46 protein-coding genes (1 of these 46 cut by a window edge) are annotated in these 57,671 nt (G+C 65.4%); 16 read left to right on the forward strand and 30 right to left on the reverse strand.

All coding sequences use genetic code 11. From position 1 onward, the window contains the following. The 4 genes in view from ACPRTJ_RS04590 to ACPRTJ_RS04605 are tightly spaced (at most 5 nt apart) and all read right to left on the reverse strand, a layout consistent with a single transcriptional unit that may run on beyond the window. A protein-coding gene (locus tag ACPRTJ_RS04590) for a GspE/PulE family protein (protein ID WP_078480108.1) crosses the window boundary here: on the reverse strand, positions 1–523 show its 5' portion. 926 nt of this gene lie to the left of the window's left edge; only the first 523 of its 1,449 coding nucleotides appear in the window; it begins with the start codon at positions 521–523; the stop codon falls past the left edge of the window. Between the two features lie 5 nt (positions 524–528). Further along, positions 529–2,484, reverse strand: coding sequence for a type II secretion system secretin GspD (gene gspD, locus ACPRTJ_RS04595; protein ID WP_116053021.1), 1,956 nt, complete (start codon positions 2,482–2,484; stop codon positions 529–531). Positions 2,485–2,488: 4 nt separating this feature from the next. After that, complete coding sequence (locus ACPRTJ_RS04600) at positions 2,489–2,911, reverse strand: pilus assembly protein PilZ (RefSeq protein WP_116055303.1); 423 nt, start codon at positions 2,909–2,911, stop codon at positions 2,489–2,491. Further along, positions 2,911–4,551: a lipoprotein UxpA gene (locus ACPRTJ_RS04605; protein ID WP_116053018.1), complete on the reverse strand. Its 1,641-nt coding sequence runs from the start codon at positions 4,549–4,551 to the stop codon at positions 2,911–2,913. The genes ACPRTJ_RS04600 and ACPRTJ_RS04605 overlap by 1 nt, the downstream gene beginning before the upstream one ends. A 228-nt stretch (positions 4,552–4,779) precedes the next feature. On the opposite strand from ACPRTJ_RS04605, the gene ACPRTJ_RS04610 reads away from it, so the two are divergent. Then, complete coding sequence (locus ACPRTJ_RS04610; protein WP_116053015.1) at positions 4,780–6,831, forward strand: PhoX family protein; 2,052 nt, start codon at positions 4,780–4,782, stop codon at positions 6,829–6,831. Positions 6,832–6,852: 21 nt separating this feature from the next. Here ACPRTJ_RS04610 and gspK read toward each other — a convergent pair whose 3' ends face one another. After that, positions 6,853–7,818, reverse strand: coding sequence for a type II secretion system minor pseudopilin GspK (gspK, locus tag ACPRTJ_RS04615; protein WP_116053012.1), 966 nt, complete (start codon positions 7,816–7,818; stop codon positions 6,853–6,855). Between the two features lie 141 nt (positions 7,819–7,959). Between gspK and tatA the strand changes: the two genes are divergently transcribed. Genes tatA through tatC form a run of 3 tightly spaced genes read left to right on the forward strand, consistent with a single transcriptional unit; the run spans position 7,960 to position 9,202 of the window. Beyond that, entirely contained in the window at positions 7,960–8,172 is a 213-nt protein-coding gene (tatA, locus tag ACPRTJ_RS04620) for a twin-arginine translocase TatA/TatE family subunit (RefSeq protein ID WP_043860635.1), read from the forward strand. After that, on the forward strand, positions 8,172–8,459 hold the full coding sequence (gene tatB / locus ACPRTJ_RS04625; RefSeq protein WP_078480098.1) for a Sec-independent protein translocase protein TatB: 288 nt from the start codon (positions 8,172–8,174) through the stop codon (positions 8,457–8,459). The genes tatA and tatB overlap by 1 nt, the downstream gene beginning before the upstream one ends. After that, a complete protein-coding gene (tatC, locus tag ACPRTJ_RS04630) occupies positions 8,456–9,202 on the forward strand; it encodes a twin-arginine translocase subunit TatC (RefSeq protein ID WP_116053009.1) in 747 nt (248 codons plus the stop codon). The genes tatB and tatC overlap by 4 nt, the downstream gene beginning before the upstream one ends. Positions 9,203–9,248: 46 nt before the next feature. Here tatC and ACPRTJ_RS04635 read toward each other — a convergent pair whose 3' ends face one another. After that, complete coding sequence (locus tag ACPRTJ_RS04635) at positions 9,249–9,560, reverse strand: YqfO family protein (protein ID WP_054915053.1); 312 nt, start codon at positions 9,558–9,560, stop codon at positions 9,249–9,251. A gap of 2 nt (positions 9,561–9,562) precedes the next feature. Beyond that, positions 9,563–13,462: a phosphoribosylformylglycinamidine synthase gene (gene purL / locus ACPRTJ_RS04640; RefSeq protein WP_043860639.1), complete on the reverse strand. Its 3,900-nt coding sequence runs from the start codon at positions 13,460–13,462 to the stop codon at positions 9,563–9,565. A 236-nt stretch (positions 13,463–13,698) separates the two neighbouring features. Between purL and mltF the strand changes: the two genes are divergently transcribed. Continuing rightward, a complete protein-coding gene (gene mltF, locus ACPRTJ_RS04645) occupies positions 13,699–15,159 on the forward strand; it encodes a membrane-bound lytic murein transglycosylase MltF (protein WP_043860640.1) in 1,461 nt (486 codons plus the stop codon). A gap of 84 nt (positions 15,160–15,243) precedes the next feature. Here the strand turns inward: mltF and tadA are convergent, their stop codons facing one another. Further along, the gene (gene tadA / locus ACPRTJ_RS04650; RefSeq protein WP_426428229.1) at positions 15,244–15,726 is read right to left on the reverse strand and encodes a tRNA adenosine(34) deaminase TadA; all 483 of its coding nucleotides are present in this window, start codon (positions 15,724–15,726) and stop codon (positions 15,244–15,246) included. Continuing rightward, positions 15,726–17,108 (reverse strand): multicopper oxidase family protein, encoded by a 1,383-nt coding sequence (locus ACPRTJ_RS04655; protein ID WP_054915055.1) that lies wholly within the window; start codon positions 17,106–17,108, stop codon positions 15,726–15,728. The genes tadA and ACPRTJ_RS04655 overlap by 1 nt, the downstream gene beginning before the upstream one ends. Positions 17,109–17,323: 215 nt before the next feature. On the opposite strand from ACPRTJ_RS04655, the gene ACPRTJ_RS04660 reads away from it, so the two are divergent. Together ACPRTJ_RS04660 and ACPRTJ_RS04665 are read left to right on the forward strand one after the other, a co-directional pair. Further along, entirely contained in the window at positions 17,324–20,224 is a 2,901-nt protein-coding gene (locus tag ACPRTJ_RS04660) for a membrane-targeted effector domain-containing toxin (protein WP_426428232.1), read from the forward strand. 131 nt (positions 20,225–20,355) lie between these two features. Then, positions 20,356–23,286 (forward strand): dermonecrotic toxin domain-containing protein, encoded by a 2,931-nt coding sequence (locus tag ACPRTJ_RS04665; protein WP_426428234.1) that lies wholly within the window; start codon positions 20,356–20,358, stop codon positions 23,284–23,286. A gap of 95 nt (positions 23,287–23,381) precedes the next feature. Here ACPRTJ_RS04665 and ACPRTJ_RS04670 read toward each other — a convergent pair whose 3' ends face one another. The 5 genes from ACPRTJ_RS04670 to ACPRTJ_RS04690 all read right to left on the reverse strand — a co-directional run bounded on the left by ACPRTJ_RS04670 (position 23,382) and on the right by ACPRTJ_RS04690 (position 30,104). Continuing rightward, complete coding sequence (locus tag ACPRTJ_RS04670) at positions 23,382–24,806, reverse strand: gamma-aminobutyraldehyde dehydrogenase (RefSeq protein WP_054915058.1); 1,425 nt, start codon at positions 24,804–24,806, stop codon at positions 23,382–23,384. Between the two features lie 122 nt (positions 24,807–24,928). Next, a complete protein-coding gene (locus ACPRTJ_RS04675; RefSeq protein ID WP_327780905.1) occupies positions 24,929–26,260 on the reverse strand; it encodes an APC family permease in 1,332 nt (443 codons plus the stop codon). Between the two features lie 10 nt (positions 26,261–26,270). Next, positions 26,271–27,428: an iron-containing alcohol dehydrogenase gene (locus tag ACPRTJ_RS04680; RefSeq protein WP_043860647.1), complete on the reverse strand. Its 1,158-nt coding sequence runs from the start codon at positions 27,426–27,428 to the stop codon at positions 26,271–26,273. A 269-nt stretch (positions 27,429–27,697) separates the two neighbouring features. Beyond that, complete coding sequence (locus ACPRTJ_RS04685; RefSeq protein ID WP_104571850.1) at positions 27,698–29,155, reverse strand: gamma-aminobutyraldehyde dehydrogenase; 1,458 nt, start codon at positions 29,153–29,155, stop codon at positions 27,698–27,700. Positions 29,156–29,189: 34 nt separating this feature from the next. Further along, on the reverse strand, positions 29,190–30,104 hold the full coding sequence (locus ACPRTJ_RS04690) for a LysR family transcriptional regulator (RefSeq protein WP_058541552.1): 915 nt from the start codon (positions 30,102–30,104) through the stop codon (positions 29,190–29,192). A 198-nt stretch (positions 30,105–30,302) separates the two neighbouring features. Here ACPRTJ_RS04690 and ACPRTJ_RS04695 point away from each other — a divergent pair, with 198 nt between their 5' ends. Beyond that, a complete protein-coding gene (locus ACPRTJ_RS04695; protein ID WP_100633051.1) occupies positions 30,303–30,851 on the forward strand; it encodes an NAD(P)H-dependent oxidoreductase in 549 nt (182 codons plus the stop codon). Between the two features lie 2 nt (positions 30,852–30,853). Here ACPRTJ_RS04695 and ACPRTJ_RS04700 read toward each other — a convergent pair whose 3' ends face one another. The 5 genes from ACPRTJ_RS04700 to ACPRTJ_RS04720 all read right to left on the reverse strand — a co-directional run bounded on the left by ACPRTJ_RS04700 (position 30,854) and on the right by ACPRTJ_RS04720 (position 35,875). Further along, positions 30,854–31,207 carry a winged helix-turn-helix transcriptional regulator gene (locus tag ACPRTJ_RS04700; RefSeq protein ID WP_426428237.1) on the reverse strand — a complete coding sequence of 118 codons (354 nt, stop codon included), beginning with the start codon at positions 31,205–31,207 and terminating at the stop codon, positions 30,854–30,856. A 99-nt stretch (positions 31,208–31,306) separates the two neighbouring features. Beyond that, positions 31,307–32,884, reverse strand: coding sequence for a glutamine-hydrolyzing GMP synthase (gene guaA / locus ACPRTJ_RS04705; protein WP_043860651.1), 1,578 nt, complete (start codon positions 32,882–32,884; stop codon positions 31,307–31,309). A 79-nt stretch (positions 32,885–32,963) separates the two neighbouring features. Then, positions 32,964–34,433, reverse strand: a complete 1,470-nt coding sequence (gene guaB / locus ACPRTJ_RS04710; RefSeq protein ID WP_043860652.1) for an IMP dehydrogenase — start codon at positions 34,431–34,433, stop codon at positions 32,964–32,966. Between the two features lie 84 nt (positions 34,434–34,517). Continuing rightward, positions 34,518–35,075 (reverse strand): hypothetical protein, encoded by a 558-nt coding sequence (locus ACPRTJ_RS04715; protein ID WP_054915068.1) that lies wholly within the window; start codon positions 35,073–35,075, stop codon positions 34,518–34,520. 17 nt (positions 35,076–35,092) lie between these two features. Further along, the gene (locus ACPRTJ_RS04720; protein ID WP_370408961.1) at positions 35,093–35,875 is read right to left on the reverse strand and encodes a sulfite exporter TauE/SafE family protein; all 783 of its coding nucleotides are present in this window, start codon (positions 35,873–35,875) and stop codon (positions 35,093–35,095) included. A gap of 112 nt (positions 35,876–35,987) precedes the next feature. Between ACPRTJ_RS04720 and ACPRTJ_RS04725 the strand changes: the two genes are divergently transcribed. The 7 genes from ACPRTJ_RS04725 (at position 35,988) to ACPRTJ_RS04755 (ending at position 45,271) form a co-directional block, all read left to right on the forward strand. Further along, positions 35,988–36,869: a LysR family transcriptional regulator gene (locus ACPRTJ_RS04725; RefSeq protein ID WP_210014707.1), complete on the forward strand. Its 882-nt coding sequence runs from the start codon at positions 35,988–35,990 to the stop codon at positions 36,867–36,869. A 113-nt stretch (positions 36,870–36,982) separates the two neighbouring features. Then, on the forward strand, positions 36,983–38,362 hold the full coding sequence (gene xseA, locus ACPRTJ_RS04730) for an exodeoxyribonuclease VII large subunit (RefSeq protein ID WP_054915069.1): 1,380 nt from the start codon (positions 36,983–36,985) through the stop codon (positions 38,360–38,362). 3 nt (positions 38,363–38,365) lie between these two features. Continuing rightward, positions 38,366–39,190 carry a M23 family metallopeptidase gene (locus ACPRTJ_RS04735; RefSeq protein ID WP_116052986.1) on the forward strand — a complete coding sequence of 275 codons (825 nt, stop codon included), beginning with the start codon at positions 38,366–38,368 and terminating at the stop codon, positions 39,188–39,190. 310 nt (positions 39,191–39,500) lie between these two features. Next, a complete protein-coding gene (gene leuA / locus ACPRTJ_RS04740) occupies positions 39,501–41,174 on the forward strand; it encodes a 2-isopropylmalate synthase (RefSeq protein ID WP_043860402.1) in 1,674 nt (557 codons plus the stop codon). A 146-nt stretch (positions 41,175–41,320) separates the two neighbouring features. Further along, the gene (locus tag ACPRTJ_RS04745) at positions 41,321–42,460 is read left to right on the forward strand and encodes a hypothetical protein (RefSeq protein WP_043860401.1); all 1,140 of its coding nucleotides are present in this window, start codon (positions 41,321–41,323) and stop codon (positions 42,458–42,460) included. Next, positions 42,460–43,896 carry a DUF6384 family protein gene (locus ACPRTJ_RS04750; protein WP_426428241.1) on the forward strand — a complete coding sequence of 479 codons (1,437 nt, stop codon included), beginning with the start codon at positions 42,460–42,462 and terminating at the stop codon, positions 43,894–43,896. The genes ACPRTJ_RS04745 and ACPRTJ_RS04750 overlap by 1 nt, the downstream gene beginning before the upstream one ends. 4 nt (positions 43,897–43,900) lie before the next feature. Then, positions 43,901–45,271 carry a hypothetical protein gene (locus ACPRTJ_RS04755; protein WP_054915073.1) on the forward strand — a complete coding sequence of 457 codons (1,371 nt, stop codon included), beginning with the start codon at positions 43,901–43,903 and terminating at the stop codon, positions 45,269–45,271. Between the two features lie 42 nt (positions 45,272–45,313). Here ACPRTJ_RS04755 and ACPRTJ_RS04760 read toward each other — a convergent pair whose 3' ends face one another. From ACPRTJ_RS04760 to zwf, 5 genes are all read right to left on the reverse strand, one after another. Then, entirely contained in the window at positions 45,314–46,048 is a 735-nt protein-coding gene (locus ACPRTJ_RS04760; protein ID WP_253086872.1) for a monalysin family beta-barrel pore-forming toxin, read from the reverse strand. 10 nt (positions 46,049–46,058) lie between these two features. After that, positions 46,059–46,793 (reverse strand): monalysin family beta-barrel pore-forming toxin, encoded by a 735-nt coding sequence (locus tag ACPRTJ_RS04765; RefSeq protein ID WP_426428244.1) that lies wholly within the window; start codon positions 46,791–46,793, stop codon positions 46,059–46,061. 176 nt (positions 46,794–46,969) lie between these two features. Further along, positions 46,970–47,644 carry a bifunctional 4-hydroxy-2-oxoglutarate aldolase/2-dehydro-3-deoxy-phosphogluconate aldolase gene (locus ACPRTJ_RS04770; RefSeq protein WP_043860397.1) on the reverse strand — a complete coding sequence of 225 codons (675 nt, stop codon included), beginning with the start codon at positions 47,642–47,644 and terminating at the stop codon, positions 46,970–46,972. A gap of 17 nt (positions 47,645–47,661) precedes the next feature. Next, the gene (gene pgl, locus ACPRTJ_RS04775; protein ID WP_426428246.1) at positions 47,662–48,375 is read right to left on the reverse strand and encodes a 6-phosphogluconolactonase; all 714 of its coding nucleotides are present in this window, start codon (positions 48,373–48,375) and stop codon (positions 47,662–47,664) included. Further along, entirely contained in the window at positions 48,362–49,828 is a 1,467-nt protein-coding gene (zwf, locus tag ACPRTJ_RS04780; protein WP_426428248.1) for a glucose-6-phosphate dehydrogenase, read from the reverse strand. The genes pgl and zwf overlap by 14 nt, the downstream gene beginning before the upstream one ends. 214 nt (positions 49,829–50,042) lie before the next feature. Between zwf and hexR the strand changes: the two genes are divergently transcribed. Continuing rightward, positions 50,043–50,903, forward strand: coding sequence for a DNA-binding transcriptional regulator HexR (gene hexR, locus ACPRTJ_RS04785; protein WP_173925072.1), 861 nt, complete (start codon positions 50,043–50,045; stop codon positions 50,901–50,903). Here hexR and ACPRTJ_RS04790 read toward each other — a convergent pair. The 6 genes from ACPRTJ_RS04790 to ACPRTJ_RS04815 form a co-directional block, all read right to left on the reverse strand. After that, entirely contained in the window at positions 50,896–51,750 is an 855-nt protein-coding gene (locus ACPRTJ_RS04790) for a D-hexose-6-phosphate mutarotase (protein ID WP_426428250.1), read from the reverse strand. The two genes, hexR and ACPRTJ_RS04790, sit on opposite strands and share 8 nt — an antisense overlap. A 111-nt stretch (positions 51,751–51,861) precedes the next feature. After that, positions 51,862–53,172, reverse strand: a complete 1,311-nt coding sequence (locus ACPRTJ_RS04795) for a carbohydrate porin (protein ID WP_370409066.1) — start codon at positions 53,170–53,172, stop codon at positions 51,862–51,864. An 89-nt stretch (positions 53,173–53,261) separates the two neighbouring features. Then, the gene (locus ACPRTJ_RS04800; RefSeq protein WP_210015350.1) at positions 53,262–54,422 is read right to left on the reverse strand and encodes an ABC transporter ATP-binding protein; all 1,161 of its coding nucleotides are present in this window, start codon (positions 54,420–54,422) and stop codon (positions 53,262–53,264) included. Between the two features lie 3 nt (positions 54,423–54,425). Next, positions 54,426–55,271 carry a carbohydrate ABC transporter permease gene (locus ACPRTJ_RS04805; protein ID WP_043860390.1) on the reverse strand — a complete coding sequence of 282 codons (846 nt, stop codon included), beginning with the start codon at positions 55,269–55,271 and terminating at the stop codon, positions 54,426–54,428. Further along, positions 55,264–56,172 (reverse strand): carbohydrate ABC transporter permease, encoded by a 909-nt coding sequence (locus tag ACPRTJ_RS04810; protein WP_043860389.1) that lies wholly within the window; start codon positions 56,170–56,172, stop codon positions 55,264–55,266. Before ACPRTJ_RS04810 ends, ACPRTJ_RS04805 begins: the two co-directional genes overlap by 8 nt. 127 nt (positions 56,173–56,299) lie before the next feature. Further along, a complete protein-coding gene (locus ACPRTJ_RS04815; protein WP_426428253.1) occupies positions 56,300–57,562 on the reverse strand; it encodes an ABC transporter substrate-binding protein in 1,263 nt (420 codons plus the stop codon). Positions 57,563–57,671 lie beyond the last annotated feature (109 nt).

The raw sequence follows: 57,671 nt of genomic DNA on the forward strand, positions 1-57,671 counted from the left end.
GCTGGCGCTTCTCGGCGATGTCCAGGCGCGCCATGACCTTGATCCGCGACACCAGCATGGCCGACAGCGCACGTGGCGGGCGCAGCACCTCGCGCAGGTGGCCGTCGACCCGCAGGCGCACCACCAGGCTCTGCTCGAAGGTTTCCACATGGATGTCCGAGGCCTGCTGACGCAGCGCCTCGCCGAACAGCCCGTTGATCAGGCGGATCACCGGGGCTTCGTCATCGCTTTCGAGCAGGTCCTCGACCCGCGGCATCTCGCTGATCAGGCCGTCCAGGTCGACCTGTTCGCCAATGCCCTCGATCAGCGCCGCCGTGGCGTTCTCGCCGGCCTGGTACAACTGGCCCAGGCGCGTGTCGAACTCCCCCGCGTCGAAATGGCACACGGTCTGGGGCGCGCCATACACCCGCAGCAGCTCGTGCAACTGGTCGCTGTCGACATCCGGGCGCAGCCACAGGCTCCAGCCGTCGGCGCCAGGCGCCATGGCCAGCCCGCCCTGGCGCGCCAGGCGATAGGGCAGCAACGGCTTCACCAGGTGCCCTCGTCCAGGCGCTGGCGGCTGGCCGGGAACACCCGCAGCAACTCGCTGCCATCGGCCAGGCTGGGCAGGGCAAGCGGCGTGGTCTGTTGCAGGCTGCGGTATTTTTCGCTGCTGAGGCTGGTCAGGCTGGCCCCGTCACGCAGGATCCGCGGGCGGATGAACACCATCAGGTTCTGCTTCACGCCACGGCTGGCATCGGAGCGGAACAACCGGCCCAGACCGGGGATATCCCCCAGAAACGGCACCTTCTGATGGCTGGAGGTGACCTCGTCGCTGATCAGCCCGCCGAGAATGATCAGGCCGTTGTCCTCGACCATGACCTTGGTCTTGATCTCGCGCTTGTTGGTGATCACGTCGCTGGCCGCAGCGGTGTCGGCAATCGACGAGACCTCCTGCACGATGTCCAGGCGCACGGTGTTGTCACTGTTGATCTGCGGCTTGATGCGCAGTTTTACACCGACCTCCTTGCGCTCGATGGTCTGGTAGGGGTTGGTGTTGTCCTGGGTTACCGAGCCGGTCACGAAGGGCACTTCCTGGCCGACCAGGATCGACGCCTCGGCGTTGTCCAGGGTCAGCAGGGTCGGGGTCGACAGCAGGTTGAAGCCACTGTTGCTCTTGAGTGCATTGACCAGCATGGCGAAGTTGAAGCCGCCGCCGAAGTTGCCGATGCCGGCCGTCACGCCGTTCACGCCCGACAACAGTTTGCCCAGCGCCGCGTTGTCGCCGCTGGCCACGGCCCCGGCAATGCCGGTGATGCTGGCACCGCCGGTACCGAAGTTGACCGCGCCGGCACCGAATTTCTCGTCGGCGAACAGCCACTGCACGCCCAGCTCCTGGGCCCGCGAGTCGGACACTTCGGCGATGATCGCCTCGACCACCACCTGCGCACGGCGGATGTCCAGTTGCTCGACGATGGTGCGGTAGGCCGCCAGCTCGCTGTCGGGCCCGACCATGACCACGGCGTTGGTACCCTCCTCGTATTCCAGGCGAATGCCCGAAAGGTTGACCGGCACGGGCGCCTTGGCGTCCTTGTCAGCTTCGCCCGGCGCAGCGCCGGCATCCTGGCTGAGGCTGCGCAGCACCTTGACCACCTCGCCGGCATTGGCGTGACGCAGGTAGATCACCTGGGTGTTGGAGCTACGCAATGCGTCGCCGGGGCGGTCCAACTGCGCCAGCAAGGCACGCACGCGCTCGCGGCTGTCGGCACTGCCGCGCACCAGCAGGGCATTGCTGCGCGGGTCGGCGACCACCTGGGCACTGTCGGCGCCCTGCTCGCGGGCCAGCAGGCGGGTGATCAACTGACCGGTATCGCTGGCGCTGGCATGGTGCAGCGGCATCACCTGCAGCGGCTCCTCGCTGACCTGATCGAGCTGGCGCAGCAGGCTGTCGATGCGCTCCAGATTGCTGCGCCAGTCGGTCACCACCAGCAGGTTGGCGGCCGGGTACGGCGTGATCACCCCCACACGGGGGTCGATCAGCGGCTTGAGGATCGCCAGCATCTGTTCGCTGGCGGCGTTGCGCACGTTGAACACCCGGGTGGCGATGCCATCGCTGCCGGCCTGGGCCTTGCGCCCGCTCTCGACGGGCACCGGCTCCAGCCGCGCCGCCTGATCGGGCACGATCTTCACGCTGCCGTTGGGCAGGTCCACTGCAGCAAAGCCCTGGGCCCGCAGCTGGGCCAGGAAGATATCGTAGATCGCCTCGCTGTCGTGACGGTCCACCGTACGTACCGTGACCTTGCCTTTTACCCGCGGGTCGACGATGAACGTGGTCCCGGTGATGCGCGACACGCTGTCGATGAACTCGCCCAGGTCGGTGTCGACGAAATTCACCTCGTACAGCGGTGTACCGTCTTCGTCCGCTACCGCTTCGGGCTCGTCGAACGCCCAGGCCAGGTTGAGCCCCAGGGCCAGTACGCCAGCCACGCAGAATCTTGCGATCATCCCTTCATCCTTGGCGCTTGAAGCCGGTCACGGCGGGCCGTGGCGGCCAGGGCAAGCGCTCGCGCCGCCCCTGGTTGTCGAAAATCAGGCCATCGTCATCGATGTCCTGCAGCACGATGCCCGGTGCCAGGCGCTGGCCGCGAACGTAGGTACGCACCGCCTGCTCGTAGCGCAGCACCACCACTGTGGCGCTGGCGGGCACGGCCTTGAGGCCGCCCAGGTAATGCACGGGCAAGCGCGTGAGCGGCAGCGCGTCACTGGCCGGCGGCGCCTGCCAATGCCCGACCAGCAGGCCGGGCAGCTCAGCCGGTTCGGCCTCTGCGGCCGGCGCCGGCAGCGGCTCGCGGGCGGCCAGCAGCACGCACTGCGCAGCCAGCCAGCCGGCCAGGCTCAACAGCACGCCGTCGAGCACGCGGCCCGGGCTGATCAACTGGCCAGCCCGCGCGGGTGCCAGCCAGGGTGGCCCTGGACGTAACGCACCTGCGGCAGGGCCAGCGGCGGCAACTGCCAGCCCGGGGGCTGCTGCGCCAGCCATGCTTCCACCCGCTGCCACAGTGGCTCGCCGGCGTCGCTGTCGAATTGCAGGCCGAAGGTGCGGCACTGGCCATCCTGTGCGGCTACCCCGGAGACCCGTTTGCCGCCCGGGCTGTAGCTGACCTGCCAGGGCGCGCCAAACCAGCGCGGCAAATCCTGGCTGTTGTCGAGCAGCAGCGGCGTGCCGAACAGTTGCTCGGCAGCGTTTTCCAGCACCTGCTGTACCTGGCGTGCCGGCACCTGCACCACCGGGGCCGGGTAGCTGCCGGTGAGGCTGATCAGGTGTTCGCGGGTGATCGGCTGGCCGGCCGCCAGCGGGCTGTCGTAGCGCAGCCCCGGCAACAGCACCGGTGCCCCGCTGTCATCGGCCAGCGCCTGGTGCAGCAGGTTGTCCCAGCTGCCGCCACGGGTATCGCGTCGCCACAGGTTTTGCGGTGCCTGCGCCAGGGGTTGGTCGAGCCAGGCGGCATGCCCGGCGCGCTGTTGCTGCAACTGCGCGCGCAACGGCCCGACCCGCGCGCGGGCAGCCGGCGTGAGGCGGTGTTCGAAGGCGGGATGAAACTGCGCGGTGAACTGCCAGCGCCCGTCGCGATGCAGGCAGTTCACCGCGAACACGCCGCTGGCACGGTTGCCGGCCAGCAGCACCGGCACCTGCTTGCCGCTGGCCTGCAGTACCGAGACGGGCTGCGGCCACAGGTCCTGGCCACGGGCGCACAGCAGCAGGTCGGCGTCGCTCAGACGCTCGGCCAGCCACAGCCCGGGGCCGGTGCCCACGTCCGCCAGGGCGATCACCAGGTCCGCCGCCTGGCGTGCCTGTTCGAAGGCCGGCAGCAGCGCCTGATACCACTGTTTGAGGGATGCGTTCTGGTCGCGGGCGTACGGGTCGGTAATGCCGACCACCGCCACCCTCACGCCGCCGCGGTGCAGCACAGTGAAGGCCGGCGTGCCCAGGGCCTGGGCGCGTTCGGGGGCCAGCCCCGCACCAAGCACGGCCTGACCGTACTGGCGATACAGGCCGGCGCACTGGCGCGGCCACAGCACCCGCTCATCGCTGCTCACGCGTACCTCGCTGCCCAGCATCCGGCTGCCCTGCACGCCACTGGCGCCCTGGGTCAGGTAGGCCAGGCCACTGCCGTTCCAGCCCTGGCCATTTTCCAGGGTCAGGCAGTTGCCCCGCCCCGCCGCATCGCGCAGCTGTTCGAGCAGGGCACCCAACACCGCATACCCGCCGGTCTGTACGCCTTCGGCAAGGCTGGCGTCGAGCAGCGGGTTGAGCTCGGCACGCCCCTGGCGGGCATTGATACCGCTCATCCACGGTGCCTGGCCAAGGTGGCTCACCGGCCCCAGGCGCGTCGCCGGCACCACGGGCATGCCGGGTTGGCGCGCATCCAGGGTGTCGGCAAAATACAGCAGCTCCACCGTGCCGGCCTCTGCCGTCGACGGTGTGGCCAGGCTGGAACAGGCGGTCAGCAGCGGCGCCATTGCGCCAACGCCCATCCAGCCCAACACATCGCGTCTGTACATGCTCGCCATCTACTCCATCGCCCTCGGGCTGATCAACTGTCGCAGCGGATAGTGCGGCGAGGGGATTACAGTTTGATGGCAGTTATTCGACAGGGCGTACAAAACCCCATCCAAATCAAATGGTAAGGATTCATTTCCTTAAAGGTCTGTTCACAAAACTGCCAATCAATCATCACACTCGCTCTCTACAGTGCCGGTTTCCGCAGAAGCCACTTCACCCAACAAGGATATGAAGAGATGAGTCGAGACACCGGCGACAACCTGGACCGCAACACCAGTGGCAACCTGCCAATGGCGACTGTCCTGGATGCCTACCTGAGCCGCCGCAGCGTGGTGCGCGGCAGCCTCGGTGCCGCGATCGCGATGATTGCAGGGACGGGCCTGAGCGGCTGCTTCGACAGCGGCGGGGGCTCGAGCCACAAGCCGACCCCTCCGGTGGAACCCGAGAAACCGAAACTCAAGCTGGGCTTCAACTCCATCGCCGGTTCGCGCACCGACGCCTGCGTGGTCGCCGACGGCTACAGCGCCTACGTGCTGGCGCCCTGGGGTACACCGCTGAACAGTGCGGGCAACCCGTGGAAAAGCGACGGCACCAACACTGCCGCCGACCAGGCCAACGCCATGGGCATGCACCATGACGGCATGCATTTCTTCCCCATCAACGGCAGCTCCGACGACGGCCTGCTGGCGATCAACTTCGAGTACATCGATGCCGACGCCCTGCACCCGGCCGGCCCGACCGTGGACGGCAGCGGCAAGCGCCCGGCCGAGGAAGTGCGCAAGGAAATCAACGCCCACGGCGCCGGCGTGGTGCGCCTGAGCAAGGTCAACGGACGCTGGCAAGTGGTCGACAACGACCCGCTCAACCGCCGATTCACCACCGCCACGCTGATGGACCTGGCCGGCCCGCTGCGCGGCAGCGACCACGTCAAGACCGTGTTCTCCAACACCGGTACCCAAGCCCGCGGCACCAACAACAACTGTGGCAATGGCTTCACCCCGTGGGGCACCTACCTCACCTGCGAAGAGAACTGGCCAGGAATTTTCGTCAACACCAGCGGCGCCGTGCCGGACGATCAGCGCCGCATCGGGGTGAGCACCAGCAAGGGCAACTACGCCTGGGAAAGTGCCGCCGGCGATGCCAGCGAAGTGGACGGCGAGTTCACCCGGTTCATCCTTGACCCCACCGGCGCGACGGCCACCGACGACTACCGCAACGAAGCCAGCACCTACGGCTACATCGTCGAGATCGACCCCTATGACGCCAGCACCCGTGCGGTCAAGCGCACCGCCCTGGGGCGTTTCCGCCATGAAGGCTGCTGCCCGGCGCTGCCGGTAGCCGGCAAGCCGGTGGTGTTCTACATGGGCGACGACTCCAACAACGAGTACCTCTACAAGTTCGTCTCCACCGCCCTGTGGGACACCGCCGACGCCAACCCGAGCAACCGCCTGGCTACCGGTGCCAAGTACATGGACGACGGCAAACTGTACGTGGCGCGCTTCGACGCCGACGGCAGCGGCCACTGGCTGTTGCTGGACGTCGCCACCACCACCAAGGCCGGCACCACCCTGGGCGCGCTGTACACCGACCTGCCGGGCATCATCCTCAACACCCGTGGCGCCGCCGATGCCGTGGGCGCAACGCCTATGGACCGTCCGGAGTGGACCACGGTCAACCCGCTCAACGGCGACGTGTACCTGACCCTGACCAACAACAGCAAGCGCACCCCGGCCACTGTCGACAACGCCAACCCACGCGGGCCGAACAAGCATGGCCACATCATCCGCTGGCACGACAGCGACGACCACCTGAGCTTTACCTGGGACATCTTCGTGTTCGGCGCCAACGCCGCCGGCAGCGCCGACATCAACCGCTCGGGGCTGACCGAACTCAACCAGTTCGCCAGCCCCGACGGGATGAGCTTCGATAGCCGTGGCATCCTGTGGTTCCAGACCGACAACGGCGAATCGACCCTGACCGACTACACCAACGACCAGATGCTGGCGGTGATCCCCACCGACCTGGTCGATGCCAGCGGCAAGCAGGTGCCGATCAATGCCCAGAACCAGGTCGACCTGCGCCGCTTCTTCGTCGGCCCCAACGGCTGCGAGGTGACTGGCATCGCCTTCACGCCGGACAACAAGTCGATCTTCGTCAACATCCAGCACCCGGAGAACTGGCCGTCGACCGACGTCGCAACCACCGTCACCCCCGCCGGCACTACCGTGCGCCCACGTGCCTCGACAGTGGTGATCCAGCGTAACGATGGCGGTGAAATCGGCGTCTAGACCCGACCGGCACCGCTGCCCTTACCAGGGCAGCGGTTCGCGCCGGGTTACCCGCACCTGCTGCACCGGCACCAGGGCATGCCACTGCACCACGCCACGGGCATGTACCTGGTACTGGCTGCGCAGCACGTGAGCGTCCTGCTCGATCTCCAGCTGCAACAGAAAGTCCCCGCTGTTGAGCAACAACCCCTCACTCAAGCGTTCGAAGGTCGCATCGTCCAGCGCACCGAGTGCCTGGCGCAAGGCGCCGGCATCCCGGTAGCCGGTGGCCGGGCGTGCAGTGACCACCCGGCTCAGCAGTGAGCGGCTCATCTTTCCCTCATACAGCGCCTCCAGCAACGGCAACTGTTCAAGGCTCAGCGCATTCGCATTGAGCCGCCAGTGCGTGGTTTCGGGCAACGCACACAGCTGCGGGTAACGGGCCTGGCGTTGCGGGTCGGGGCCCAGCAGCAGGTTCAACTCGCTCATGTCCAGCATCAGCTGATTGGCCGCCAGGCGCGGCGGCGACTGGCGCAGGTAATGATCGTTCTCGGCGCCCTCACGACGCGTCTGGTGATCGCTGTCGATCCAGTCGGCCAGGGCCTGGGCCAGCTGCGCGGCGGCCATGTCGCCGCCCAGCAGGTACTGCAGTTGGCGTTCGGCACGCTCGGCATCCTCGCCCACCAGGCTGTTGACGTTGAAACAGGTGTGCAGGTCGCGGATGCGCAGGGTCGCCGAACCGCCGTCGAACGCATACGGCAGCGCCTGGCCACGCAGCGCCTGCCAGAACAGCGGGCTGGCACGCCAGCTGGGGTCTTGCAGGGCCTGCTCGGCAAAGGCCAGCCCGGCCCGCTCCAGCCCGCGCGCCTGCACGCGCTGCTGCACCAGGCGCACCGCATCGACCTGGGCGCGTCCCTCCTGTACCAGCCATGCCAGGCCACCGGCGATCATCGCCAGCACCACCAGCACCATCAGCAATGCCGCGCCCTGCTGTCGCTTGCAACCCATCGTCACGCTACCTCTGCCAAAGAGCGGCCAGTCAACACGGCGGATGTTTCAGGCACATGGCAAAGGCGTTGCCCGTCACCTTTGCGTCATAAAGCGCAGGCAGGATAAACCCTTCTTTTTCATGACCTTGGAGTGCTTCACATGGGCGGTATCGGGATCTGGCAACTGGTTATCGTGTTGATGATCGTGTTCATGCTGTTCGGCACCAAGCGCCTCAAGGGCCTGGGCGCGGACGTGGGCGAGGCGATCCAGGGCTTTCGCAAATCCATGGGCAACGGCCCGCAGGCCGACACCCCGGACGCCCCTGCCCCGGTGCAGCAGGTACAGCAGGGGCAACCGGAACAACGCAGCTGATGTTCGAGATCGGCTTTACCGAGCTGCTGCTGGTGGGCGTGGTGGCGCTGCTGGTGCTGGGCCCCGAACGCCTGCCGGTGGCGATGCGCACCGTGGGGCGTGGCGTGGGCCAGGCCAGGCGTGCCATGGGGGCGCTGCGTGCACAGGTGGAGCGTGAGCTCGACACCCAGGCACTGACCCAGGAGCTGGATGCCGAGCCACTGCGGCGTCTGGAACAGGAACTGCGCCAGGGCGTGAACCTGCAGGCGCAGCCGACCCCGACTTCGACCAATGGACCCTGCCCATGACTGATACCCAAGCGGGCATGCCCCTGACTGCCCACCTGACCGAACTGCGGCGGCGCCTGGTGCGCTGCCTGCTGGCCGTCACGCTGGTGTTCCTGGGTTTGTTCCCGTTCGCCCAGACCCTCTATACCGCCGTGTCCGAACCCTTGCGCCGTTACCTGCCCGAAGGCGCGAGCATGATCGCGACCAGCGTGACGTCGCCGTTCCTGGCGCCCTTCAAGCTGACCCTTATGGCTGCGCTGTTCGTCGCCATGCCGGTGCTGCTGCACCAGGTGTGGGGGTTCGTGGCACCGGGGATGTACCGCAAGGAACGGCGCATCGCCTTGCCATTGCTGGTATCGAGCATCGTGCTGTTCTATGCCGGCATGGCCTTCGCGTTCTTCGTGGTGTTTCCGATGATGTTCGGTTTTTTCGCCAGCGTGACCCCGGCCGGGGTGTCGATGATGACCGACATCAGCCTGTACCTGGACTTCATCCTGGCGCTGTTTCTGGCGTTCGGGCTGGCGTTCGAGATACCGGTGGCCACCTTCATCGTGGTGTGGGCGGGGGTGACGGATGTGGCGACACTGCGCAAGAGCCGGCCTTACGTGATCGTCGGATGCTTTGTGGTGGGCATGCTGCTGACCCCGCCGGACGTGTTTTCACAGACCTTGCTGGCGGTGCCGATGTGGATACTGTTTGAAGTGGGGTTGCTGGCGTGTGCGGGGGTGCAGCGCAAGCAGGAGCAGAGGATGGAGGTTGCCTGATCGGACCTCTTCACCGGCAAGGCCGGCGAAGAGGCAGACCTGCCAATCAGAAATCAGCGAGCTGCCAGACCTCGTAGGCCGGGGTCTCGTAGGGGTGGCTCGCCTTCAGGGCCGCGACTACCGGCCCCACCAGCGCATCGTCCACCACCAGCTCGACCCGCCACTCCTCGACCTGCTCGACCACCCCGCTCTGCCCGATGAACGGCTGGCTGCCGCTCAACGGACGGAACTGGCCCTGGCCCAGCACCTGCCACGCACAGCTGTCGTAGGCGCCGATGCGTCCGCCACCGGCGGCGAACACAGCGGCCTTGACCTGCTCCACATGGCTGGGCGGCACGAAGAAGGCGAGTTTGAACACCCTCAGTTCACCCAGGCCCGCGCGTTGCGGAACATGCGCATCCAGGCGGCGTCTTCGTTCCAGTCATCCGGGCGCCACGAGTTCTGCACCGCACGGAATACCCGCTCAGGGTGCGGCATCATGATGGTGACGCGCCCGTCGCGGCTGGTCAGGCCGGTGATCCCGCGCGGCGAACCGTTCGGGTTGGCCGGGTAGGTCTCGGTGACCTTGCCGTGGTTGTCGACGAAACGCAGGGCCACGCAACCGGACAGGTCGGCTTCCAACAGTGCCTCTTCGCTGGCGAACTCGGCATGCCCTTCACCGTGCGCGATGGCGATCGGCATGCGCGAACCGGCCATGCCCTGCAGGAAGATCGAGTTGGACTCCTGCACCTGGACCATCGCCACGCGCGCCTCGAACTGCTCGGAGCGGTTGCGCACGAAGTGCGGCCAGAACTCGCTGCCCGGGATCAGCTCGTGCAGGTTGGACATCATCTGGCAACCGTTGCACACACCCAGGGTGAAGCTGTCGCTACGCTCGAAGAAGCCCTGGAAGGCGTCGCGGGCGCGGCTGTTGAACAGCGCCGACTTGGCCCAGCCTTCACCGGCACCCAGCACGTCACCGTAGGAGAAGCCGCCGCAGGCAACCATGCCCTTGAACTCGTTCAGGTCGACGCGACCGGCGAGGATATCGCTCATGTGCACGTCGATGGCGTTGAAGCCGGCACGGTCGAACGCCGCAGCCATTTCCACCTGGCCGTTGACGCCCTGCTCGCGCAGTACCGCCACCTGTGGGCGAATGCCCTTCTTGATGTAAGGCGCCGCGATGTCGTGGTTGACGTCGAAGCCCAGCTTGACGCTCAGGCCCGGGTTGTCTTCCTCGAGCAGGCCGTCGAACTCCTGGTCGGCGCAGTCGGCGTTGTCGCGCAGGCGCTGGATCTGGTAGCTGGTCTCGGCCCACTGGCGCTGCAGCAGGCGGCGGTCGCCGGTGAACAGCACTTCGCCGTTCAGGCTGATGGCCACGTCGGCACAATTGACCGGCTTGCCGATCACCGCCACGCAGTCTTCGCCAAGGCCGGCGGCGCTGAACTGGGCCAGCACGTCCGGGGTGGCGTCCTGGCGCACCTGGATCACCGCACCCAGCTCTTCGTTGAAGAGGATGGCCGCGACTTTCTCGCGCTTGCCGGTCAGGGTGTCCAGTTCCAGGTTCAGCCCGCAATGGCCGGCGAAGGCCATTTCCAGCGCGGTGGCCAGCAGGCCGCCGTCGGAGCGGTCGTGGTAGGCCAGCAGGTGACCGTCGGCGTTCAGGCCCTGGATCACCGCGAAGAACGCCTTGAGGTCTTCGGCGTCGTCGACGTCCGGTGCCTGGCTGGCGAGCTTGCCGTGGGTCTGGGCCAGGATCGAGGCGCCCATGCGGTTCTGGCCGCGACCCAGGTCGATCAGGATCAGGTCGGTTTCGCCCTTGTCCATGCGCAGTTGCGGGGTCAGGGTCTTGCGGATGTCGGTAACCGGGGCAAAGCCGGTCACGATCAGCGACATCGGCGAGGTCACGGTCTTCTCGCGACCTTCATCTTCCCAGCGGGTCTTCATGGACATCGAGTCCTTGCCCACCGGAATGGTCAGGCCCAGCTCGGGGCACAGTTCCATGCCCACGGCCTTGACCGCGTCGTACAGGCGCGCGTCTTCACCGGGGTGGCCGGCAGCCGACATCCAGTTGGCCGACAGCTTGATGTCGGACAGCTTGCCGATGCGCGAGGCCGCCATGTTGGTCAGGGTCTCGCCGATCGCCATGCGCCCGGACGCCTGGGCGTCGAGCAGAGCCAGCGGGGTGCGCTCGCCCATGGCCATGGCTTCGCCGGTGTACACGTCGAAGCTGGTGGCGGTGACGGCCACGTCGGCCACCGGGACCTGCCATGGACCGACCATCTGGTCGCGGGCGACCAGGCCGGTGATGGTGCGGTCACCGATGGTGATCAGGAAGTTCTTGCTGGCCACGGCCGGGTGGCGCAGCACGCGCTGTACCGAGTCGGCGAGGTCCAGGGTGCTCGGGTCGAAATCGTCGCCCAGCTCGGCTTCGCGGCTGACCGAACGGTGCATGCGCGGGGCCTTGCCCAGCAGCACTTCCAGCGGCATGTCCACCGGGCTGTTGCCGAAGTGGCTGTCGGTGACGGTCAGTTGCGGTTCGGCAGTGGCTTCGCCGACCACCGCGAACGGGCAGCGCTCGCGTTCGCAGATGGCGGTGAAACGCTCCAGGTCCTTGGCGTCGACCGCCAGCACGTAGCGTTCCTGGGACTCGTTGCTCCAGATTTCCAGCGGCGCCATGCCCGGCTCGTCGTTGGGCACGTTGCGCAGCTCGAAACGACCGCCACGGCCGCCGTCGTTGACCAGCTCGGGGAAGGCGTTGGACAGGCCGCCCGCGCCGACGTCATGGATGAACGCGATGGGGTTGGCATCGCCCAGCTGCCAGCAGCGGTCGATGACCTCCTGGCAGCGGCGTTCCATTTCCGGGTTTTCGCGCTGTACCGAGGCGAAATCGAGGTCGGCAGAGCTGGCGCCGGTGGCCATCGACGAGGCAGCACCGCCACCCAGGCCGATCAGCATGGCCGGGCCGCCGAGCACGATCAGCTTGGCGCCGACGGTGATCTCGCCCTTCTGCACATGGCCTTCGCGGATGTTGCCCATGCCGCCGGCGAGCATGATCGGCTTGTGGTAGCCGCGCACTTCTTCGCCGTGGGGGGTGTTGATCGACTGCTCGAAGGTACGGAAGTAACCGGTCAGTGCCGGGCGCCCGAATTCATTGTTGAACGCCGCGCCGCCCAGCGGGCCTTCGATCATGATGTCCAGCGCGGTGACGATGCGCTCCGGCTTGCCGTAGGGCTTTTCCCACGGCTGTTCGAAGCCCGGGATCTGCAGGTTGGACACGGTGAAGCCGGTGAGGCCGGCCTTGGGCTTGGCGCCGCGACCGGTGGCACCTTCGTCGCGGATCTCGCCGCCGGAACCGGTGGAGGCCCCCGGGAACGGCGCGATGGCGGTCGGGTGGTTGTGGGTCTCGACCTTCATCAGGATGTGCACCGGCTCCTGCACCGCACCGTACTGGCGGGTTTCAGGGTTCGGGAAGAAGCGCCCGGCGGTGGAACCGACGATCACCGAGGCGTTGTCCTTGTAAGCGGACAGCACGCCTTCGCTGTGCATCTGGTAGGTGTTCTTGATCATGCCGAACAGGCTTTTTTCCTGGCTCTGGCCGTCGATATCCCAACTGGCGTTGAAGATCTTGTGGCGGCAGTGCTCGGAGTTGGCCTGGGCGAACATCATCAGTTCGATGTCGTGCGGGTTGCGCTTGAGGCCCTGGAAGCTGGTGACCAGGTAGTCGATCTCGTCTTCGGCCAGGGCCAGGCCCAGCTCGACGTTGGCTTTTTCCAGCGCGGCGCGGCCACCGCCGAGGATGTCGACGGCGGTCAGCGGCTTGGGTTCGGCATGGCTGAACAGGCCGGCGGCCTCTTCGAGCCTGCCCAGCACGATCTGGGTCATGCGGTCGTGCAGCAGCTCGGCGACGGCGGCCACATCGGCCTCGCTCAGTTCACCGCCGACATAGAAGGCAGTACCGCGCTCCAGGCGCTTGACGTTCTCCAGGCCGCAGTTGTGGGCGATGTCGCTGGCCTTGCTCGACCAGGGCGAGATGGTGCCGAAACGCGGCATGACCAGGAACAGGCGACCGCTGGGCTCCTGTACCGGCACGCTCGGGCCGTACTTGAGCAGGCGCGCGAGCACATGCTGTTGGTCGGCACTCAGCTCGCCGTCAACCTCGGCGAAATGGGCGAATTCAGCGTACAAACCACTAACAGCGGGGACTTTCTGGCTCAGTTGCTCGAGTAATTTACCGTGGCGAAAGGCAGAAAGGGCAGGAGCGCCGCGCAGGATCAACATCGTCGGGACAGCCTCAGGAAGGGGGTGTGCTTAGAGGCCGTGCATTCTAGCCTAAACCGCCGCCGACGGCACCCGAAACGCTGCATCGGCGACAGGCCGAATGTCGGCAAGCCGACAAGAGTGCTTCACGAGATGACAAAAACCCGTCCCGACGCGGTTTTATCGGGCTGTGCTAGCAGACAAGCCGGATGTTGTCGAGATATGGCGCGGCAGGTCCTTTGCGTATACTGCACCCTATGTTTGCCCAGACTGCTTTGCGCCAGCGTTGTGCCAAATGGCTCATCGCAACCGGACTCTTCCTGATGCTCGGTGCCTGTGTTGAAAAACCCAGCACCCTGGAGCGTGTCAAGGAGGACGGCGTGCTGCGCGTGATCACCCGCAACAGCCCGGCCACCTACTTCCAGGACCGCAACGGCGAAACCGGCTTCGAGTACGAGCTGGTCCAGCGCTTTGCCGACGACCTGGGCGTGAAGCTGCAGATCGAGACCGCCGACAACCTCGACGACCTGTTCAACCAGCTCGGCCAGCCGAACGGCCCGGTGCTGGCGGCAGCGGGCCTGGTAAGCAGCGAGCAGCGCAAGCAGCAGGTACGTTTTTCCCACCCGTATCTCGAAGTCACCCCGCAGATCATCTACCGCAACGGCAAGCCCCGCCCCACCGACGCCGGCGACCTGGTCGGCAAGCGCATTCTGGTACTCAAGGGCAGCAGCCATGCCGAACAGCTGGCAGAGCTGAAAAAACAGTACCCGGCCCTGCAATATGAAGAATCCGACCAGGTCGAGGTGGTCGACCTGCTGCGCATGGTCGACGAGGGCCAGATCGACCTGACCCTGGTCGACTCCAACGAAGTGGCGATGAACCAGGTGTACTTCCCCAACGTGCGGGTCGCCTTCGACCTGGGCGACGGGCGCGACCAGCGCTGGGCGGTGGCGGCCGGCGAAGACAACAGCCTGCTCAACGAAATCAACGAATTCATCGACAAGGTGCACAAGAACGGCACCCTGCAACGGCTCAAGGACCGCTACTACGGCCACGTGGACGTGCTCGGCTATGTCGGCGCCTACACCTTCGCCCAGCACCTGCAGCAGCGCCTGCCGCGCTACGAGAACCACTTCAAGACCTCGGCCAAGAAGGAACAGGTGGACTGGCGCCTGCTGGCGGCGATCGGTTACCAGGAGTCGATGTGGCAGGCCGAGGTCACCTCCAAGACCGGCGTGCGCGGGCTGATGATGCTGACCCAGCGCACCGCCCAGGCCATGGGCGTGTCCAACCGGCTCGACCCGCGCCAGAGCATCGAGGGCGGGGCCAAGTACTTCATGCATGTGAAGAAGGAGCTCGATGACGACATCGAGGAGCCGGACCGCACCTGGTTTGCCCTGGCCGCCTACAACGTGGGCAGCGGCCACCTGGACGATGCACGCAAGCTGGCCAAGCGCGAGGGGCTGAACCCGAACAAGTGGCTGGACGTGAAGAAGATGCTGCCGCGCCTGTCGCAGAAGCAGTGGTACAGCAAGACCCGCTACGGCTATGCCCGTGGCGGCGAGCCGGTGCATTTCGTGGCCAACATCCGGCGCTACTACGACATCCTGACCTGGGTGACCCAGCCGCAGCTGGAGGGCAGCCAGGTGGCCGAAGGCAACCTGCATGTGCCGGGGGTCAACAAGACCAAGCCGGCCGACGCTTCGCCGCCGCTCTAGTTTGCAGCGCCTGTATCGCGGGCCAAGCCCGCTCCCGCAACAACAGGGGAGCGGGCTTGACCCGCGATGGGCACACCACGGTTATCAGGCCTTGGCCCGCCGAGCCCTGAAGAACTCGGTCAGAATCGCCCCGCACTCCTCGGCCAGCACCCCGCCCTCGAACAGCACCCGGTGGTTCAGAAACCCCTGGGTAAAGAATTGCCCCTGGCTCTGCACGATCCCTGCCTTGGGCTCCAGGGCCCCGAACACCACGCGGTTGACCCGCGAATGCACGATCAGCCCGGCGCACATGCTGCACGGCTCCAGCGTCACATACAGCGTGCTGCCCGGCAGCCGGTAGTTGCTGGCCGCCTGCGCCGCCGCGCGAATGGCCACCATTTCGGCGTGCGCGCTGGGGTCGCTGCCGCTGATCGGGCAGTTGAAGCCCTGCCCGATCACCTCGCCGTGCTGCACCAGCACCGCGCCCACCGGCACCTCGCCCAACGCCGCCCCCTGCGCCGCCAGCTCCAGCGCCAGGCGCATGAAGTGCTGGTCGCGGTTGCGATCGATGATCTGCGGCTGACGCATCACGCCACCTCGATGGCGGCCATCAGGCCGGTTTCCATGTGATCGATCACGTGGCAATGGAACATCCAGGTGCCGGGGTTATCCGCCACCAGCGCCACCTGCGCCCGCTCGTTCTTGCCCAGCAGGTAGGTGTCGGTGAAGTACTGCTCCGGGATCTTGTGGCGATTGGAGCTGAGCACCTTGAAACTCATGCCGTGCAGGTGGATCGGGTGCTGGTACTGGGTCATGTTCTTGAGCTCGAAGATGTAGCTCTTGCCCTTCTTCAAGGTGGCAATCGGCCGGTCGGAACAGGTCTTGTCGGTGATGTCCCAGGCCTGCCCGTTGATCTGCCACAGGCTTGGCGGCTTGCCGTTCTCGGTATTGACCGACACCGAGCCTACCCACTCGAAATTGAAGTTGATCTTCTCGGCGTTGGCCAGGTCCGGCTCGGCGATGGGGTTGGCCGGCAGCGCCGGTGGCCAGTCGCCCGGTGCCTCGCTGCTGGCCACCGAACGCAGGGTGCCCAGGCGCACCGAGCCGTCGCGCAGCGACAGCTCCTCACCGGCTGCCGGCATGCGGATGGCCAGGCAGATGCGCATGCCGGGGCCCAGCCAGTAGTCCTTGCCCAATGGGCGCGGGGTGATCGGGTTGCCATCCAGCGCATAGATGCGCGCCTCGAAGTCGCCCTTGAGGTTGATGCGGTAGGTCAGGGTGTTGTCCAGGTTCAGCAGGCGCACCCGCACGATCTGCCCGGCGGGCATTTCCACCACCGCGTCGGGCTGCCCGTTGATGGTGATCAGGCGCCCTGCGGTACCGCCACGGGCCGCTTCGCGCGGCACGCTGAACTCGACGAAGTTGCCCTGCTCGTCCACGTGCCAGTTCTTCAGGCTCAGGGTGCGCTCGTGCTTGAAACCGGTGGGCTCGCGCTCCTCCACGATCAGCGGGCCGACCAGGCCGCGGCCCAGCTCTTCGCTGCTGTTGACGTGGGGGTGGTACCAGAAGCTGCCGGCATCCGGCACGCGGAACCTGTAGTCGAAGTACTCGCCCGGCAGCACCGGCAGCTGCGAAACGTAGGGCACGCCGTCCATTTCCAGCGGCAGGCGGATACCGTGCCAGTGGATGGTGGTGGCCACCGGCAGGTGGTTGATGAACCGCACCCGCAGCCACTGCCCCTGACGCACCCGCAGCTCGGTGCCCGGCGCGGACGGGCCGAACGCCCAGGCCTGGGTGGTGTGCCCGGCCACCAGCTCGACGTCCAGCGGCGCGGCGATCAGTTCATAGTCATGCCCGGCCTGCTCGTCCTCGACCTTGCCCATCCAGTAACGTGCGGCGCCCCCGGCGCCCAGGCCAACCACCACCAGGCCAGTCAGCCCCTTGAGCATTTGTCGACGGGTAAAGGACATCGGAACAGGCACCTCGTATCGCGAAAACAGCCTGCCAGCCATGACCGGGCTGGCGGTAAGGGCGAATACGATACACCTGCATTTGCGAAACTTTAAGTGAAGAGTTGCCCCGGCAGCGGCACACGATGCCGCACCCACCCGCGCAGCACTTTCTACCGCACCTGCCCGCTGGAGCCAGCCCATCCTGCCATGGCCCAGACCAAGGAAGGATCGCCATGCCCCAGCCCCCCAACCCACAACGCGCGCAGCTTCAGGACATTGCGCGCCAGCTCGTCGTCAACTGCCCGGACATGCGCCAGATGGCCCGTGAGGTGGCCGTCGACGCCCTGAAGAAGTTCGCCCGCAGCAGCCTCGATCCGGACACCGTGTACCTGCACCGTTTCAAGGCGGCCCAGTCCAACCCCAGAAGCTTCAGCGGCTGGGAGCACCGTGAGCTGCCCTACCAGTCGCTGACGTTGCCGCAACTGGTGATGCAGCGCTTCGACGCCAACGACCAGGACAACGCCGACCTGCTCGGCTACCGCACCGGCTTCTACCGCGAAGGCGCGCATGCCGGGGTGTTCGACGAACGCAACGAAGTCCCCATGGCACCGGCCGATGTGCTGCGCTACTTCTGGCAGATCGACTTCAGCTCGGTCTTCAGGCAGAAGATGCAGGCGTTCTGGGCCGACAGTGCAGAGGCGTTTCGCAGCATGGCCAAGGCCAACTTCCTGAGCAAGGTGGTGGAAGCCTGCGAACACGCAGACCTGCCCGAACAGCGCAAACGCTACCGCCTGCTGGCCCGGGCACTGGCCGGCACCACCGACTGGCCGCCCACCCTCGAACAACTGCAGCACACGCATGTTCCCGACCAGGGGGTGCGCCTGCATGCCTTCGACATCGGCGGCTACGTCGCCAGCGACATGCTGCGTGCCGTACTGCCCGATGGCTACCAGGTGCTGTACATGCCCGGCGAGGTCACGGCCCTGCACCTGTTTGCCAACCCTGCGCAGCTTTACTGGTGGGTGCTGCAGAACACCAATGCCGCAGATAACCGCGCGCGCCTGATGGCCCACTTCGCGTTGTCCAGCCATGCCGAAAACCCCGCCGGGGTCGGGCTCGAGCATCTGATCGACCTGCTGTTCTCCAACTGGGCCGGCAGCGCACACGATGCCATCAACCTGCTGGACAAGCCGGTCGAGCAGGATGCATTCAGCTACCTGCGCGATGCGGCGCGACAGCGCATGAGCGACGACGCGCACTTCGCCCTGCGCTCCAACGCCGACCTGCGCAAACAGATGTGGGTGGCGGACCTGCACGCCTTTACCCGGTTCGCCGGGGCAATGGCCGCCTTCGACTGGCCGGTTGCACTGGCTGCCGTGGGCGCAGGGCTTGGCGAGACCGGCCTGTCCATCGACGAGGCGATCAACGGCCACACCACTGCCGAACGCCAGGCGGGCGTCATAGGCGCCGTACTGGCCTGCATCGACACGCTGTTCAACGCGACGCTGCTCGGCGAGGAGACCGGTGAAGCGATACGGGTCGACAGCGAGGTGCCCGCCGTCGCCGAGCCCTATGTGGAGGCCGAGGACGAACCCCTTGCCACTGCCGAGGATATTGAGGCCCAGGTACCCGCCCCCCTGCGACCGACACCGGCTTCCCAGCGCCTGGCCACCTTCGAGACCAATGCCCTGCTCGACGGCGAGAAACCCGGGGTCGGCAAGATGCAGGGCATCTACTCGCTGGCCGACGGTTTCTATGTAGCGATCGGCGATTTCGCCTACCAGGTGCGGTACGTGGGCGAGCTCAAGAGCTGGGTGGTGATCGACCCGAACGCGCCCTTTTCGTTCTACCGCAACGTGCCCATCCGGCTCAATGCGCAACAGCAGTGGGAGCCCGTCGCACAGGGCCGCCTTCTGGGGGGTACACCGCGCTTTCGCCTCAAACTGTGGGGTCGCAGCGACTACGCGCCACCCCCTGCCGAACGTATCCCCACGCCCTACGAGTTGCTCCCGCGCCAGCAGGCACAGCTGCGTTCGGTGGATGACGAACAGCTCAGCGGCATTACCTACCGGGCCAATCAGCCACACTTGGAAGAAGCCTGCGACCTGTTTCGCAAGCTGCGCAGCAAGCTGCTGAACGACGCCAGGGAGTACCTGAGCACGGTGGAGCTGCCGCCACGCCCGCAACTGCCGCTGTTCGAAAGCAACCCGGCGCCCAAGCAGATCTTGCGTGGTTGCTACTCCCGCTGCGACGGCGTGGTGATCGGCGAATGCCACGCACACCTGGGCAGCAAACGCTTTCTGATCGACAACATGGCGCAACTGCGCAAGCAGAAGGTCAAGGTGCTGTACCTGGAGCATCTGCTGACGGACTTTCACCAGGCCGACCTCGATGCGTTCAACCGCACAGGCAACATGAGCCAGCACCTGCGCGACTATGTGGCCGAACTGGACCGAAGCCAGGCCACCGACAGCAGCGGACGCTATACCTTCCAGCAGGTGATGCTCACCGCACAGGCCAACCAGGTCCGCCTCCAGGCCATCGACTGCATGGCCAGCTATCGTCAGGCCTGGCTGGCCACCCCGCCGGGCCCGATCCGCCAACAGATGATGAACTTCTTTGCCCATCGGGTCATTGCAGCAGACCAGGCCCTGCACCCCAGCAGGTGGATCGCCTTCGTGGGCAACACCCACACCAATACGTTTGACGGCGTGCCAGGGCTTGCCGAGCTGCAGGGCGCCATCGGCCTGCGCATCGAAGACATCGAGTGCGGGCTGCCTGTGCGATTCGGCGTGGACCCCGGTATCCAACCCGACCAGGCGGCCAACCTGGCGGCGGTCAAATGCGACCTGCTGCTGCAGGTGCCCATTGCTCCCGCACACGGCGTGGCACGCACCCTGGAAGAAAAGCTGCGCGCTGTCGGCTCCTTCAGTTTCACCCAGGTGGAGGGGACCTTGCAGATGATCCACCGCAGCAAGGACCTGACGCTGCACTACACCCCCATCCAACGGGACGGCACGTTCTACTACATCGATCGGGCGAGCTGGCCACGCGTGGACAAGCGCCGCATGCCAAGCCTGGCGCAACTGTCGACCCTGGTGACATCCAACGGGCTGACCTTCGTGCCACTGTAACGGCGCTGCCCAGCTTTGCTTGCTGCCTGGACGGCCCGGGCTGGCTGGGCGGCCCGCACTACTTACTTACCGCACGCTGCTCGCCGCCCCCGGCCAAGCTGGCCCCTCGCCCCTGACACGGAAGTACCGCCATGCCCCTGACCGCCCAACAGACCCACGACCATGAACAGCTGCAGAACCTGGCCCGACAACTGGTCAAGCATTGCCCCGACATGCGCCAGATGGCCCGCGAAATCGCCAGCCATATCCTGAAGAAACACACCCGCAGCACGCTGGACCCGGACGCGGTGTACCTGCACCGGTTCAACACCGCGCATAGCAGCCCGCGCACCTTCAGCGGCTGGGAACACCTCGGCCCGCCCAGCGAATCGCTGACACTGCCGCAACTGGTGATGCAGCGGTTCGATGTCAACGACCAGGACAACGCCGACCTGCTCGGCTACCGCACCGGCTTCTACAGCCGCGGGCCGGGTACAGGCCTGTTCGATGAGCGCGATGAAGTGCCGATGGCCCCGCGCGAGGTACTCGACGAGCTGTGGAAGGTCGACTTCTGCAGCGCCTTCCACCAGGACCTGACCCGCTTCTGGGCCCGTCATTCGGACAACTTCCGCACCCTGGCCAAGGCCAACTTCCTGAGCAAGGTGCTCGAAACCTGCGCACACCAGACCGACCCCGCCCGCCTGGCACGCTTGCGGCGGGTGGCCACTGCCCTGGCCGGTGACGCCAGCTGGCCGCCCTCGCTGAGCCAGTTGCAACAACAGGCCAGGCCGGTGGCGGGGGTGCGCCTGTGCACCTTCGACATCGGCGGCCATGTGGCCACCGATATCCTGCGGGTAGAACTCGACGACGGTTACCAGTTGCTCTACATCCCGGGCGAGGTCGACGCCCTGCACCTGTTCGCCAACCACAGCGAGCTGTACTGGTGGGTGCTGCACAACACCAATGCGGCGCAGAACCGCGCACGCTTCATGACCCACTTCGCCCTTGCGGACCACGGCGAAAAAGCCAGCGCGGTAGGGCTCGAGCACCTGATCGACGTGCTGTTCAACAACTGGGGCGGCAACGGTCACGACGCACTCAACCAGTCGAACACGACCGTGCATGGCGATGGGTTCACCCACCTGCGCGATGCAGCGCGTCAGCGCATGATCGACGATGCGCACTTCTCGCTGCGCTCCAACGCCGACCTGCGCAAGCAACTATGGATCGGCTACCTCAAGGCCTTCGGCACGTTCGCCAGTGCCATGGCCGCGGTCGACTGGCCGGTAGCGCTGGCTGCAGTGGGCGCCGGGCTGGCCGAAACCGGCCTGAACATCGATCAGGCGGTCAACGGGCACACCACTGCCCAACGCAAGGCCGGCGTGATCGGCGCCGTGCTGGCGGCCATCAACACGCTGTTCAATGCCACCCTGCTCGCAGGCCCGGCCGTCACCGGTGAAATCGCCGAGATCGAACCCAGCCTGGACGCGGGCACGCAGACTGGACCCATCGAGCCCGAACACACGCCAATGGCCACCCCGGCGGAACTCGCCGAGTGGGCGCCTGCGCCGCTGATACCGGCCGAGCGCTCGCAACTGCTGGCCCCGTTCGAAACCAACGTGCTGCTGGACGGGCACGCCACCGGCAGCGGCAAATTCCAGGGTATCTACACCCTGGACGATGGCTTCTATGCCCAGATAGACGGGTTCCCCTACCACGTGCGCTACATCGGCGAGCTGCATTCATGGGCGGTGGTCGACCCGCAAAACCCCTACTCGTTCTACCGCAACGTGCCCATTGGCCTGAATGACGAAGGCGTGTGGCAACCACTGGAGCAGGGTCTGAAAGGCGGGGCGCCACGCTTTCGCCTCAAGCTCTGGGGCCAGGCCCAGGTACCCGCGCCCGGCCCGGAACGCGTGCCCACCCCCTATGAAGTCGACAAGGCGCTGCAGCCCGAATTGCTCAAGGCCTCCAACGGTGGCGAGGAGTCGAACCTGAGCGGGCGCACGTTCTCCCCCAACAACCCCGCCCGCGAACAGGCCTACGCGCAATTTCGCACCTTGCGCGACCTGCTGGTCGACGACGCCGAAGCGTTTTTCAGCACCGCAAGCCTGCCGCAGCGGCCACCGCTGCCAACATTGGCTGCCGATGCCAGCGCCAGGCAGATCATTCGCAGCGTGTACGAAAACAGCGAGGGCCTGGTGGTCGGCGAAGCCCATTCACAACTGGGCAGCAAGCAGTTTCTGATCGAGAACATGGCCCTGCTCAAGCAGCAGAAGGTGCGGGTGCTGTACATGGAGCACCTGATGACCGACTTCCAGCAGGCCGACCTGGACCTGTTCAACCAGACCGGGCAGATGCCCCAGGCACTCAAGACCTACGTGACCGATCTGGACCGCGGCTGGCACACCGACCCCGCCCAGCGCTACACCTTCATGCAGGTGCTCAGGAGCGCGCAGAAACAGGGCATCCGGATACAGGCCATCGATTGCATGGCCAGTTACCGCCAGGCATGGATGGGCCCCCGACCACCCGCGATTCGCCAGAAGATGATGAACTTCTTCGCCCACCGCGTGATCGCTGCCGACCAGGCTGCCCATGGCGCCGGCAAATGGGTTGCACTGATGGGCAACACCCACGCCAACACCTTCGAGAGCGTACCCGGGGTCAGCGAACTGCAAGGTGTGATCGGTGTGCGCGTCGAGGACATCGAAATCGGCAGCAGCGCAAGCGTCGGCCGCGACCCGGGGCTTTACGCAGTGGACGACGGTATCCGCGAAACCCGCGTGCAGGGCGACCTGCGCCTGCAGGTGCCGATTGCCCAGCCGCCCTCGGCCTCGGGCACGCTGGAAAGCCGGCTGGCCAAACCGGGGGCGTTCGGCTTCAAGGACATCGACGGCAAGATGACCCTGGTGCACCGCAGCAAGGACCTGGCGCTGCACTACACGCCCATCGCAAGGGACGGTGAGTTCATCTATATCGAACGCGCCAGCTGGCCATGGCTGGACAAGCGACGCCTGCCGGACCTGTCGGAAATGGCCTTCCAGCTGTCCCGGTACGGCTTGAAGTACGTGCCGCTGTGACGCCAGGCAGGCGGCGATGAAAAAAGGGCAAGGCCGCCTGGCCCTGCCCTTGCTTTCGCCTCGCGGCAACCGGGCCGCTAGGCCTGGTGCGTCAACTAGTGCTTGAACATCACATGGCGCACGGTGGTGTAGTCCTCCAGGCCATACATCGACATGTCCTTGCCATAGCCGGAGAGCTTGGCGCCGCCGTGGGGCATTTCGCTGACCAGCATGAAGTGCGTGTTGACCCAGGTGCAGCCGTATTGCAGGCGTGCGGCCAAACGGTGGGCGCGGCCCACGTCGCGGGTCCACACCGAGGAGGCCAGGCCGTAGTCCGAATCGTTGGCCCATGCCAGGGCCTGAGCCTCGTCGTCGAAGGCGGTAACCGTGACTACCGGGCCGAAGATCTCATGGCGCACCACCTCGTCGTCCTGCCGGGCGCCGGCAAGTACGGTCGGCTCGAAGAAGAACCCTGGCCCGGCGACACGCTGGCCACCGGTCACCACCTCGATGTGCGACTGCTCGCGGGCGCGCTGCACAAAGCCTTCCACGCGCTCCAGATGCTGCTGGGTGATCAGCGGCCCGAGCTCGGTGTCAGGGTCGTCCTGCAGGCCGTAGCGGATGCTGGCCACCGCCTCGCCGAGCTTCTTCACGAACGCCGCGTACACGCCCTTCTGCACATACAGGCGGCAGGCGGCGGTGCAGTCCTGGCCGGCATTGTAGAAGCCGAAGCTGCGCACGCCTTCGACCACGGCATCGATATCGGCATCATCGAACACGATCACCGGGGCCTTGCCGCCCAGCTCCATGTGCATGCGTTTCACGCTGTCGGCGGTGCCGGCGATGATGCGGCTGCCCGTGGCCACCGAGCCGGTCAACGACACCATGCGCACCTTGGGGTGCCCGGTCAGGGGCTTGCCGACACTCGGGCCGCGGCCGAAGACCACGTTCACCACGCCTGCCGGGAAAATCTCCGCCATCAGTTGCGCCAGCTTGAGGGTGGTCAGCGGCGTCTGCTCGGACGGCTTGAGCACCACGGTATTGCCTGCGGCCAGGGCCGGCCCGAGCTTCCAGGCGGCCATCATCAGCGGGTAGTTCCACGGTGCGATGGAGGCCACCACGCCCACCGGGTCGCGACGGATCATCGAGGTGTGCCCTTCCAGGTACTCGCCGGCGGCACTGCCTTGCAGGCAGCGGCTGGCACCGGCAAAGAAGCGGAACACGTCGGCCACGCCCGGCAGCTCGTCGTTGAGTGCCGCCGCGTAGGGCTTGCCGCAGTTGTCCGCTTCCAGGCGCGCCAGCTCCGGGGCGTGGGCGTCGATCGCATCGGCCAGTTTGAGCAGCAGCAGCGAACGGTCCTTGGGGGTGGTCTGCGACCAGCTGTCGAACGCCGCATCCGCAGCGCACACCGCGGCATCGACCTGGGCCAGGCTGGCCTCGGGGATCTCCACCAGCGTGGCCCCCAGGGACGGGTTGAGCACCGCCAGGGTTTCGCCTTCACCGGCGATGAGTTGTCCATTGATCAGCAGGCAGGTTTGCATGGGTTCTCCTGTGCGGCGAGGTTGGCCGCCGCCATAAAAAAGTCGCAAGCGCCCCGTGCCCGCAGCCGGGCTGCGCACAGGGGGAGCATTACAGGGGGGGCAGGCGCCGGGCGCCCGCAGGTTCAGAGTGCGGCTTCAGGCACTGCCGTGCTGAACAGCCGGGTGCGCCAGGCCAGGTACACCAGCCCCAGCAGCACCCAGCAACAGCCGAGAATCAGCGCGTCGGCATCCAGGCTGATCAACATCCAGCCCGAGGTGAAGGCGCCGGCCAGGGGGAAGATCACCCCGCGGACCACGCCGGCCTTGTCGCCGATGCTGCGGTCGAAGGTCAGTTTCAGTGCGCACAGGTTGACCGAGGTGAAGGCCAGGAAGGCGCCGAAGTTGACCAGCGAAGTAGCCGTGGCGATGGTCAGGCCGAACCCGACGAAACCGAAGGCCCCGCACAGGGCGATGTTGAATACCGGGGTCCTGTAGCGCGGGTGCAGCACGCCGAACAGCTTCTGCGGCAGCTGGTTGTCGCGGCCCAGGGCATACAGCAGACGCCCCACGCTGGCCTGGAACGACAGGCCGGCGGCGAAGTGGGCAATGATGATGCCGGTGAGTACCACGCCGAAGAACAGGTCGCCACCGATGGTCTTGGCGATTTCGAAGGCCGCGCCGTCGATGTTCTCGAACAGGCCCGCCGGGTGCGCCAGGTACATGAAGTACGAAGAGCCCACGTACAGGCTGCCGCCGATCAGGGCCACCAGCAGGATGGCACGCGGGATGGTGCGCTCGGGCTCGACGGTTTCTTCGCTCAGGGTCGACAGCGCGTCGAAGCCCAGGAACGAATAGGCGGCGATCGCGGCCCCGGCCATGGTGGCCGAGAACGGCACGTCGGCATTGAAGAACGGCTTGACCGAGAGCAGACCGCCCGGGCCGTTGATGGCCGACACGTAGTGCCAGCACAGCGCGATGAACACCGCGATGATGGTCAGCTGGATCAGCATCAGGATGATGTTGAAGCGGTTGGCGACCTGGATGCCCAGGATGTTGAGCAAGGTGGTGGAAACGATGAAGCCGGTGATCCAGCACCACTGCGGTACATCCGGGAACGCCAGGCTCAGGTAGCTGGCCCCCAGCAGCCAGATCAGCATCGGGATGAAGAAGTAGTCCAGCAGCGCGGCCCAGCCGACCATGAAGCCGATGCCGGGGTTGAACACCTTGCGGGTGTAGGTGTAGGCGGAACCGGCCGCCGGGAAGATCCGCACCAGGCGCCCGTAGCTCAGGGCGGTGAAGATCACGCCGATGGAGGCCACCACATAGGACAGCGCCACGGTGTTCTGGCTGGCCTGGGCGATCACGCCATAGGTGCCGAACACGATCAGCGGGGCGATGAAGGCCAGGCCGAACAACAGCACGGACACCGGCCCGAGGGTCCGGCGCAGGTGCGCGGGGGAAGTCGATGCGCTCATGGTTAGGGCCTCAGGCTGCGTAGGTGTAGGCGGCGCGGATCACGTCGAGGTAGCTCTCGACTGACATCTCCTTGGCGTTGCTCGCATCGGAAATGTTGCTCTTGGACTTCTCTGCGATGGCCAGGAAGTCCTCCTCGCGCACCCCGGCCACATCGGCGAAACGCGGAATACCCAGCTCGCGGTTCATGCGGAACAACTGCTCCACGCCCGCTTCGGCGGCAGCGCTGGCGCCAAGATTGGGGTCGATACCCAGGGCATAGGCGACATCGGCATGGCGGCGCAGGTCGGCGTCGCGGTTATGGCTGAACACGAACGGCAGGAAGATCGCGTTGCCCACCCCGTGCGGGGTGTCGTACATCCCGCCGATGGCTTCGGAGATGCAGTGCACGCTGGCGATGTCGGCATTGCCGAAGGCCATGCCGGCAATCAGGCTGGCGATCAGCATCTGTTCGCGGGCCTCGCGGTTGTCCGGCTCCTGCACGGCGGGCTTGAGGTACTGCGCGATCAGGCGGATGGCGTGCAGGGCCAGGCCGTCGCTGATCGGGTTGGCCGGCTTGCCGGTGTAGGCCTCGATGGCGTGGGTCAGCGCGTCCATGCCGGTGGCGGCGGCGATGTGCGGCGGCAGCGTGGCGGTGATGTCCGAGTCGAGCAGCGCCAGAACCGGGCCGATGCGGTAGTCCAGGATGCTCATCTTGAACTGGCGGCGGGTGTCGGTGATCACCGAGAAGAACGTGACCTCGCTGCCGGTGCCTGCGGTGGTCGGGATCGCCACGATAGGCAGCACCGGGCCCTTGAGGGTGAAGGCACCTTCGTAGTCCTCGACCTTGCCGTCGTGGGTCAGCAGTACGCTGATCGCCTTGGCCGCGTCCATCGCACTGCCGCCACCCACTGCCAGCACGCCATCGATGCCCTTGCCGCGATACAGCTCGGCGGCGCGGTTGACGTCTTCGCTGCGCGGGTTGGGCTTGACGTCGACGATCTCGTCATAACGCACGCCGGCCTTGTCCAGGCTGGTATAGATGCTGTCGAGCAGGCCGGCGTTCTTCACGCCCGGGTCGGTGACCAGCAGCACGTGGCGCAGGCCCAGGTCGGTCAGGTGCTCGCCGGTACGCTGGCGCAGGCCAGGTTCCATGACGATCTTGGTAGGTAACAGAAACTGGAATTGCATCGGTAGGTTCCTCTCGCACTGGGGCGCACTTGCAATGTTGTAGTTATGGCAGACGAGTCAGAGGGGCCGCCTGGGCGGTGGGTGTCTGGTTATTGTTGTGGCGGTTGCCGATCGCCGAAGCCGATGGACCGCTTGTCCAGGCGCTGCACGGTGGGCACAGGCCGGTATGGGGCCAGACACTAAGACACGGGTAGCGGATCGACAATTACTAAAAACTCAAGGGAGCATTCGATTAAATCGAATGCTCCCCGTGCACCGGGGGTAGCGGCCTACAGGTGCTGCCCGTGGCGCGCCATGATGTGCCGCACCACGCTGTAGTCCTGCAGCGAGTCGCTGGACAGGTCCTTGCCGTAGCCCGAGCGCTTGAGCCCGCCGTGGGGCATTTCGCTGACCAGCATGAAATGGCTGTTGATCCAGGTGCAGCCGTACTGCAGGCGCGCCGCCACCTGCATGGCCTTGTCCAGGTTCTGGGTCCACACCGACGAGGCCAGGCCGTATTCGGAGTCGTTGGCCCAGTCCACGGCCTGGGCCAGCTCGTCGAAACGGGTCACGGTGACCACCGGGCCGAACACCTCGCGCTGGACGATCTCGTCGGTTTGCCTGCAGCCTGCCAGAAGCGTCGGCTGGTAGTAGAACCCGGGCCCGGCATGCATCGCCGCACCGGTGACGCACTCCACGTGCGGCTGGCTGAGGGCGCGCTCGACGAAGCTGGACACCCGGTCGCGCTGGCGCGTGCTGATCAGCGGGCCGATCTCGTTGTCGGCATCGTGCGTGCCGGCATAGCGAATGCTGCTGACCGCAGCCCCGAGTTCGGCCACCAGCCGGTCGTGGATGCCGGCCTGGGCGTAGACCCGGCACGCCGAGGTACAGTCCTGCCCGGCGTTGTAGTAGCCATAGGCACGCACGCCCTCGACCACCGCCTGCAGGTCGGCATCGTCGCAGACGATCACCGGGGCCTTGCCGCCCAGTTCCAGGTGGGTGCGCTTGAGGGTTTTGGCCGCTGTGGAGAGGATCTTCTGCCCGGTGACGATATCGCCGGTCAGCGAGACCATGCGTACCTTGGGGTGGCCGACCAGGTGAGCGCCGACGTTCTCGCCACCGCCGCAGATGATGTTGATCACCCCGCGCGGCAGGATCCGCGCCAGCGCCGGCGCCAGGGCCAGGATCGACAGCGGGGTGTGCTCGGACGGCTTGAACACCAGGGTGTTGCCTGCGGCCAGGGCCGGCGCGATCTTCCAGGCGGCCATCATGATCGGGTAGTTCCACGGCGCGATCGATGCCACCACCCCGATCGGGTCGCGGCGCACCATGCTGGTATAGCCAGGTACGTATTCACCGCTGAGCTGACCGGTCTGGCAGCGCACCGCGCCGGCGAAGAAGCGGAACACATCGACGGTGGCGCTCAGGTCGTCCTTGCGCGCCAGGTGCAGCGGCTTGCCGCAGTTCAGCGCTTCGAGCCGGGCGAAGGCGTCGGCGTGCTGCTCGATGGTACTGGCGATCTCCAGCAGCAGGTTGGAGCGCTGCTGCGGCGTGGTGCGGGCCCAGCCGGCGAACGCGCGGTGGGCGGCCAGGATCGCGGCCTCGGTCTGCTCGGCGCTGGCTTCGGCGATAGGGGTCAGCACCTGGCCGGTGGCCGGGTTGAGGATCGGCTCGACGACGCCCTCGCCTGCGACTAGTTCGCCATCGATCAGGAGTGCGGTGGACAACGGGGTCTGCGCGACTGGCATGTGCAGGGTTCCTTCTTGTGGTGTGGCCATGCGGCTAAAGGGATGACTTGCGCCCGCCGTGGGGCTGCTCGCGGGCGACCGTCAGAAACGGGTCGACCAGCGCCGGGCGCGCCGTGCCGCGGCGCCAGGCCAGGCCCACGTCGAGGGTCTGGGTCAGGTCGGCAATCGGGCGGGCCTCGATGATGTCGCCTTCCAGCGACCACGGGCGGTAGGTCATGTCAGGCTGTATCGACACCCCCAGGCCCGCTGCCACCAGGCTGCGCACCGCCTCGGTGGAGGCCGTGCGCAGGGTGATACGCGGCTGCAGCCCGGCCTGCGCCCACTGGCGCTGGGCGGTGTGGTCCATCTCGTCGACGTTCAGCTGGATCAGCGACTCCCGGGCCACGTCGCCCAGGTTGATGCTGTCGTGTTCGAGCAACGGGTGCTGGGCCGGTAGCCACAGCCGGTAGGGCGAGTGGGTCAGCACCTCCGATTGCAAGGCGTGACGGTCTTCGAGGTTGGAGAGTATCAGCACGCCCACATCGATTTCGCCGCTGACCAGCAGGTGCTCGATGTACGGTCGCTCGTCTTCCATCACGCGGATTTCGACGTTGGGGTAGGCACGCTGGAAGCGCGTGAGCAGGTCGGCCAGGTAGTAACCCGCCACCAGGCTGGTCACACCCACCACCAGCTGGCCGGCGACCTGGTCGGTGCTCTGCTGCAGGCTGCGCTTGGCGTTGTCCACCGTGGCCAGGATCAGGTGCGCCTGGCGCAGGAACTGATGGCCCTGGTGGGTCAGGTGCATGCCCTTGGCGTGGCGATTGAACAGGCTCACGCCGATTTCCTGTTCCAGCTGCTGGATGGCCAGGGTCAGGGTGGACTGGGAGATGTACACCGCCTGGGCCGCAGCCGAGATCGAACCGGTCTCGGCCACGGCAATGAAGTGGCGGATCTGACGCAGAGTCATCATGGGCATTACCCGGTACGTTGTTTTTATAGATGCAGGCGAGTGTATATCTTTTTTATCGATGGCTTGGTGAAAACCGCCGCGCCTGCGGTTCAACGTGAAACCGCGTGGGCGGCCCCGGGTGGTTACAAAAAAGTGCGTACTTGTGGGGATCTGACGCCCGCCCTAGATTGCCCGCCTCAATCACTGGAGTACCGAGCCATGCGCACCCTGATCATTCTCGCCCACCCCAACCTGGAAAAATCCGTGGTCAACCAGGCCTGGTTGAAAGCCCTTGAAGCCAGCGACATGAACGTCACCCTGCACCGCCTGTACGAGGTGTATCCCCAGGGCGGCGCGCTGGACGTGGAAGCCGAGCAGGCACTGGTTCGCGCCCATGACAGCATCGTGTGGCAGTTCCCGTTCTACTGGTTCAGCACCCCGCCGCTGCTCAAGCAATGGCAGGACGAAGTGCTCACCCACGACTTTGCCTACGGCCACGGCGAAGGGCAGCGCCAGCTGGCGGGCAAACGCATTGGCATGGCGATTTCTGCCGGCATCAGGCAAGACGATTACAGGGCCGGCGGGCGTTACAGCTACAGCCTGGACGAACTGCTGCGCCCGCTGGAAGTCACCCTCCGCTACATCGAAGCACTGCCGGTACGCCCGTGGGTGTTCTATGGCGCCGAGTACGCCATCGACCCGGCGGAACTGGAGGCCAACGCCGAAGGTTACCTGGATTACCTGCGCCAATTTGCCCAGGCAGCCTGAGTTCAGCCTTCGGCGGGCGCCGGCGGTGTCTCGGTGGCGAGCGCATTACCTGAATGCAGGGCACCCCACTGGCACATCGCATCGATGATCGGCTGCAAGGTGCGGCCGTGCTCGGTCACCCGATACAGCACCTTGGGCACCTTGCCAGGGAAGGCTTCGCGCTCGACCAGCAGATCGCCCTGCAACTCCTTGAGTTGCTCGGTGAGCACCTTCGACGACAAGGGGCGCATCAGGCGCAACAGCTCGCCTGTGCGCTTGGGGCCTTCCATCAGGTGGCACAGGATGGAGCACTTCCAGCGCCCGCCGATGGCCTCGATGGTAGCGTCGATGGGAAAGCTGAACACGCGGTTGACCATGTACTTCTCCTGACAAAAGGCGCGTAGCAAAAAGCCCGCAATTACGCGGGCTTTCGGCTGTAGGTCGCTAGCGGGTTCCGGCGGATGCCGGACGCCCGATCATTCCCACTCGATCGTCGCAGGCGGCTTGCTCGATACGTCGTAGGTGACGCGCGAGATGCCTTCGATCTCGTTGATGATGCGGCCGCTGACGGTTTCCAGCAGTTCGTATGGCAGGTGCGCCCAACGCGCGGTCATGAAGTCGATGGTCTCGACCGCACGCAGCGCCACCACCCAGGCGTAACGACGGCCGTCACCGACCACGCCCACCGATTTCACCGGCTGGAATACCACGAAGGCCTGGCTGACCTTGTGGTACCAGTCGGCCTTGCGCAGCTCTTCGATGAAGATGTGGTCGGCACGACGCAGCAGGTCGGCGTATTCCTTCTTCACTTCACCCAGGATGCGCACACCCAGGCCCGGACCCGGGAACGGGTGACGGTAGACCATGTCGTACGGCAGCCCCAGCTCCAGGCCCAGACGACGGACTTCGTCCTTGAACAGTTCGCGCAGCGGCTCGACCAGCTTGAGGTTCATTTCCTCCGGCAGGCCACCGACGTTGTGGTGCGACTTGATCACGTGGGCCTTGCCGCTCTTGGCACCGGCCGACTCGATCACGTCGGGGTAGATGGTGCCCTGGGCCAGGTACTTGATGTTGTGCAGCTTGTTCGACTCGGCATCGAACACGTCGATGAAAGTGCGACCAATGATCTTGCGCTTCTTCTCGGGGTCCGCTTCGCCGGCCAGGTTGTTCAGGAACTGGTCCTCGGCGTTGGCACGGATCACCTTGACGCCCATGTTCTCGGCGAACATGGCCATCACCTGCTCGCCTTCGTGCAGGCGCAGCAGGCCGTTGTCGACGAACACGCAGGTCAGCTGGTCACCGATGGCCTTGTGCAGCAGCGCCGCAACCACCGAGGAGTCCACGCCGCCGGACAGGCCCAGCAACACGTTGTCGGTGCCGACCTGGGCGCGCACCTGGGCGATTGCGTCTTCGGCGATCTTCGACGGGGTCCACAGTGCTTCGCAGCCGCAGATGTCGAGGATGAAGCGCGACAGGATGCGACCGCCCTGCTTGGTGTGGGTCACTTCCGGGTGGAACTGCACGCCGTAGTAGCCGCGATCATCGTTGAACATGCCGGCGATCGGGCAGCTTGGGGTGCTGGCCAGGATGTGGAAGTCTTCCGGGATGCGGGTGACCTTGTCACCGTGGCTCATCCACACGTCCAGGCCGAATACGCCGTCAGCGTCGACGTGGTCTTCGATGCCGTCGAGCAGGCGGCTCTTGCCGACCACATCGACACGGGCGTAGCCGAACTCGCGCAGCTCGGAACCTTCAACCTTGCCGCCCAGTTGCTCGGCCATGGTCTGCATGCCGTAGCAGATACCGAATACCGGTACGCCCAGGTCCCATACGGCCTGTGGCGCGCGCGGGCTGTCGGCTTCGTGCACCGACTCGGGGCCGCCGGCGAGGATGATCCCGCGGGGGGCGAATTCGCGAATCGCCTCGTCGTCCATGTCGAACGGGTGCAGTTCGCAGTACACGCCGATTTCGCGCACGCGGCGGGCGATCAGCTGGGTGTACTGGGAACCGAAGTCGAGGATCAGGATACGGTGAGCGTGAATGTCGAGGGCCATGACTCAATCTCGTCAGTGGTAATCGGAAACGACGCGGGGCTGTCGTGAACAGCCCCGCTTACAGGTATTGCCAGGAGCATCAACCTACGCGGTAGTTTGGCGCTTCCTTGGTGATCTGCACGTCATGCACGTGGGACTCGGCCATGCCGGCACCGGTGATGCGCACGAACTCGGGCTTGGTACGCATTTCTTCGATGTTGGCGCTGCCGGTGTAACCCATCGAGGAACGCAGGCCGCCCATCAGCTGGTGGATGATCGCGGTCAGGGTGCCCTTGTATGGCACGCGACCTTCGATACCTTCCGGTACCAGCTTCTCGGCACCGGCCGAGGAGTCCTGGAAGTAGCGGTCCGAGGAACCCTGGGCCTGGGACATCGCACCCAGCGAGCCCATGCCGCGGTAGGCCTTGTAGGAACGACCCTGGAACAGCTCGATCTCGCCCGGGGCCTCTTCGGTACCGGCGAACATCGAACCCATCATCACGGCGCTGGCGCCGGCGACGATGGCCTTGGACAGGTCACCGGAGAAGCGGATGCCACCGTCGGCGATCAGCGGTACGCCGGTGCCTTCCAGCGCGGCAGCCACATTGGCGATGGCGCTGATCTGCGGCACGCCGACGCCAGCGACGATACGGGTGGTGCAGATCGAGCCAGGGCCGATACCGACCTTGACCGCGTCGGCGCCGGCTTCGGCCAGGGCCTTGGCGGCTGCGCCGGTGGCGATGTTGCCGCCGATCACCTGCACGTCGGGGAAGTTCTGCTTGACCCAGCGCACGCGGTCGATAACGCCCTTGGAGTGGCCGTGGGCGGTGTCGACCACCACCACGTCGACGCCGGCAGCAACCAGTGCGGTCACGCGGTCGCCGGTGTCCTTGCCGGTACCCACTGCAGCACCGACGCGCAGGCGACCCTGGTCGTCCTTGCTGGCCAGCGGGTACGCCTTGGCTTTCTCGATGTCGTTGACGGTCATCATGCCCTTGAGGGCGAACTTGTCGTCGACGATCAGTACGCGCTCGATGCGGTGCTTGTGCAGCAGCTCGCGGGCCTCGTTCTTGTCGGCGCCTTCGCTGACCGTGACCAGACGCTCTTTGGGCGTCATCACTTCACGCACGGTGGCGTCGAGGCGGTTTTCGAAGCGCACGTCACGGGAGGTGACGATGCCGACCAGGTCGCCGTTGTGCAGCACCGGCACGCCGGAGATGTTGTGCAGGCGGGTCAGTTCGAACAGGTCGCGTACGGTGGCGTCGGCCTCGATGGTGATCGGGTCCTTGACCACGCCGGCCTCGAACTTCTTGACCTTGCGCACTTCGGCTGCCTGCTGCTCGATGGTCATGTTCTTGTGGATGATGCCGATGCCGCCTTCCTGGGCCATGGCAATGGCCAGACGGGCTTCGGTCACGGTGTCCATGGCGGCGGAAACCAGTGGAATATTCAGCTCGATGCCACGGGTCAAACGGGTCTTGAGACTGACTTCGTTAGGTAGCACCTCGGAGTAACCGGGTACTAGGAGAATGTCGTCGAAGGTCAGGGCTTCTTGGCTGATACGCAGCATCGCGGGGGCTCCCGGGCGGGAAAATGGAAGCGCGCCATTATACTCATGCGCGCCGTGTGACTCAATGTAAAGATGGGCCTTCGGTCAGTTGTCTTGCAGCTTTACCTGCACCACTGCCACCGGCTGGTCGAGCCAGTCGGCAAAGGCATCGATGAAAGACGGCTTGAAACCGGCCTCGCCCCAGTTGTTGAAGATGAACCCCAGGTTGGAAAAGGCACAGGGCTGCAGGTAAAGGAAGCCGTTGATGTCGTCTTCATGGCCGCAGCGCGGGCAGGTGAAGTTGTCGCTGATGCCGGGCATCCACTCTTCCAGGCTGGCGAACAGCTCCACCCCCACTTCCCGGCGGCACTCGGCGCAGCCGGCTTCTTCGAGAAAGCCTTCGGTGGGCGTATAGATGCAGCGCTTGTAGATGACTTCCAGGCCATTGACGGGCTGGCCGTACGGTAGCAGCTGCGGCCGCTCGACCACCTTGCGCGCACCCTCGGCGATGGCATAGCCCATGCGGTTGCCGGTGCGCCCGCAGGTGCTGAGCTGTTCCTCGATCACCTTTTCGCGTACCAGCCAGCGCAGGATCGCGCGGGCGCGCGGCTCGTGCACCGGCACGGTGGAGATCTTGGGGACGATGATGCTCTGGAATGTCATGAAGGCGGCCGAACAGGTTAAAGGTGCCAGTTTACCTCACTCAGGTAGCGCGCGATCAGCGCGATGCCGCTGGCCAGCACCAGCCAGGTGACCAGCCGCACGAAGGTTTCGCGGGACATCTTCAGGGTCAGCCGGCGCCCAACCCACAGGCCGGCGAACATCATCGGCAGCAGGCACAGGGCAAGCAGCAGCAACGGCAGGTCGGCGTATACCCCGGCAATCAGGAACAGGCTCAGGCGCACCACGGTGCTGCAACTGATCAGCGCGCTCTGGGTCGCGCGCACCTGCTCCTTGGCGTCGAGCCGGGCATTGAGGTAGATGGCATAGAGGAAGCCGCCGCTGCCGAACAGCGCACCGAACAGGCCGCCGGTGATACCCATCGGCACCGACCAGCCGGCATTCAGGCGCGCCGGCTTAACCTTCACCGCCAGGCTGTAGAGCGCATAGGCGCTGATGAACAGGCCCATCAGCAACAGCAGCAGGTCGGACTTGAGGTTGAGCAGGAACACCACGCCCAGGGTGCAGCCGATGGCCATGCACGGCAGCAGGCGCAGCAGTTCGCCGCGCACCACGGCCTTGCGCGCCGGCAGCCAGTTGCCGAAGGCAGCGACGAAGTCCAGCAGCACCAGCAACGGGATGATGCGCGACAGCGGCATGAAGTTGATCAGGACCGGCCCGGCGACCAGCGCGGTGCCGAAGCCGGCGATGCCGAACACGATGTAGGCGACGCCGATGCCAAGCAGTATCGGCAGCCATTGGAGCGCAGTGAAAGGGAGCGAGTCGAGCAGTGTGGAGAGCATGGTGTATGCCTGAGTCGTGAGTGAGGCAGCGTTCAGACGAACTTTAGCCATTGGCCAGCCATGCCGACTAATATGCAATTGCGCCATCAGCCATCTCGAAAAGGCATCCCTCATGATCTCTACCCGACAGTTGCGCTACTTCGTCGAGATTGCCGAGTCCGGCAGTTTCAGTGCTGCCGCCGAGCGCCTGTTCGTCGCGCAGTCGGCGCTGAGCCGGCAGATAAAGGAGCTGGAGAGTCAGCTGGCCACCCCGCTGTTCGAACGCACCGCCCGCCAGCCGCGCCTGACCGCAGCGGGCCTGGCGTTTCTGCCGCGGGCCCGCAACCTGCTGGGCGAGCTGGAGAAGGCCTGCCGCCTGGCCACCGAAATCGGTCAGGGCCTGCGCGGCAGCCTGCGCCTGAGCCATTCGAGCACGGTGCCGCTGACCGGCGCGCTGCTGGATCGGCTCACGGGCTACCTGCAGCACAACCCCGGCGTGTCGATGGACATCGCGCAGCTATCTTCCGAGGCGCAACTGGAGGAACTGGCCGAAGGTCGCCTGGAGTTCGGCCTGCTGCGCCTGCCGGTGCTGCGCCAGCACGAAGGGCTGTGCGTGCAGCCGCTGTTCGACGAACCGCTGCTGCTGGCGGTGGCCGCAGACCACCCGCTGGCCGATGAGCCGAGGGTGTACCTGGCGCAGTTACGCGACGAGGCGTTCATTTCCATCCCCCACCGCCAGCGCGGTGGCTTGAGCTACCTGTCGGCCGAGCTGTGCATGCGTGAAGGGTTCTTCCCTCGGGCTGCGCGGGTGGTGTCGCGCAAGACCACGCAGTTGCAGTTGATCCAGGCCGGGTTCGGGGTGGCCTTGCTGCCACGGTGCATGCGCGATATTGCGCCGGCGGCGCTGCGCTTCGTGCCGCTGGCCGACGCGGGGTGCGTGAGTACGGTGGCGCTGGCCTATCGACGCGATGCCGGGCCGTTGGTGCATCAGTTTGTGGAGCACATGCAGGGCTGAGCCGGCAACGTCGTCTCCTGCAAGAGACCGCGCATGACCTGTAGGAGCCGGCAAGCAGCGCCGCCACCTGCCGGGACTGCAAAGACCGCGCGATTCCCTTTATGATGCCCCGCATGATCAAAGACCCTTTCGAAAGACTCGGCCTGGACCGCGAGGTCCTTACCGTCAGCCAGCTCAACGGCCGCGCCCGCGTGCTGCTCGAGGACGTGTTCAGCAACATCTGGGTCGAGGGCGAAATCTCCAACCTCGCCCGGCCCGCCTCCGGCCACGTCTACTTCACCCTCAAGGACAGCGGCGCCCAGGTGCGCTGTGCACTGTTTCGCAACAACGCCGCCCGCGTGCGCCAGGCATTGCGCGACGGCCTGGCGGTCAAGGTGCGTGGCAAGGTCTCGCTGTTCGAGGGGCGCGGCGACTATCAGCTGATCCTCGACACCGTCGAACCGGCCGGTGACGGCGCCCTGCGCCTGGCCTTCGACGCGCTCAAGGAAAAGCTCGGCAACGAGGGCCTGTTCAGCAGTGAACGCAAGCGCGCCCTGCCCGCCCACCCGCAGCGTATCGGCATCGTCAGCTCGCCCACTGGCGCGGTGATCCGCGACATCATCAGCGTGTTCCGCCGCCGCGCCCCGCAGGTGGAGCTGACCCTGATACCCACCGCCGTGCAGGGCCGCGAAGCCATCAACCAGATCGTGCGGGCCCTGCAACGCGCCGATGCGCAAGGCTTCGACGCGCTGATCCTGGCCCGTGGCGGCGGCTCGCTGGAAGACCTCTGGTGCTTCAACGAAGAAGCCGTGGCCCGTGCCATCGCTGCCTGCGTCACGCCCATCGTCAGCGCCGTGGGGCATGAAACCGACGTGTCGATCAGCGACTTCGTCGCCGACGTGCGCGCCCCCACCCCTTCGGCCGCCGCCGAACTGCTGGCCCCCGACAGCAGCGACCTGGGCCGACGCCTGGAAAGCCTGCAACGCCGCCTGCTGCTGCGCATCCAGAACCGCCTGGCCCATGACCGGCTGCGCCTGGACAGCCTGGCGCGGCGTCTGCGCCACCCCGGCGAACGCCTGCGCCAGCAGGCCCAGCGCCTCGACGACCTGGACATGCGCCTGCGCCGCGCCTTCGAGCAGCGCCTGAACCAGCGCCGCGAACGCCTGGCACGCCTGGATACCCGCTTGGCCGCGCAGCACCCCGGGCGTGCCCTGGCGCTGCTCAAGCAACGCCTGGACAACCTCGCCGAGCGCCTGCCGCGAGCCATGCGCCAGACCCTCGCCACCCGCCGCCAGCACCTGCAGGTGCAGGTGCAGACACTGCAGGTGGTCAGCCCGCTGGCCACCCTCAGCCGTGGCTACAGCATTCTGCTCGACGAGCGCGGCCAGGCCATCCGCAGCGCCGCGCAGACCCGCAACGGCCAGCGCCTGACCGCCCGCCTGGGCGAAGGCGAGCTGCAGGTGCGGGTCGAAGACAACCACCTGACCCCGGTCACGCTCTCTCTACTGGACTGACTCATGCCCCGACTGTTTGCCCCGCTGCTCGTCCTCTGCCTGGCCTTCGCCGGCACCGCCCAGGCCAGCTACATCACCCGCCAGTTGAACAAGCCGGTGCCCGGCGGCGTCGCGGTGGTCGACCTCGGCCCCGCCGCCCAGGCCCCTCAGGCACGCTTCGACGGCAAGCCGGTGCTGGTGGTACGCGAGCAGGACACCTGGCTGGCCATTGTCGGCCTGCCGCTGACCCAGAAGCCCGGCACCGCCAGCCTGACCCAGGGCGAGCGCACCCTGAGCTTCACGGTCGCCAGCAAGAAGTACCCCGAGCAGCGCATCACTCTGAAGAACCAGCGCCAGGTCAACCCCAACCCGGCCGACCTCAAGCGCATCGACGCCGAACTGGCCGAGCAGCTCAAGGCCTACCGCAGCTTCAGCCCCAACCTGCCGAGCAACCTGCTCCTCGACAAGCCGGTCAACGGCCCGCTGTCGAGCAAGTTCGGCGTGCGTCGCTTCTTCAACGGCGAGGAACGCAACCCGCATGCCGGCCTGGACTTCGCCGTGCCCGCCGGTACCCCGATCAAGACCCCGGCCAACGGCAAGGTGATCCTGATCGGCAACTACTTCTTCAACGGCAACACCGTGTTCGTCGACCACGGCCAGGGCTTCATCAGCATGTTCTGCCATATGTCGAAGATCGACGTGAAACCCGGCCAGCAACTGAGCCGTGGCGCCATCGTCGGACGGGTGGGCTCCACTGGCCGCGCCACCGGGCCGCACATGCACTGGAACGTCAGCCTGAACGACGCACGGGTCGATCCGGCGATCTTCATCGGGGCCTTCCAGCCTTGATCAGCGTCTTGCGCCAATCAAAAAGACCGCGCAACTGGCGCGGTCTTTTTGATTGGTCGGCGCTATAAAATCACGACATTCTTCAGTTTTTAAGCATTCCTCTCAATTTTTTTGCAGTGCTTGCCATCGTTCACCCCACTGGTTAGGGTTGAACCCATGAAAACCACGCACACCCTCATCCTGCTTCGCCAACATCGCAGCCTTTGCCTGGTCAGTGCCCGACTACCAAGCTGAATCGCGTCGCCTCGCCCATTCATCACTTGTACGTTCGGCGGGCCCCTTTCAAGGCCGCACAATAAGGATTGCTTTCATGACCATGCTCAAAGACCCTTCGAAAAAATACCGTGCCTTCGCTCAGGTAAACCTGCCTGACCGCACCTGGCCCTCGAAGACCATCACAGCCGCGCCGATCTGGTGCAGCTCGGACCTTCGCGACGGCAACCAGTCGCTGATCGAGCCGATGGATGCGGTCAAGAAGCTGCGCTTCTGGAAGACCCTGGTCAGCGTGGGCGTGAAAGAAATCGAGGCCTCCTTCCCATCGGCCTCGCAAACCGACTTCGACTTCGTGCGTACCCTGATCGAAGACGGCCACATCCCGGACGACACCACCATCCAGGTGCTGACCCAGGCCCGTGAAGACCTGATCGCACGTACCTTCGAATCGCTGCGCGGGGCCAAGAAGGCCATCGTGCACCTGTACAACGCCACCTGCCCGGCATTCCGCCGCATTGTCTTCAACCAGGACAAGCAGGGCGTCAAGGACATCGCGGTGAACGCGGCCAAGCTGTTCGTCAAGTACGCCGCCCAGCAGCCGGAAACCCACTGGACGTTCCAGTACTCGCCAGAGACCTTCAGCGCTACCGAACTGGAGTTCGCCAAGGAAGTCTGCGACGCGGTGATCGAGGTGTGGAACCCGACCCCCGAACACAAGGTGATCCTCAACCTGCCAGCCACCGTGGAAGTTTCCACCCCGAACATCTATGCCGACCAGATCGAGTGGTTCGGGCGCAACGTGTCGCGCCGTGACAGCGTGATCATCAGCCTGCACACCCACAACGACCGTGGCACCGGCGTGGCTGCCACCGAGCTGGGCCTGATGGCCGGCGCCGACCGTGTCGAAGGCTGCCTGTTCGGCAACGGCGAGCGTACCGGCAACGTCGACCTGGTGACCCTGGCCCTGAACCTCTACACCCAGGGCGTGGACCCGGAGCTGGACTTTTCCGACATCGACGGCGTGCGCAAGGTGGTCGAAGAGTGCAACCAGATCCCGGTGCACCCGCGTCACCCGTATGTGGGCGACCTGGTGCACACCGCGTTCTCCGGCTCGCACCAGGATGCGATCCGCAAGGGCTTCACCCAGCAGAAAGAAGACACCCTGTGGGAAGTACCGTACCTGCCGATCGACCCGGCCGACATCGGCCGCAGCTACGAGGCGGTGATCCGCGTCAACAGCCAGTCGGGCAAGGGTGGCATCACCTACCTGCTCGAACAGGAATACGGCATCAGCCTGCCGCGTCGCATGCAGATCGAGTTCAGCCAGGTGGTACAGGGCGAGACCGACCGCCTGGGCCTGGAAATGACCGCCCAGCAGATCTACAAGCTGTTGCAGAGCGAGTACCTGCAAGCCAACGCCCCGTATGCGCTGGTCAGCCATCGCCTGCAGGAAGAGAACGGCCACAGCGCCGTGGAAGTGGAAGTGGCCGGTGAAGGCGAAACCACCCTGCACTGGCGCGGCAAGGGCAACGGCGCCCTCGAGGCCCTGGTGGCCGGCCTGCCGGTAGCCGTGGAAATCATGGACTACAACGAGCACGCCATCGGTGCCGGTACCCACGCCAAGGCGGCGGCCTACATCGAACTGCGCGTGGCTGGTGGTCGTCCGGTGCACGGCGTGGGTATCGATGAAAACATCACCACCGCCAGCTTCAAGGCGCTGTTCAGCGCACTGAACCGCTCGCTGAGCCAGCAGGCTGCTAAGGCGGCGTAAACGCCAACTGACACGCTGCTGCATGCAATGCCCGCCTCTGATACGGAGGCGGGCATTTTTTTTGGTTGTGCGAAAGCCTGCGGGGCGCTGGCGTGCTCGGTATACTGCCGGCCTCATTATTTTTGCCACACCTGTAAGGACACTCAATGAGCCACTACCTGGAACGGGCACTCACCAGCCTGCGCACCATCGGCATCAACTTCATCCAGCCCGTTCAGGATGCCCCGGTTCTGGTACTGCTGGACCGCGTGGCCCACTACGACACCACCAAGGTCACCTCCATCGCCACCGTGCTGCAGCAGGCCACCAGCTTCAACAGCATGGTGCGCGAGCAGATCGAAGGCATGGACATCTCCACGCGCTTCATGGACATCACGCAGAGCTTCACCTCCATCCGCGAGGACGCCGCCGCCATGGCCGGCTGGATGGATGACGGGCGCCTGGACGCGATGGAAAAGATCAAGCTGACCTGGATGAACGTGCGTCGCGGCTCCATCCCCAGCCGCTTTGCCGATATCCGCGAAAATTACCTGAAGGTGTGCAAGTCGGCCAACGACCAGATCGCCCGCGAGAGCGTGATCCTGGAGTCGTACATGGACTTTCGCATGGCCATGAAAGCCGCCGAGGTGGAAGCCCAGCAGGTGCTGGCCATCGCTGGCGAGGCCCTGCAGCAGCGCACCCTGGCCCTGAACGAGGCCAACGCCCGGGTCGCCGACGCCGAAAGCGCCGAGCCCGCCGCACGCGCCGCGCTGGAACTGGGCCGCGATGAAGCCGTGCGCGCCCTGCAGGACGAAGACAAGCGCTACCAGATCATCAAGGACATCGCCGATGACCTGAAGGTCGGCTACAACACCGCCGAAATGGTCTTTGCACGCATCAATCAGGTGCACGTGATCAAGGAGCGTCAATACCAGCGCATGGTGTCGTTCTTTTCCACCAACGAAGTGGTGCTCACCGGGCTTGCCGTGTCGTTCACCGCCAACAGCGGCCTGGCCGAAGCCACCCACACCCTCAATGCCACCACCGACGGCATCAGCCAGGGCCTGGAGTCGCTGGGCAGCACCGGCAACCAGCAGCTCGAAGCCGCGGTCAAGGCCAGCTACGGCTCGACCATCAAGGTCGACTCGGTGCGCGCCCTGGCTGACGCCACGCTGTCGTTCCAGACCGACATGAAGCAGATGGCCGACACCTACCGCGCAGAGTCGAGCAACGCCGCCCGGGATATCGCCGAAGCCGTCGAAGAGGCCAAGCGCAAGTTCGCCGCCCTGCTGACCAAGGCCGCCTGATGAGCAGTGTTCCTCTGTCCGAACAGCTGGGCGCGATGGCGGTGGTCGACCAGCTGCGCCATCAGCAGATGCAGGTGCAGGAGCACCTGAACCTGCCGCAGCGCCGTGCTGAAGTCGCCGAGCGTATCCGCACCTACTACCAGGCCCAGGGCATCGCCTATGACGATGCGCTGATCGAACAGGGTGTGCGGGCGTTCTTCGCCCGGCGCCTGGCCTTCGAGGCGCCCGAACAGACCGCACTGCAACGCCTGACCACGCGCCTGCTGCTCAACCGCAGGAAGCTCATGCGCATCCTGCAACTGATCGTCGTCGCGCTGCTGGCCGTACAGTGCACCCGGGTGGTGAACGACACCGCCAAGAGCTCCAAGGTGCAGGACAACGTCCGTACGGCCGAGTATCGCAGCAGCGATCTGAGCGCCGACCTTGCGCAGCACCAGTCGCGCCTCGATGCGTTGCAGCAAGCCGTCGCGCAACAGCCCGAGCCCGCGGCCACGCGCCTGCTGGGGCCGCTTGCCGAGCGGCTGACGCAGGTTCAGACACTGCTGACGCACCGACCGTGGCCGCAACTGATCGACAGCGACAACCGCGACAGCGTGCAGCAGGACCTCGATACCTACGAACGCAACACCCAGTCGGCGCGCGCGCAACTGAGGCAGGCCGACAAGGGCCTGAACGACGTCCAGGCCATTATCGATGCCCGCAACCGCCTGCAGGCCGTACTGCACAACCCGGCGTTCACCGCAGGCGCCAAGCGTTTCGGGGTGATGGCGCAGCAGGCCCGGGTGGCCGACCAGGCCATCGGCAACGCCGACACCCAGGGCATCGAGGTGGTCGACCGTGAAGTCGGTGAGCTCGAAAGCCAGCTCGATCGCATTCAGCAGGTCCAGCCGCTGATCCGGCGCCTGGACGAAATCGAGCAGCAGTTGCCCGCCCTGCGCCTGCCGCCGAACGACCTGCGGGTGGTGCGTGCCCAGGCCGCCCAGGTCGACAAGGCCATCGACGCCCTGCAGGCACGCCAGGCCAGCGACCACCTGTCGACGCTTGACAGCCTGCTGGTGTTCGCCCGTCAGGCACTGGAGCTGCGGGTGGTGGACCGCTACGGCGTCAAGTCGGGGGTCGAGCGCTGCTATGACCAGGCGCTGTGCAACCAGGGCGGTGACTCCCTGCAGGGCAAGAGCTGGTACCTGGTGGTCGAGGCCGTGGACGCCGCCGGCAACCCGATCAGCGTGCCGGTCACCAGTTCGGAAACCGGCGAATCGCGCTGGGCGTCCTACTTTGGTGTGCGGGTCAGCCAGGCCGAGTACCTCAAGGTCAAGGAAGACAAACTCAGCGACGGCCACATCGACGACCTCGCCATGGGCAGCAAGCCTGCCAACATGCTGAGCCTGAAATTCAACCAACGTGTCGCCAAACCCGACATGATCCTGGACTGGTGATGACATGAGACCCAGCAAGCTCATCGGTATCGTCGCCGACAATGCACGCAGTTTCGAGCACGTGCTGCGCGACGCAGAACAACAACTGGCCAGTGCCACCGAGCGCCAGATGGCGCTCGAACAGGACATCCTGACCCGCCTGCGCAGCATCGCGACCCTGCAGCTGGAGCACGCCCCGTCGCTGCAGGACGAGGTGGTTCAGGCCCTGCACGAACGCCAGCTGGCCCAGGGGCAGTTGCGCCAGCAACTGCTGGAGGTCGAGCAGCAGATCGCCCAGTCGCTGGAGGCGACCGCGCAGGTACAGGAGCGCCTCGACGACCTCGACCGCCAGGCCCGCGACCAACTGGCCCAGGACCCGACCTACACGGCGCAGATGCACCAGCTGGAACAGGCCATCGCCGCCAACCTCGAAACCGTCACCGGGTATGCCGACATACGCCAGGAGTGTGCCGACAAGCTGCCGATGTTCGGCCGCAACCCGATCTACCACTTCCTGCGTGATCGCGATTTCGGCACCGAACAGTATCGGTTGGGCCGCATCAGCCGCTGGCTCGATGGTTGGCTGGCCAGGCAGGTCGACTACAGCGGCAACCGCAGCAACGAGCTGAACCTGCTCAACATGCAGCAGCGCAACGAGGCACTGCAGCTCGAACGCGACGCGCACATTGCCGCGCTGGAGCAAAGCACCGGCCAGCAACTGGCCGACGCCCAGCAGCAGGCAGGCATGGAGCCGCTGCGCGAAGCGCACAAGGCGTTGTACAAGCAGACCGTGGCCAGCAAGCAGCAGGCCAACGACATTCACGCGCAACTGACCGCATTCACCCACAACCAGGACCCGCACTACCTGCGTGCCCGCCAGTGGCTCACCGACCAGTTGCAGGCCAAGAGCATCGAGCAACTGCTCGAGCAGGTGAAGAAGACCCCCGATACCGCAGACGACCAGATCGCCTTGCAGCTGCAGCGGCTGTACCCGCAGGTCGACGGCGTGGAACGGGCACTGGCCGAGGCGCGCCAGACCCATGGCCTGGCCCAGCAGTCCTATGACCGGGCCAAGGAGCTGGAGCGCGCGCTGCGCACCGACTTCTTCCGTGACGACGGCTATCAGTACAAGGCAACGCTGGGCATCGAACGTCTGCTGTCGGACTACATGACCCGCGATGTCACCCTGGGCTATCTGGTCGGGACCATCCGCGAACACCGCGAACTGGTGCCGCGCGTCGCCGTCGAGCGCAGCTCGTACAGCAGTAGCAGCTCGGGGTCGAGCTGGAGCAGCTCCAGCTCCAGCAGTTCGAGCAGCAGCTCCAGCAGCAGTGGCGGCTTCTCCAGCTCCGACAGCAGCGGGGGCGGCGGCTTCAGGACCTCGGACAGCTTCTGATGGCATGCCCGCTGGCCTGCCGACGCAGGCCAGCGCAGCGCATCACCCGCGCGGGTAGCGCTCGTTCACGCTGAAATCGAAGCGCCAGCAGCCCGCGTTTTTCCGGGAACTGTAGTGCTCGAACAACACCTTTTTCTGCAGTTCGTCCCAGCCGAGCGGGTCCACCGAGGCCTCCTCCAGCACCGTGACCAGCGTGTCGGTGGCAACCGACGACAGGTAGATCAGGTCTTCGCGCATCACCTGCGCGTCGGCATCGAGAATCGGCAGCACCTTGTTGTGCTCGAAGTAGTAATCGATCTCCGACGCGCCCATCACACAGTGTGCGTACAGGATGTGCACCTGATAGGCATAGAACACCCCGGGGCCGACCAGCTTGCGGGTGTGCTTCTGGGTGGTGGAGTCGTTCCAGCTTTGCGCAGCCTGGAACGATACCCGGACCTCTGAACTCACCCCCACGCCCTTGAATTCCAGCTGCACGCCACCAGACACTTCGGTGGTACGGCTGAAGCTTCGGGTAAAGCCATGGGTGACCTCGAAGGTGCGTTCATCCTCGCCGTTGCTCGGCACCTGGACGGTGCCGACATGCTCCACGTAAGCGGCAACCGGCACCGAATACATGTCCCACCACCGCTTGCCGTCGAACATCTGGCCGAACTCGGTGGCATCCTTTATCCAGCAGGCCTGGCGTACCTTGTCACCGCCAAAGAGGTACTTGTCGATGTGGTAGCTCCCGCGCTGTGCGGGGGAGTCGGCGCCAAACACGTTGTCTTCACTCATGACGGTTCCCTCAGTACTTGTAGTGAATCTTCTGGCTTGCGGAAAAATCGAACGACCAGGCGCCGGCATTGCATTCAACCTCGTAACCTTCGGTCAGCACCTTGCGCTGCAGGGCATCCCAGGCAATCGGAGGGGTGGCCGCGGCATCGGCCACCGCCACATACACGGCCGTGCTGATGGCCGACAGGAAGTACAGGTCGGTACGCCCCTGCGTGGCCAGCGTCTTGCTGGTGCGAAACGCCTTGTTCAGCTGTCCGGCCGAGGTCGCGCAATGGGCATACACCAGGTTCATCTGGTAGATGGCGAACACCCCGCTGCCGGGCAGCAGCAGCGTCAGGCGGTTGTCGTTCGGCGCCCCCCAGGCGATGTCGTCGACAAAGCCGGTGTGCAGGCTGGACAGGATATTGACCCGCTCGATGGCCGACGACACCGAATAGGGCGCGTCCACTTCACGGATGAACTGCTTGCTGTGGCCCTGGGCAAAGGTGATGGCATGGCGCTGGTTGCTCAGGCCGTTGAGCCGCAGGGTATCCACCGCTGACAGGTAGGCGAACACCGGTCGGGTGTAGGTGGCCCACGCACTGGAGCCAATGCGGATATCGCCGTAGACGGTCTTGCCGTTGACCCAGCAGCCGGGTGCCAGGCGCTTGCCGCCGATCAGGTGGCGCTCGAGCGAATAGGACCCGGTCTTGACCGCGTAGCCGTTGAGTCGCGGGTTTGTAGCGTGTTCGATTTCGTCGTCCAAGGTATGCACTCCCTGCAGAAAACCCATGAGTTTTCGATACTAGGGAGGCCGCGACAGGCTCGGCAGCGGGACGTGCTTCCTGGATGGGCAGCGGCCTTGCCGGTCAATGGCGCCGGCAAAAAAAAAGGTGCGCCGACCAAGCGCACCTCAAAGCCGTACAGCACACAACGAATTCTCTAGTCCAGCAACGCCAGCGCCTGGGCACTGCACGCCTGCACGCGTGCCCACTCGCCGTTCTTGATCCAGCTACTGTCGAGCATCCAGGTTCCGCCCACGCACATCACATTGGCCAGGGCCATGTACTGCTTGACGTTGCCCGGGTTGACCCCGCCGGTGGGGCAGAAACGCACCTCGCCGAACGGCCCGCCGAATGCCTTGATCGCCGCCGCCCCGCCGCTGATCTCGGCCGGGAACAGCTTGAAGCGCCGATAGCCCAGCGCGTAGCCCATCATGATCTCCGAGGCGCTGCTGATGCCCGGCAACAGTGGCAACGGGCTCTCGACCCCCGCCTCCAGGATGTCCTGGGTGCACCCCGGCGTGACCACGAACTGCGCACCGGCCTGTTCCACTGCCGCCAGCATGCTGCGGTCGAGCACCGTACCGGCACCGACGCACAACTCCGGGCGCTGTTCGCGCAGCAGGCGGATGGCGGTCAGGCCGTGTTCGGAACGCAGCGTCACCTCGAGCGTCTTCAGCCCCCCGGCCGCCAGCGCATCGGCCAGCGGCAGGATGTCCTGCTCGCGGGCGATGGTGATCACCGGCAGAATGCGCGCCTGGCCGCAGATGCGGTCGATCAGGGCAATCTTGTCGGCCATGGAAATGCCCGGCTGTGAAGGTTCAAGGGTTGTCATAACGGCGTGTCCTTGGTTCATGGGCACCAGTAGATTTCCAGGGGGTCTTGAAGAAAGGCGCGAATCGGCATCTGCGCCGGGTCGTCACCGCCCAGCGCGGCGCGCAGGGTAGCGAGTTTGCCTGGCCCTTGCACCGACAACAGTGTCGCACCTGCACCGGCCAGCACACGCCGGGTCAGGGTCAGGCGCTGATGCGGCACGCTCGGCGCCAGCATCGGCAGTACCCGGCGCTGGCTCTGGGCCTGCAGGCCCTCGGCCAGGTTGGGGCTGCCCGGAAACAGCGAGGCGGTGTGACCGTCATCGCCCATGCCCAGCACCAGCACATCGATCGGCGGCAGCTGGGCAAGCGCCTGGTCCGCCTGCTCGGCAGCGGCTTCGAGGCTCACGGCGGGACGGTACAGGCCGACGAACCGCGCCTTGGCCGCCTCGCCCTGCAAAAGGTGCTGCGCCACCAGGCCGGCATTGCTGTCGGCATGTTCCACCGGCACCCAGCGCTCGTCCGCCAGGCTGACCACCACCCTGGACCAGTCCAGCGGCTGCCTGGCCAGGCGCTGGAAGAACGCCACCGGGCTGCGCCCGCCCGACACCACCAGGGTGGCCTGGCCGTTTTCGTCCATCGCCGTGCGCAACCGCTGCGCCACATCCACAGCCAGGCCCTCGGCCAGGCGCGCCGCATCGGCAAACTCATGTGCCGTCACGCTCGCCGGCAGCTGCAGTTCAGATATCGCCATACCATGCCCTCCCATCGCGGGTAATCAGTGCTATAGAGCTCATCGGCCCCCAGGTGCCCGCCGCATACGGCTTGGGCGCATCACCGGCGTGTTTCCAGCCGGCGATCAACTGGTCGCACCATTTCCACGCATATTCGATTTCATCCTTGCGTACAAACAGGTTCTGGTTGCCGCGCATCACTTCCAGCAGCAGGCGCTCGTAGGCATCCGGAATGCGTGCGCTGTGCCAGGTATCGGAAAAATTCAGCTGCAACGGGCCGCTGCGCAGTTGCATACCCTTGTCCAGGCCCTGCTCCTTGGTCATCACCCGCAACGAAATGCCTTCGTCCGGCTGCAGGCGGATGATCAGCTTGTTGCCGATCTGCAAACGTTGTTCCGCCGCGAAGATGTAGTGCTGCGGCTCCTTGAAATGGATGACGATCTGCGACAGTTTCTGCGGCATGCGCTTGCCGGTGCGCAGGTAGAACGGCACCCCGGCCCAGCGCCAGTTGCGGATATCGGCCCGCAGCGCGACGAAGGTTTCGGTGTCGCTCTGGGTATTGGAGTTTTCTTCCTCGAGGTAGCCGGGCACAGCCCGCCCCTCGCTGTAGCCCGCTATGTACTGGCCACGCACCACCTGGGTGCTCAGGCCCTCGCCGCTGATCGGTGCCAGTGCCTTGAGCACCTTGACCTTCTCGTCGCGAATGCTGTCGGCCGAGAGGTCGCTGGGCGGGTCCATGGCGATCAGGCACAGCAACTGCAGCAGGTGGTTCTGGATCATGTCGCGCAGTTGCCCGGCCTTGTCGAAGTAGCCCCAGCGGCCCTCGATGCCGACCTTCTCGGCCACGGTGATTTCCACGTGGGAGATGGAGTTCTGGTTCCACTGGGTTTCGAACAGGCTGTTGGCAAAGCGCAGGGCAATGAGGTTCTGCACCGTCTCCTTGCCCAGGTAATGGTCGATGCGATAAACGCGGTTTTCGGGGAAGTACTGCGCCACCGCGTCATTGACCCTGCGCGACGACTCCAGGTCATGGCCGATGGGCTTTTCCAGCACCACGCGGGTGCGCTCGCTCAGGCCGACCTTGTCGAGGTTCTCGCAGATGCCGCCGTACACCGCCGCGGCGGTGGCGAAATAGGCGATCAGGGGCGCGTCGGGTTGTACCTGTTCGAGCAGCGCCGGGTAGTCCTGAGCCTGAAGAAAATCCACATGCAGGTAGCTCAGGCGCGCCATGAAGCGCTGCAGGGCCAGGGCCTCGATATCGCTGCCCACGTGCTTGTGCAGGTGCGCCTCGATCGTCGCCAGGTGCTCCTGCGGGCTGCCGGCTTCGCGGGCCAGTGCCAGCACGCGGGTCTGCTCATTCAGCAGGCCCGCGCGATCGAGCTGGTACAGCGCCGGGAACAGCTTGCGCAACGCCAGGTCGCCCAGGGCGCCGAACAGGGCAAAGGTGCAGGGTTCAACGGTGATCGAAGCCATGATGTTGGTTCTTTTATCAAGTTGACGTAGAAATACCGGTTTCAATCGCAGTTTTCAAGGGCTAATGTAGTAAAACTAACAACATATTGCCGTGTATACAGAATCAAGTGGTGCGCCAACCGTGCCATCAGTACGATAGGCCACCGCGTAAAAAGCCGTCTGCCCCTGGCAGCCGGCGGCCTCCCCGACCCAAGGACATACCCCCATGGACCGCGTGCGAAACCTCCTGGAGCAGATCCAGGGCCGCCTCGACGAGCTGAACAAGGCTGAGCGCAAAGTCGCCGAAGTCATCCTGGCCAACCCGCAGCAAGCCACCCGCTTCAGCATCGCGGCGCTGGCCCAGGCAGCCAAGGTCAGCGAACCCACCGTCAACCGCTTCTGCCGTTCGTTCGGCGTCAGCGGCTACCCCGAGCTCAAGCTGCAACTGGCGCAGAGCCTGGCCAGCGGCGCCGCCTATGTCAGCCGTGCGGTAGAAGCCGACGACGACCCTGCATCCTATACCCAGAAGATCTTCGGCAGCGCCATCGCCTCGCTCGACAGTGCCTGCCAGCAGCTCGACCCGCAACTGGTCAGCCGCGCCGTCGACATGCTGATCCAGGCGCGCCAGATCCACTTCTTCGGCCTGGGCGCCTCGGCCCCGGTGGCACTGGACGCACAGCACAAGTTCTTCCGCTTCAACCTCGCCGTGTCGGCGCATGCCGACGTGCTGATGCAGCGCATGCTGGCCTCGGTGGCCCATACCGGCGAGCTGTTCGTGATCATCTCCTACACCGGGCGCACCCGCGAACTGGTCGAAGTGGCGCGCCTGGCGCGGGAAAACGGCGCTTCGGTGCTCGGCCTCACCGCTGCCGACTCGCCACTGGCCAAGGCCAGCAGCCTGAGCCTGAACATCCCGCTGCCTGAAGACACCGACATCTACATGCCGATGACCTCGCGCATCATCCAGCTGACCGTGCTCGACGTGCTGGCCACCGGCATGACCCTGCGCCGTGGCGTGGACTTCCAGCCGCACCTGCGCAAGATCAAGGAAAGCCTCAACGCCAGCCGCTACCCGATCGACGACGAACTCAATTGAGCGAATGCGCCTGCAACTGCAGGTGCGCCCGCTCCCCCGGCGCCAGGCTGAGGCTGTCGCTGCTGCCACTGGCGGCCTCGACGCAGATGAAGCCCTGGGTCTCGCTGCCGCTCACGCCCATCAGCGGCCGGCTGCCCGGATGCCACACCACGGTGTCGTCGCTGTCGCCGGTATCGATGCACAGCTGACGCTGCCAGGCCGGGTCGTTGACCTGCAGGGTCGCAGCATTCTGGAACACCCGCTGACAGCCGCCCTGCACTTTCAAGGCGCCCTTCTGCTGGCATGCCTGACGCCTCAGATGATCGTACCCCCTCGCATTCTCGAGCCCAGATAGCGCTATCTCGGAAACGTCACTAATACGCCAGTAGGCCAGCAGAGCATGACTCAACTGGCACGGCAGGCTGTCCTGGTGCTCGGTGCTCAGTTGCAACTGCATGCGCTGGCCCAGGTTGGCCACCAGGTCGACCTGCCAGTCGCACAGTTGCAGGCGCCACGTGAGGGTCACACCCTCGTCGCTTTCGCTGCTGTCGATCAGTTTCCAGTCGAGCAGGCGCGCCCAGCCGTGGGCCGGCCACATGTCTTCACTTGGGTGACGGCCGTACCAGGGCCAGCACACCGGCACACCGCCACGAATGGCGCCGACCTGCGGCCACTGCGCCGCGCACCACAGCCACGGGCGTTCGCCACGGGGCTGGAAGTGCAGCAGTTGCGCGCCCTGGCGACTGAACACCGCCTGGCACTGGGGGTGATCGATGATCAGCACGTCGCGCTGCTGGTAACGCTCCCACTCGAAGGTCGGTCGCGGCCGCTGCGAGGCGAAGAAGCGTTGAAGCGGGTGCTCGGACATGTTTCGGGACTCTTGTTGTTAGGGGGGCCTGTTCGCCGGCAACGCCGGCTCCTACAGAAGTCGACCTTGCCGGCAAAACGCCGAATTGGCGTAAATTTACAACATATCCCCTCAGAACGACGACTGAATCTTCAGCCCGGCGACGACCGCGTTGTCCACCTCGCTCACCCCGCCCGGGTGACGGATGTACTGAAGGTTGGGGCGCACGGTCAGCCAGTTGGTCACGTGCACGCCGTAGTACAGCTCGGCGTTGTACTCGGTACGCTGGATCGGCACGAAGCCCATGTCGTTGTAGTCATCGATACCGCTGACCCCATTGAGCTGCTGCGCACGCTTCTTCACGTCATCGTTGACATGAATGCGCGCCACGCCGAAGCCGATGTCGTCCTTGGGCCGCGAATCGAAGGCGCCCTTGTACACCATGCCCACCTGCTGGTAGTTGTCGACCACGTTGGTGGCCTTGTCGTGCACGGTAAAGTTGGCGAACAGGCTCAGGCCGCGATTGGCATCGCCGTTGTGCGCAGTAACCTGCTGCTGCGCCACCACCCACCAGCCATGCTTGCTCGAATGCGACTTGGGGTCTGCGCCAGTCAGACCCTGGGGTTGGCCATTGACGTCCTCGTAGATGTCATCGGCCTTGGCAGTGCTGTAGTAGTAACCCAGGCGGTACTCGCCGGGCAGGCCGTTGACCCTGGGGGCCCACACCAGCTCCACCGGCAGGATCATGCCCTTGGTGCCGCTGCCGCTGAGCTTGAAGCCATTGCCCGTCTCAAGGTTCGAAGGGTTCTGCTCGAACACCCCGACCTGGGCGAAGAACTCCGGCGTGAGGTTGTATTTGGCGCGCAACGCCCACTGGCTGACCGGCCAGTTGTACCAGATGCTGCCCACCCAGTTGCCCACCTGCGAGCCGCAGAAGGCCAGGTTCTGGAAATCGCAGGGGAAGCTGTTGAACTCCTCGCCCGGGCCGAAGCGCCCCGCCTTGAGGTCGAGCTTGCCGTCGAAGTAGGTCTGCTTGACCCACATCTGGGTCAGGCGCCAGGTCTGCCCGCGGCCCCACACCTCCTGCACCGAGCTGAACTGCCCGGCCCGAGGGTCGCTGATGCGGTCGTTGGAAAGGTTGCGCCCGCTGCGCTCGGTGATCGCCAGCTTGAACTCGGCGTCGTGCCAACCCAGGATCTTCTCCAGGTCCATCTTCACGCCCAGGGCGAACTGGTCGCTGTAGCGCGCCGTCTTGTCGTTGTTGTAGCCACCCTTCAGGTTGCCGGCAACCTCGCCCACGTAATCCAGCGAAAAATCGTAGCCCTTGTCCAGCAACTCGGTGCGTGTGCCGCCCCAGTCGCCACTCATCCACTTCGACTCCGGGTCGAAGGCGCCGGCAGCGTGCGCCCCGCAACTGACCCCGAAGGCCGCCAGCAGGGTCATGCAGCCCCGCGGCAAAACACGTTTGAAATGATCCATCCCCTGTGTCCTCGTCTTATTGTTTTCGATGGTGTCCATGCTTTACAACGAATTCAGCGGCCCCTGAATTGGGCAATGTTGTCGGTGCCGACCGTATCGAGCGGTGCACGCCCGCGCCCCAGCCGTTCGCCCGTTTCTGCATCGAACAGCAGCACCCGCGCAGGATCGAACTGCAAGCTCAGGCTTTCGCCGACCTGCGGCGCGAACTCCGGTGCCAGTCGGCAGCACACCTTGGTCTGGTTGAGGGTCACGAACACCAGGGTGTCCGGCCCGGTCGGCTCGGTGACCTGCACCTGGGCGCGAATGCTCGGCAGGCCATTGCCTTCGACCCCCGCCAGGCTGATCTGCTCCGGGCGAATGCCCAGGATCACCTCGCGCGCCTCCAGCCCCGCCTCGCCGGTGCCCAGCGGCAGTTCGCAGCGCCCCTGGCCGCTGTCGAGCAGGGCCAGCAGGCGACCCTCCTGGCGTTGCAGGCGCAAGGGTATGAAGTTCATCGGCGGCGAGCCGATGAAACTCGCCACGAACAGGTTGGCCGGGTCGTTGTAGATCTGCTGCGGGGTGCCGAACTGCTGGATCAGCCCATCCTTCATCACCGCCACCTTGTCGCCCAGGGTCATGGCCTCGATCTGGTCGTGGGTCACGTACACCGTGGTGGTCTTCAGGCGCTGGTGCATCAGCTTGATCTCGGTGCGCATCTCCACCCGCAGCTTGGCGTCGAGGTTGGACAGCGGCTCGTCGAACAGGTAGATCCTGGGCCGGCGTGCCAGCGCCCGGCCCATGGCCACGCGCTGCTGCTGCCCACCGGACAGCTGGCCGGGCTTGCGCCCCAGCAGGTGCTCGATCTGCAGCAGCTTGGCCACCCGCGCCACCTCCTCGTCGATGGCCGCCGGGGTCATCTTGCGAATCTTCAGGCCGAAGGCGATGTTGTCGCGCACGTTCATGGTCGGGTACAGCGCATACGACTGGAACACCATGGCGATGTCGCGATCCTTGGGGCTCATGCCACTGATGTCGGCGTCGTCCACCAGAATCGCCCCGCCGCTGATCTGCTCCAGCCCCGCGATGCAGTTCATGAGGGTGGATTTGCCGCAGCCCGAAGGGCCCACCAGGATCAGGAACTCGCCCGAGCCGATCTTCAGTTCGATGTTCTTCAGCGTGTCCGGCAGGCCGCTGCCGTAGGTCTTGTTGACGTTGCGCAATTCAAGCGTTGCCATGTTCTACCCCTTGACCGCGCCGGCGGTGAGCCCACGCAGGAAATACTTGCCAGCCAGCACATAGACCAACAGGGTCGGTAACCCGGCGATCATCGCCGCCGCCATGTCGACGTTGTATTCCTTGGCCCCGGTGCTGGTGTTGACCAGGTTGTTGAGGGCCACGGTGATCGGTTGCGCGTCGCCACTGGCGAACACCACGCCGAACAGAAAGTCGTTCCAGATCTGGGTGAACTGCCAGATCAGGCACACCATGATGATCGGGATCGACATGGGCAGCAGGATGCGCCCGAAGATGGTGAAGAACCCCGCGCCATCCAGCCGCGCCGCCTGCACCAGGGCCTGGGGCACGCTGGTGTAGTAGTTGCGGAAAAACAGCGTGGTGAAGGCCAGGCCGTACACGATGTGCACCAGCACCAGGCCGGTGGTGGTACTGGCCAGGCCCAGCTTGCCGAGGGTGAACGAGGCCGGCAGCAGCACCGTCTGGAATGGCAGGAAGCAGCCGAACAGCAGCAGCCCGAAGAACAGCTGCGAGCCACGGAAGCGCCACATCGACAGCACGTAGCCGTTGAGCGCCCCCACCAGGGTGGAGATCAGCACCGCCGGCACGGTGATCTTCACCGAGTTCCAGAAATAACCGCCCACCGCGTCCCAGGCCTTCACCCAGCCGATGCCGGTGATCACCTCGGGCCAGCTCAGCAGGTTGCCGGTGCGGATGTCGTCGGGGCTCTTGAAGCTGGTCAGCAGCATCACGATCAGCGGCACCAGGTACACCAGGCAGGCCGCGATCAGGGTGGCGTAGACCGCCAGGCGGCTCAGGCTCGGTCGACGAGCAGCAAGTGAACTACTCATGGCGCTTGCTCCTGAGTTCCGAATACAGGTACGGCACCAGGATCGCCAGGATCGCACCCAGCATCAGGATCGCGCTGGCCGAGCCCATGCCCATCTGGCCGCGGCTGAAGGTGAACGAATACATGAACATCGCCGGCAGGTCCGAAGCGTAGCCCGGGCCACCGGCGGTCATTGCCGCCACCAGGTCGAAGCTCTTGATCGCGATGTGCGCCAGAATCATCAATGCACTAAAGAACACCGGGCGCAGGCTGGGCAGCACGATGCGCAGGTAGATGGTCGGCAGGCTCGCGCCATCGACCTGGGCTGCGCGGATGATCGACGGGTCGACCCCGCGCAGCCCGGCCAGAAACAGCGCCATGACGAACCCCGAGGCCTGCCACACGGCAGCAATCACCAGGCAGTACACCACGCGGTCGGGGTCGACCAGCCAGTCCAGGCGAAAGCCTTCCCAGCCCCAGTCGCGCAGCATCTTGTCCAGGCCAAGGCCGGGGTTGAGCAGCCATTTCCAGGCGGTGCCGGTGACGATCATCGACAGCGCCATGGGGTACAGGTAGACGGTGCGGATAAAGCCTTCGCGGCGGATACGCTGGTCGAGCAGCACCGCCAGCAGCACGCCGACCACCAGGCTGATGCCGATGAACATGCCGCCGAACAACAGCAGGTTCTTGCTGGCGACCCACCAGCGGTCGTTGTCCATCAGGCGGGCGTACTGGGCCAGGCCCACCCACTTGTAGCTGGGCATGAAGCTTGAATTGGTGAATGACAGGACGAAGGTCCACAGGATGTAGCCGTAGAAGCCCACCAACACGATCAGCATGCTCGGCGCCAGTACCAGTCGGGGCAGCCAGCGTTGCAATGCATCGAGGGGTGAGGCCTTGTTGAGGACGGCGATAGTGCTCATCGGAAGGTTCTCGGTTGGAAAGGCGGCGCGTTGCGCCGCATCGCGGGTCAAGCCCGCTCCCACAAAGTCATCGCAGTACCTGTGGGAGCGGGCTTGACCCGCGATGAGGCCCGAAAGATTCAGCGGATCATTTAGCCGACTTGATCGCCGAATCCAGCTGCTTGACCGCCTTGGCCGGGTCGGCCTTCGGGTCGTTGAGGAAGTTGGTCACCACATCGAAGATGGCGCCCTGCACCGCCAGGCTGGTGGCCATGTTGTGCGCCATGCTCGGTTGCAGGCCATCGCCCTGCTCGGCCGCCTTGAAGTCCGCGGCGGACTTTTGCGTGCAGGCATCGAACGGGCCCATGTCCATGTCCTGGCGTACCGGCAGCGACCCCTTGTTCTGGTTGAACACGGTCTGGAACGCCGGCTCCAGCGCCACCTTGGCCAGGTCGTTCTGGGCCTTGATGTCGTTCTCGTCCTTGAGCCTGAACATCACCAGCGAGTCGATGTTGTAGGCAAAGCTGCCCTGGGTACCGGGAAACGCTACGCACTCGTAGTCCTTGCCGGCGATCTTGCCCGCAGCGGTCCATTCGCTCTTGGCCCAGTCGCCCATGATCTGCATGCCGGCCTTGCCGTTGATGACCTCGGCGGCCGCGACGTTCCAGTCACGCCCGGCACGGTTGGGGTCCATGTAGGTGCCCAGGCGCTGCAAGGTACTGAACGCCTCGATCATCTGCGCACCGGTCAGGGTCTTTTCATCCAGCTCGACAAAGGCTGCGTGGTAGCCCTTGGGCCCGAGAATGCTCAGCACCACGTCCTCGAACACGGTGCTGTCCTGCCACGGCTGGCCGCCGTGGGCCAGGGGCACGAAGCCGGCAGCCTTGAGCTTGTCGGCGGCGGCAAACAGTTCGTCCAGGGTGGTCGGCACCTTGGCCCCGGCCTTGGCGAACACCTGCGGGTTGATCCACAGCCAGTTGACCCGGTGGATGTTCACCGGCACGGCCACGTAATGACCGTCGTACTTCATGATGTCGGCAACCTCTCTGGGCAGCAGCGCGTCCCAGTCGTTGGCCTTGGCCACATCGTCCAGGTTGGTCAGCAGGCCCAGCGCACCCCAGTCCTGGATGTCCGGGCCCTTGACCTGGGCAGCGGCTGGCGGGTTGCCGGCCACCGCGCGGCTCTTGAGCACGGTCATGGCGGCCGCGCCGCCGCCCCCGGCCACGGCGTTGTCCTTCCACACAAAGCCGTCCTGTTCGATCTGCTTGCGCAGCGTGTCCACGGCCGCCTTCTCGCCACCGGACGTCCACCAGTGGGTCACCTCGACCGTGCCGGGTTCGGCAGCCAGGGCGCTCAATGGCAACAGGGAAGCAAGGGAAACAACGGCGGCGAGGCGATTGATCGCATTCATCAAGGGAAACCTTTCTTGTTGTTATGCCGGTGCAAGTCATGCTGCTTGCGCGTGAATCGAAGTCTAGCCACCCCCTGGGGCGGCAGAAGTAACGAAGGGATGCGCGAAT

The sequence above is a fragment of the Pseudomonas palmensis genome (assembly GCF_049942755.1).
In the GTDB taxonomy this organism is placed as follows: Bacteria; Pseudomonadota; Gammaproteobacteria; order Pseudomonadales; family Pseudomonadaceae; genus Aquipseudomonas; species Aquipseudomonas palmensis.

Excerpts from the sequence above, each read along its gene's own strand:
- ACPRTJ_RS04715 (WP_054915068.1), bottom strand. The coding sequence starts at position 35,075 with ATGACATTCCAGAGCATCATCGTCCCCAAGATCTCCACCGTGCCGGTG.
- ACPRTJ_RS04810 (WP_043860389.1), bottom strand. The coding sequence starts at position 56,172 with ATGAGCACTATCGCCGTCCTCAACAAGGCCTCACCCCTCGATGCATTG.
- ACPRTJ_RS04750 (WP_426428241.1), top strand. The coding sequence starts at position 42,460 with ATGAGCAGTGTTCCTCTGTCCGAACAGCTGGGCGCGATGGCGGTGGTC.
- ACPRTJ_RS04795 (WP_370409066.1), bottom strand. The coding sequence starts at position 53,172 with ATGACCCTGCTGGCGGCCTTCGGGGTCAGTTGCGGGGCGCACGCTGCC.
- ACPRTJ_RS04690 (WP_058541552.1), bottom strand. The coding sequence starts at position 30,104 with ATGATGACTCTGCGTCAGATCCGCCACTTCATTGCCGTGGCCGAGACC.
- mltF (WP_043860640.1), top strand. The coding sequence starts at position 13,699 with ATGTTTGCCCAGACTGCTTTGCGCCAGCGTTGTGCCAAATGGCTCATC.
- guaB (WP_043860652.1), bottom strand. The coding sequence starts at position 34,433 with ATGCTGCGTATCAGCCAAGAAGCCCTGACCTTCGACGACATTCTCCTA.
- ACPRTJ_RS04745 (WP_043860401.1), top strand. The coding sequence starts at position 41,321 with ATGAGCCACTACCTGGAACGGGCACTCACCAGCCTGCGCACCATCGGC.
- ACPRTJ_RS04685 (WP_104571850.1), bottom strand. The coding sequence starts at position 29,155 with ATGCCAGTCGCGCAGACCCCGTTGTCCACCGCACTCCTGATCGATGGC.
- ACPRTJ_RS04735 (WP_116052986.1), top strand. The coding sequence starts at position 38,366 with ATGCCCCGACTGTTTGCCCCGCTGCTCGTCCTCTGCCTGGCCTTCGCC.
- zwf (WP_426428248.1), bottom strand. The coding sequence starts at position 49,828 with ATGGCTTCGATCACCGTTGAACCCTGCACCTTTGCCCTGTTCGGCGCC.
- ACPRTJ_RS04755 (WP_054915073.1), top strand. The coding sequence starts at position 43,901 with ATGAGACCCAGCAAGCTCATCGGTATCGTCGCCGACAATGCACGCAGT.
- ACPRTJ_RS04815 (WP_426428253.1), bottom strand. The coding sequence starts at position 57,562 with ATGAATGCGATCAATCGCCTCGCCGCCGTTGTTTCCCTTGCTTCCCTG.
- tatA (WP_043860635.1), top strand. The coding sequence starts at position 7,960 with ATGGGCGGTATCGGGATCTGGCAACTGGTTATCGTGTTGATGATCGTG.
- ACPRTJ_RS04655 (WP_054915055.1), bottom strand. The coding sequence starts at position 17,108 with ATGTCCTTTACCCGTCGACAAATGCTCAAGGGGCTGACTGGCCTGGTG.
- ACPRTJ_RS04790 (WP_426428250.1), bottom strand. The coding sequence starts at position 51,750 with ATGTCCGAGCACCCGCTTCAACGCTTCTTCGCCTCGCAGCGGCCGCGA.
- ACPRTJ_RS04680 (WP_043860647.1), bottom strand. The coding sequence starts at position 27,428 with ATGCAATTCCAGTTTCTGTTACCTACCAAGATCGTCATGGAACCTGGC.
- ACPRTJ_RS04800 (WP_210015350.1), bottom strand. The coding sequence starts at position 54,422 with ATGGCAACGCTTGAATTGCGCAACGTCAACAAGACCTACGGCAGCGGC.
- leuA (WP_043860402.1), top strand. The coding sequence starts at position 39,501 with ATGACCATGCTCAAAGACCCTTCGAAAAAATACCGTGCCTTCGCTCAG.
- ACPRTJ_RS04660 (WP_426428232.1), top strand. The coding sequence starts at position 17,324 with ATGCCCCAGCCCCCCAACCCACAACGCGCGCAGCTTCAGGACATTGCG.
- ACPRTJ_RS04665 (WP_426428234.1), top strand. The coding sequence starts at position 20,356 with ATGCCCCTGACCGCCCAACAGACCCACGACCATGAACAGCTGCAGAAC.
- pgl (WP_426428246.1), bottom strand. The coding sequence starts at position 48,375 with ATGGCGATATCTGAACTGCAGCTGCCGGCGAGCGTGACGGCACATGAG.
- xseA (WP_054915069.1), top strand. The coding sequence starts at position 36,983 with ATGATCAAAGACCCTTTCGAAAGACTCGGCCTGGACCGCGAGGTCCTT.
- ACPRTJ_RS04675 (WP_327780905.1), bottom strand. The coding sequence starts at position 26,260 with ATGAGCGCATCGACTTCCCCCGCGCACCTGCGCCGGACCCTCGGGCCG.
- ACPRTJ_RS04605 (WP_116053018.1), bottom strand. The coding sequence starts at position 4,551 with ATGGCGAGCATGTACAGACGCGATGTGTTGGGCTGGATGGGCGTTGGC.
- ACPRTJ_RS04695 (WP_100633051.1), top strand. The coding sequence starts at position 30,303 with ATGCGCACCCTGATCATTCTCGCCCACCCCAACCTGGAAAAATCCGTG.
- gspK (WP_116053012.1), bottom strand. The coding sequence starts at position 7,818 with ATGGGTTGCAAGCGACAGCAGGGCGCGGCATTGCTGATGGTGCTGGTG.
- tatC (WP_116053009.1), top strand. The coding sequence starts at position 8,456 with ATGACTGATACCCAAGCGGGCATGCCCCTGACTGCCCACCTGACCGAA.
- ACPRTJ_RS04770 (WP_043860397.1), bottom strand. The coding sequence starts at position 47,644 with ATGACAACCCTTGAACCTTCACAGCCGGGCATTTCCATGGCCGACAAG.
- gspD (WP_116053021.1), bottom strand. The coding sequence starts at position 2,484 with ATGATCGCAAGATTCTGCGTGGCTGGCGTACTGGCCCTGGGGCTCAAC.
- ACPRTJ_RS04760 (WP_253086872.1), bottom strand. The coding sequence starts at position 46,048 with ATGAGTGAAGACAACGTGTTTGGCGCCGACTCCCCCGCACAGCGCGGG.
- ACPRTJ_RS04610 (WP_116053015.1), top strand. The coding sequence starts at position 4,780 with ATGAGTCGAGACACCGGCGACAACCTGGACCGCAACACCAGTGGCAAC.
- ACPRTJ_RS04700 (WP_426428237.1), bottom strand. The coding sequence starts at position 31,207 with ATGGTCAACCGCGTGTTCAGCTTTCCCATCGACGCTACCATCGAGGCC.
- ACPRTJ_RS04805 (WP_043860390.1), bottom strand. The coding sequence starts at position 55,271 with ATGAGTAGTTCACTTGCTGCTCGTCGACCGAGCCTGAGCCGCCTGGCG.
- ACPRTJ_RS04725 (WP_210014707.1), top strand. The coding sequence starts at position 35,988 with ATGATCTCTACCCGACAGTTGCGCTACTTCGTCGAGATTGCCGAGTCC.
- ACPRTJ_RS04670 (WP_054915058.1), bottom strand. The coding sequence starts at position 24,806 with ATGCAAACCTGCCTGCTGATCAATGGACAACTCATCGCCGGTGAAGGC.
- guaA (WP_043860651.1), bottom strand. The coding sequence starts at position 32,884 with ATGGCCCTCGACATTCACGCTCACCGTATCCTGATCCTCGACTTCGGT.
- ACPRTJ_RS04720 (WP_370408961.1), bottom strand. The coding sequence starts at position 35,875 with ATGCTCTCCACACTGCTCGACTCGCTCCCTTTCACTGCGCTCCAATGG.
- purL (WP_043860639.1), bottom strand. The coding sequence starts at position 13,462 with ATGTTGATCCTGCGCGGCGCTCCTGCCCTTTCTGCCTTTCGCCACGGT.
- tatB (WP_078480098.1), top strand. The coding sequence starts at position 8,172 with ATGTTCGAGATCGGCTTTACCGAGCTGCTGCTGGTGGGCGTGGTGGCG.
- tadA (WP_426428229.1), bottom strand. The coding sequence starts at position 15,726 with ATGCGTCAGCCGCAGATCATCGATCGCAACCGCGACCAGCACTTCATG.